This window comes from Ferrovibrio terrae (assembly GCF_943371255.1).
Taxonomy (GTDB): domain Bacteria; phylum Pseudomonadota; class Alphaproteobacteria; order Ferrovibrionales; family Ferrovibrionaceae; genus Ferrovibrio; species Ferrovibrio terrae_B.
In genome coordinates this window covers 53673-106531 of sequence record NZ_CALRUC010000001.1, presented here as the reverse complement: position 1 = coordinate 106531, position 52859 = coordinate 53673, and the positions used below count along the sequence as shown (strand labels likewise).

At 64.0% G+C, this 52859-nt stretch carries 55 protein-coding genes and 3 tRNA genes (1 of these 58 only partly in view); 35 read left to right on the top strand and 23 right to left on the bottom strand.

Translation table 11 applies throughout. From position 1 onward, the window contains the following. From AAG799_RS00630 to AAG799_RS00580, 11 genes are all read left to right on the top strand, one after another. Nucleotides 1–1020: molybdopterin cofactor-binding domain-containing protein (locus tag AAG799_RS00630; RefSeq protein ID WP_341893836.1), on the top strand; the 1020-nt coding region annotated here is incomplete at its 5' end. A 9-nt stretch (nt 1021–1029) separates the two neighbouring features. Beyond that, nucleotides 1030–2529, top strand: a complete 1500-nt coding sequence (locus AAG799_RS00625; protein WP_341893835.1) for a 6-hydroxynicotinate reductase — start codon at nt 1030–1032, stop codon at nt 2527–2529. 5 nt (nt 2530–2534) lie between these two features. Then, nucleotides 2535–3419, top strand: a complete 885-nt coding sequence (locus tag AAG799_RS00620) for a UPF0280 family protein (protein WP_341893834.1) — start codon at nt 2535–2537, stop codon at nt 3417–3419. After that, nucleotides 3416–4000 (top strand): amino acid synthesis family protein, encoded by a 585-nt coding sequence (locus AAG799_RS00615; RefSeq protein WP_341893833.1) that lies wholly within the window; start codon nt 3416–3418, stop codon nt 3998–4000. The genes AAG799_RS00620 and AAG799_RS00615 overlap by 4 nt, the downstream gene beginning before the upstream one ends. 66 nt (nt 4001–4066) lie before the next feature. Further along, nucleotides 4067–5275 carry an ABC transporter substrate-binding protein gene (locus tag AAG799_RS00610; protein ID WP_341893831.1) on the top strand — a complete coding sequence of 403 codons (1209 nt, stop codon included), beginning with the start codon at nt 4067–4069 and terminating at the stop codon, nt 5273–5275. Between the two features lie 93 nt (nt 5276–5368). Then, the gene (locus tag AAG799_RS00605) at nt 5369–7270 is read left to right on the top strand and encodes an ABC transporter permease (RefSeq protein WP_341893830.1); all 1902 of its coding nucleotides are present in this window, start codon (nt 5369–5371) and stop codon (nt 7268–7270) included. After that, nucleotides 7267–8028 carry an ABC transporter ATP-binding protein gene (locus AAG799_RS00600; RefSeq protein WP_341893829.1) on the top strand — a complete coding sequence of 254 codons (762 nt, stop codon included), beginning with the start codon at nt 7267–7269 and terminating at the stop codon, nt 8026–8028. Before AAG799_RS00605 ends, AAG799_RS00600 begins: the two co-directional genes overlap by 4 nt. A 1-nt stretch (nt 8029) precedes the next feature. Continuing rightward, nucleotides 8030–8731 carry an ABC transporter ATP-binding protein gene (locus AAG799_RS00595; protein WP_341893828.1) on the top strand — a complete coding sequence of 234 codons (702 nt, stop codon included), beginning with the start codon at nt 8030–8032 and terminating at the stop codon, nt 8729–8731. Nucleotides 8732–8741: 10 nt separating this feature from the next. Continuing rightward, nucleotides 8742–10784, top strand: coding sequence for a hydantoinase/oxoprolinase family protein (locus tag AAG799_RS00590; RefSeq protein ID WP_341893827.1), 2043 nt, complete (start codon nt 8742–8744; stop codon nt 10782–10784). Between the two features lie 7 nt (nt 10785–10791). Next, on the top strand, nt 10792–12522 hold the full coding sequence (locus AAG799_RS00585) for a hydantoinase B/oxoprolinase family protein (RefSeq protein ID WP_341893826.1): 1731 nt from the start codon (nt 10792–10794) through the stop codon (nt 12520–12522). A 14-nt stretch (nt 12523–12536) separates the two neighbouring features. Further along, nucleotides 12537–13361, top strand: a complete 825-nt coding sequence (locus AAG799_RS00580; protein ID WP_341893825.1) for a hypothetical protein — start codon at nt 12537–12539, stop codon at nt 13359–13361. Here AAG799_RS00580 and AAG799_RS00575 read toward each other — a convergent pair. Then, nucleotides 13330–13824 carry a hypothetical protein gene (locus AAG799_RS00575; RefSeq protein WP_341893824.1) on the bottom strand — a complete coding sequence of 165 codons (495 nt, stop codon included), beginning with the start codon at nt 13822–13824 and terminating at the stop codon, nt 13330–13332. The genes AAG799_RS00580 and AAG799_RS00575 overlap by 32 nt on opposite strands. 158 nt (nt 13825–13982) lie before the next feature. On the opposite strand from AAG799_RS00575, the gene AAG799_RS00570 reads away from it, so the two are divergent. The 10 genes from AAG799_RS00570 (at nt 13983) to AAG799_RS00525 (ending at nt 25792) form a co-directional block, all read left to right on the top strand. After that, nucleotides 13983–14059 (top strand) — tRNA-His (locus tag AAG799_RS00570). Nucleotides 14060–14334: 275 nt separating this feature from the next. Further along, nucleotides 14335–18171, top strand: a complete 3837-nt coding sequence (gene putA / locus AAG799_RS00565) for a trifunctional transcriptional regulator/proline dehydrogenase/L-glutamate gamma-semialdehyde dehydrogenase (protein WP_341893823.1) — start codon at nt 14335–14337, stop codon at nt 18169–18171. 83 nt (nt 18172–18254) lie between these two features. Further along, nucleotides 18255–19097 carry a CoA transferase gene (locus tag AAG799_RS00560; protein WP_341893822.1) on the top strand — a complete coding sequence of 281 codons (843 nt, stop codon included), beginning with the start codon at nt 18255–18257 and terminating at the stop codon, nt 19095–19097. Further along, nucleotides 19097–19846, top strand: a complete 750-nt coding sequence (locus AAG799_RS00555; RefSeq protein ID WP_341893821.1) for a CoA-transferase — start codon at nt 19097–19099, stop codon at nt 19844–19846. The genes AAG799_RS00560 and AAG799_RS00555 overlap by 1 nt, the downstream gene beginning before the upstream one ends. Nucleotides 19847–20035: 189 nt before the next feature. Next, nucleotides 20036–21121, top strand: coding sequence for an ABC transporter ATP-binding protein (locus tag AAG799_RS00550; protein WP_341893819.1), 1086 nt, complete (start codon nt 20036–20038; stop codon nt 21119–21121). A gap of 41 nt (nt 21122–21162) precedes the next feature. Then, nucleotides 21163–22464: a PotD/PotF family extracellular solute-binding protein gene (locus AAG799_RS00545; RefSeq protein WP_341893818.1), complete on the top strand. Its 1302-nt coding sequence runs from the start codon at nt 21163–21165 to the stop codon at nt 22462–22464. Nucleotides 22465–22510: 46 nt separating this feature from the next. Continuing rightward, on the top strand, nt 22511–23359 hold the full coding sequence (locus AAG799_RS00540) for an ABC transporter permease (protein ID WP_341893838.1): 849 nt from the start codon (nt 22511–22513) through the stop codon (nt 23357–23359). A 1-nt stretch (nt 23360) separates the two neighbouring features. Then, nucleotides 23361–24203, top strand: a complete 843-nt coding sequence (locus tag AAG799_RS00535) for an ABC transporter permease (RefSeq protein ID WP_341893817.1) — start codon at nt 23361–23363, stop codon at nt 24201–24203. Between the two features lie 9 nt (nt 24204–24212). Further along, nucleotides 24213–25052, top strand: a complete 840-nt coding sequence (locus tag AAG799_RS00530) for a GNAT family N-acetyltransferase (RefSeq protein WP_341893816.1) — start codon at nt 24213–24215, stop codon at nt 25050–25052. Then, on the top strand, nt 25052–25792 hold the full coding sequence (locus tag AAG799_RS00525; protein WP_341893815.1) for an aspartate/glutamate racemase family protein: 741 nt from the start codon (nt 25052–25054) through the stop codon (nt 25790–25792). Before AAG799_RS00530 ends, AAG799_RS00525 begins: the two co-directional genes overlap by 1 nt. Here AAG799_RS00525 and AAG799_RS00520 read toward each other — a convergent pair. Beyond that, nucleotides 25789–26250: a DUF2147 domain-containing protein gene (locus AAG799_RS00520; protein WP_341893814.1), complete on the bottom strand. Its 462-nt coding sequence runs from the start codon at nt 26248–26250 to the stop codon at nt 25789–25791. The two genes, AAG799_RS00525 and AAG799_RS00520, sit on opposite strands and share 4 nt — an antisense overlap. A 133-nt stretch (nt 26251–26383) precedes the next feature. Between AAG799_RS00520 and AAG799_RS00515 the strand changes: the two genes are divergently transcribed. Both AAG799_RS00515 and AAG799_RS00510 read left to right on the top strand, forming a co-directional pair. Continuing rightward, a complete protein-coding gene (locus AAG799_RS00515) occupies nt 26384–27478 on the top strand; it encodes an FIST C-terminal domain-containing protein (protein ID WP_341893813.1) in 1095 nt (364 codons plus the stop codon). Between the two features lie 48 nt (nt 27479–27526). After that, entirely contained in the window at nt 27527–27973 is a 447-nt protein-coding gene (locus AAG799_RS00510) for a VOC family protein (protein ID WP_341893812.1), read from the top strand. Here AAG799_RS00510 and AAG799_RS00505 read toward each other — a convergent pair. Beyond that, entirely contained in the window at nt 27970–29025 is a 1056-nt protein-coding gene (locus AAG799_RS00505; RefSeq protein ID WP_341893811.1) for an alcohol dehydrogenase, read from the bottom strand. The two genes, AAG799_RS00510 and AAG799_RS00505, sit on opposite strands and share 4 nt — an antisense overlap. Before the next feature lie 103 nt (nt 29026–29128). Here AAG799_RS00505 and AAG799_RS00500 point away from each other — a divergent pair, with 103 nt between their 5' ends. From AAG799_RS00500 to AAG799_RS00485, 4 genes are read left to right on the top strand one after another with little or no spacing between them, the layout of a single operon-like run. After that, on the top strand, nt 29129–29893 hold the full coding sequence (locus tag AAG799_RS00500) for an SDR family oxidoreductase (protein WP_341893810.1): 765 nt from the start codon (nt 29129–29131) through the stop codon (nt 29891–29893). 4 nt (nt 29894–29897) lie between these two features. Further along, nucleotides 29898–31295, top strand: coding sequence for a cytochrome P450 (locus tag AAG799_RS00495; RefSeq protein WP_341893809.1), 1398 nt, complete (start codon nt 29898–29900; stop codon nt 31293–31295). Between the two features lie 16 nt (nt 31296–31311). After that, the gene (locus tag AAG799_RS00490; RefSeq protein WP_341893808.1) at nt 31312–32715 is read left to right on the top strand and encodes an amidase; all 1404 of its coding nucleotides are present in this window, start codon (nt 31312–31314) and stop codon (nt 32713–32715) included. Continuing rightward, nucleotides 32712–34172, top strand: a complete 1461-nt coding sequence (locus AAG799_RS00485) for an NAD(P)H-hydrate dehydratase (RefSeq protein ID WP_341893807.1) — start codon at nt 32712–32714, stop codon at nt 34170–34172. The genes AAG799_RS00490 and AAG799_RS00485 overlap by 4 nt, the downstream gene beginning before the upstream one ends. Here AAG799_RS00485 and AAG799_RS00480 read toward each other — a convergent pair. Further along, nucleotides 34141–35820 carry a SulP family inorganic anion transporter gene (locus tag AAG799_RS00480; RefSeq protein WP_341893806.1) on the bottom strand — a complete coding sequence of 560 codons (1680 nt, stop codon included), beginning with the start codon at nt 35818–35820 and terminating at the stop codon, nt 34141–34143. The two genes, AAG799_RS00485 and AAG799_RS00480, sit on opposite strands and share 32 nt — an antisense overlap. 377 nt (nt 35821–36197) lie before the next feature. On the opposite strand from AAG799_RS00480, the gene AAG799_RS00475 reads away from it, so the two are divergent. From AAG799_RS00475 to clpX, 5 genes are all read left to right on the top strand, one after another. After that, nucleotides 36198–36902 (top strand): glycosyltransferase, encoded by a 705-nt coding sequence (locus AAG799_RS00475; RefSeq protein WP_341893805.1) that lies wholly within the window; start codon nt 36198–36200, stop codon nt 36900–36902. A gap of 101 nt (nt 36903–37003) precedes the next feature. Beyond that, nucleotides 37004–37088: transfer RNA gene (locus AAG799_RS00470), tRNA-Leu, on the top strand. A 56-nt stretch (nt 37089–37144) separates the two neighbouring features. After that, a complete protein-coding gene (gene tig / locus AAG799_RS00465) occupies nt 37145–38467 on the top strand; it encodes a trigger factor (protein WP_341893804.1) in 1323 nt (440 codons plus the stop codon). Between the two features lie 138 nt (nt 38468–38605). Continuing rightward, nucleotides 38606–39235: an ATP-dependent Clp endopeptidase proteolytic subunit ClpP gene (gene clpP / locus AAG799_RS00460; protein WP_341893803.1), complete on the top strand. Its 630-nt coding sequence runs from the start codon at nt 38606–38608 to the stop codon at nt 39233–39235. 236 nt (nt 39236–39471) lie between these two features. Further along, a complete protein-coding gene (gene clpX, locus AAG799_RS00455; RefSeq protein WP_341893802.1) occupies nt 39472–40734 on the top strand; it encodes an ATP-dependent Clp protease ATP-binding subunit ClpX in 1263 nt (420 codons plus the stop codon). Nucleotides 40735–40795: 61 nt separating this feature from the next. On the opposite strand, the gene AAG799_RS00450 is transcribed toward clpX, so the two are convergent. Further along, nucleotides 40796–41125, bottom strand: coding sequence for an antibiotic biosynthesis monooxygenase family protein (locus AAG799_RS00450; protein ID WP_341893801.1), 330 nt, complete (start codon nt 41123–41125; stop codon nt 40796–40798). Nucleotides 41126–41266: 141 nt separating this feature from the next. Between AAG799_RS00450 and lon the strand changes: the two genes are divergently transcribed. From lon to AAG799_RS00435, 3 genes are all read left to right on the top strand, one after another. Further along, nucleotides 41267–43681 carry an endopeptidase La gene (lon, locus tag AAG799_RS00445; RefSeq protein WP_341893800.1) on the top strand — a complete coding sequence of 805 codons (2415 nt, stop codon included), beginning with the start codon at nt 41267–41269 and terminating at the stop codon, nt 43679–43681. Nucleotides 43682–43710: 29 nt separating this feature from the next. Beyond that, nucleotides 43711–43983, top strand: a complete 273-nt coding sequence (locus tag AAG799_RS00440) for an HU family DNA-binding protein (RefSeq protein ID WP_144069354.1) — start codon at nt 43711–43713, stop codon at nt 43981–43983. 150 nt (nt 43984–44133) lie between these two features. Then, nucleotides 44134–44208, top strand: a tRNA-Val gene (locus AAG799_RS00435). A gap of 42 nt (nt 44209–44250) precedes the next feature. Here AAG799_RS00435 and AAG799_RS00430 read toward each other — a convergent pair. The 18 genes from AAG799_RS00430 to AAG799_RS00345 form a co-directional block, all read right to left on the bottom strand. After that, nucleotides 44251–45492: a site-specific integrase gene (locus AAG799_RS00430; protein ID WP_341893799.1), complete on the bottom strand. Its 1242-nt coding sequence runs from the start codon at nt 45490–45492 to the stop codon at nt 44251–44253. 24 nt (nt 45493–45516) lie between these two features. Further along, nucleotides 45517–45831 (bottom strand): hypothetical protein, encoded by a 315-nt coding sequence (locus AAG799_RS00425; protein WP_341893798.1) that lies wholly within the window; start codon nt 45829–45831, stop codon nt 45517–45519. 44 nt (nt 45832–45875) lie between these two features. After that, nucleotides 45876–46133: a hypothetical protein gene (locus AAG799_RS00420; RefSeq protein WP_341893797.1), complete on the bottom strand. Its 258-nt coding sequence runs from the start codon at nt 46131–46133 to the stop codon at nt 45876–45878. A 4-nt stretch (nt 46134–46137) separates the two neighbouring features. After that, the gene (locus AAG799_RS00415) at nt 46138–47145 is read right to left on the bottom strand and encodes a hypothetical protein (protein ID WP_341893796.1); all 1008 of its coding nucleotides are present in this window, start codon (nt 47143–47145) and stop codon (nt 46138–46140) included. Next, nucleotides 47106–47480, bottom strand: coding sequence for an HNH endonuclease signature motif containing protein (locus AAG799_RS00410; RefSeq protein WP_341893795.1), 375 nt, complete (start codon nt 47478–47480; stop codon nt 47106–47108). The genes AAG799_RS00415 and AAG799_RS00410 overlap by 40 nt, the downstream gene beginning before the upstream one ends. Further along, the gene (locus tag AAG799_RS00405; protein WP_341893794.1) at nt 47480–47743 is read right to left on the bottom strand and encodes a hypothetical protein; all 264 of its coding nucleotides are present in this window, start codon (nt 47741–47743) and stop codon (nt 47480–47482) included. The genes AAG799_RS00410 and AAG799_RS00405 overlap by 1 nt, the downstream gene beginning before the upstream one ends. 50 nt (nt 47744–47793) lie before the next feature. Beyond that, nucleotides 47794–48375: a hypothetical protein gene (locus AAG799_RS00400; protein WP_341893793.1), complete on the bottom strand. Its 582-nt coding sequence runs from the start codon at nt 48373–48375 to the stop codon at nt 47794–47796. Then, nucleotides 48372–48674, bottom strand: a complete 303-nt coding sequence (locus tag AAG799_RS00395) for a hypothetical protein (protein WP_341893792.1) — start codon at nt 48672–48674, stop codon at nt 48372–48374. The genes AAG799_RS00400 and AAG799_RS00395 overlap by 4 nt, the downstream gene beginning before the upstream one ends. Beyond that, the gene (locus AAG799_RS00390; protein ID WP_341893791.1) at nt 48671–49204 is read right to left on the bottom strand and encodes a hypothetical protein; all 534 of its coding nucleotides are present in this window, start codon (nt 49202–49204) and stop codon (nt 48671–48673) included. The genes AAG799_RS00395 and AAG799_RS00390 overlap by 4 nt, the downstream gene beginning before the upstream one ends. 20 nt (nt 49205–49224) lie before the next feature. Further along, complete coding sequence (locus AAG799_RS00385) at nt 49225–49665, bottom strand: hypothetical protein (RefSeq protein ID WP_341893789.1); 441 nt, start codon at nt 49663–49665, stop codon at nt 49225–49227. A gap of 3 nt (nt 49666–49668) precedes the next feature. Next, nucleotides 49669–50088, bottom strand: coding sequence for a hypothetical protein (locus AAG799_RS00380; protein WP_341893788.1), 420 nt, complete (start codon nt 50086–50088; stop codon nt 49669–49671). After that, nucleotides 50088–51068: a phage recombination protein Bet gene (gene bet / locus AAG799_RS00375; protein ID WP_341893787.1), complete on the bottom strand. Its 981-nt coding sequence runs from the start codon at nt 51066–51068 to the stop codon at nt 50088–50090. Before bet ends, AAG799_RS00380 begins: the two co-directional genes overlap by 1 nt. A gap of 4 nt (nt 51069–51072) precedes the next feature. Then, nucleotides 51073–51585: a siphovirus Gp157 family protein gene (locus AAG799_RS00370; protein ID WP_341893786.1), complete on the bottom strand. Its 513-nt coding sequence runs from the start codon at nt 51583–51585 to the stop codon at nt 51073–51075. Continuing rightward, complete coding sequence (locus AAG799_RS00365; protein WP_341893785.1) at nt 51585–51908, bottom strand: hypothetical protein; 324 nt, start codon at nt 51906–51908, stop codon at nt 51585–51587. Before AAG799_RS00365 ends, AAG799_RS00370 begins: the two co-directional genes overlap by 1 nt. 67 nt (nt 51909–51975) lie before the next feature. Then, the gene (locus tag AAG799_RS00360; protein ID WP_341893784.1) at nt 51976–52278 is read right to left on the bottom strand and encodes a hypothetical protein; all 303 of its coding nucleotides are present in this window, start codon (nt 52276–52278) and stop codon (nt 51976–51978) included. Between the two features lie 17 nt (nt 52279–52295). Next, on the bottom strand, nt 52296–52652 hold the full coding sequence (locus AAG799_RS00355) for a hypothetical protein (protein WP_341893783.1): 357 nt from the start codon (nt 52650–52652) through the stop codon (nt 52296–52298). Further along, nucleotides 52649–52777, bottom strand: coding sequence for a hypothetical protein (locus AAG799_RS00350; RefSeq protein WP_341893782.1), 129 nt, complete (start codon nt 52775–52777; stop codon nt 52649–52651). The genes AAG799_RS00355 and AAG799_RS00350 overlap by 4 nt, the downstream gene beginning before the upstream one ends. Next, nucleotides 52774–52859: the 3' portion of a hypothetical protein gene (locus AAG799_RS00345; protein ID WP_341893781.1), read on the bottom strand. Its footprint extends 319 nt past the window's final position; the window shows 86 of its 405 coding nt (coding positions 320–405); its start codon lies off the right edge, out of view; its stop codon occupies nt 52774–52776. Before AAG799_RS00345 ends, AAG799_RS00350 begins: the two co-directional genes overlap by 4 nt.

Below are 52859 nucleotides of genomic sequence, written 5' to 3'. Positions count from 1 at the left end.
TGGCAGGCGATGACGGCCGAGGTCGAAGCCTTCAATGCCCGCCGCAAGACCCTGCGCCGCGGCATCGGCATCGGCTGCATGTGGTATGGCCTGGGCAATACCTCGATTTCCAATCCCTCCACCATGCGGATCAGCCTGCGTGCCGATGGCCGGGTGTTCTTCTATAACGGTGCCGTCGATATCGGGCAGGGCTCGAATACCATCTTCGTGCAGATCGTGGCCGATGCGCTTGGCGTCAGCATGGACCGCATCGACTATGTGATGGGCGATACCGACCGCACCCAGGATGCCGGCAAGACCTCGGCCTCGCGGCAGACCTTCGTGTCGGGCAAGGCCACCGAGATCGCGGCCCGTGATCTGCGGGCGCAGGTTCTGCGGCTGGCCAATGCCGGCGACGGCGCCAAACTCAACTTTGATGGCGCCGTGCTCACTGTCGAAGATGGTGGCGCGGTGCGCCGCATCGATCTCGCCACCCTGCCGCGCCTCAACCTGGATGGCGATGTGCTGCTGGGCGAGGGCCGCTTCGATCCGCCCACCACCATGCTGGATGCCAATGGTCAGGGCGTGCCTTATGCCACCTATGGCTTTGCCGCGCAGATGGCGCTGGTCGAGGTCGATACCGAGCTTGGCAAGGTGAAGGTGAAGAAGATCATCGCCGCCCATGACGTGGGCCGGGCGGTGAACCCGACTCAGGTGGAAGGCCAGATTCATGGCGGCATCGCGCAGGGGCTGGGCCTGGCACTGATGGAAGAATACCTGCCGGGCCGCACCGAAAACCTGCATGACTATCTGATCCCGACCGTGGGCGATGTGCCCGAGATCGATGTGATCATGATCGAGGATGCCGAACCGCTCGGACCGTTTGGCGCCAAGGGTGTCGGCGAGCCGGGCCTGGTGCCGACCGCGCCGGCCATCCTGGGTGCGATCCGCCATGCCACCGGCGTGCGCGTTACCGAAGTGCCGGTGCTGCCGCATCGCCTGCATGCGGCACTCAAAGATCTGCCGCAGGCAGCGGAGTAGGAGGCCAGCATGAGTCACGCCATCGCTACCGCCCCGAAGGATGATGTCGTCCGTTGCGATGCCTGTCCGGTGCTCTGCCGCATCCGTCCCGGCAAGGCCGGCGCCTGCGACCGCTATGCCAATGTCGAAGGCGTGCTGACCCGCGTCGACCCGCTGATTATCACCGAACGTGCGGCCACCGCCGGCGCGGTGGTGCCGTTTCTCTCAGGGTCCGAAGGCTGGAATGGCAGCGTGGCCGCGCCCCCGCCTGTTGCAGTGTCTCCGATGTTCGTGACCGGCATCGGCGCCGGCACCACCTATCCCGATTACAAGCCGGCACCCTTCATCGTGTCGTCGCAGCATGATGGCGTCGATATGGTCACCGTGGTGACCGAAGGCATCTTCAGCTATTGCGGCGTCAAGGTGAAGATCGATACCGATCGCCATCTCGGCCCGGAACAGGCCGCAGTGCGGGTGAACGGCGAAGCCATCGGCCATGTCACCACGGCGGAATACGGCTCGCAGATGCTTTCGCTCGGCGGCGTGCATCACCTGACCGGCGGCAGCAAGAAGGAAGGCATCGTCACCTGCGACGCGTTGCTGGCGCTGTGCAACAAGCAGGCGCTCACCGTGCAGATCGATGGCGGTGCCGAAGTCACCATCCAGGCCAACCATCCGCCCGTCGTGAACGGCACGCCCGAAGCCCGCATGCGGGTGGGCTGCGGTTCGGCCACCATCGGCATCTTCGCCAAGCAGTGGCTTGGCCATGCCGACGAGGTGATCGTGGTGGATGACCACATCACCGGCGTGCTGAGCGAGCACCAGGCCGGCCGCTTCCTCGACATGCCGCTGGCCGGCATCCGCGTGCGCGGCCGCAAATCCACGCCGGGCCGCTATTTCCAGGTGGCCGAGCCGGGTCTGGGCTGGGGCGGCACCAATGTGTCCGATCCGCTCGACATCATCGAGAGCATCGATGCCAAGGCTGCCTGGCCGGGCATGAAGCTGCTGATGGTCTCCACCACCGGCGAGCACAGCGCCTGGTATGTGCTGGACGACCAGCTCAAGCCGCAACCGGCCGAGATGCCGGCGCCGGTGCGCGTCGTGGTCGACCGTATTGCCGAGAATTGCGAGCCATCGCTCTGCACCGTACTGTTCATGGCCGGGGCCGGCGGCAGCCTGCGCGCGGGCGTCACCGAGAATCCGGTGCGCCTGACCTTGTCGGTGAAGGATCGTCTGACCCGCGTCACCTCCGGCGGTGCGCCGGTTTATGTCTGGCCCGGCGGCGGCATCACCTACATGGTGGATGTGGCGCGCATGCCCGACAATTCCTTCGGCTATGTGCCGACGCCGGCGCTGGTCGCACCGATCGAATTCACCCTGCGGCGTGACGATTATGCTGCGCTCGGCGGCCACATGGATTACGTGGTACGGCTTGACGATGTGCTGCAGACCGGACGTCTGAGCAAGCAGGCCTGGCGTGACGAGAATCCCTGGCCGATCACGCGTCCGACCGCCGAGGAGCAGCCGTGAGCGGCATGCAGCCCACAGCAGCCTGGCTGATTGGCCGCGATGGCGTATCAAAGCGCCTGCATCTGCAGCATGGCCCGATCGATCTGGTGATCGAAGCCTTCGGCGCGCAGGCTGATGTTGCGCGGGCCTATGACCAGGCGGTGGCACGCTTCCAGGATATCCTCGCCACGCTGGTGGCCGAACTGCCCGCGTTGCGCCGGCCGCTGGGCGGCGCGCATCCGCTGTTCCGTGGCCCGGTGGCGCGCCGCATGGCGGTCGCCTGCTGGCCGCATCGTGCGGTTTTCATCACGCCGATGGCGGCCGTGGCCGGCTCGGTGGCGGATGAAGTGCTGGCCGCGATGCAGGCCGGCACGCAGCTTGCCAAGGCCTATGTGAACAATGGTGGCGACATCGCTTTCCATCTCGCCGCCGGCGAGACCCTGCGGGCCGCCGTGGTCTGCAATCCCGACCTGCCGCATCTGGATGCGATTGCCACGCTGAATGCCATGCAGCCGTCGCGCGGCATCGCCACTTCGGGCTGGCGTGGCCGCTCGTTTTCGCTTGGCATTGCCGATGCGGTCACTGTTCTGGCCGAGACCGCGGCGCAGGCCGATGCTGCCGCCACCATCATCGCCAATGCAGTGACGGTTGAGCACGACATGATTCGCCGGCAGCCGGCACACGCATTGCGTGATGACAGCGACCTGGGTGCACTGCCGGTGACAGTATCCGTAGGTACACTGCCGATTTTCGCGATCAACGAAGCCTTGTCGGCCGGTATGGTGCGCGCGCAGGATTTGTGCCGCAGCGGTCTGATTCAGGCCGCATTTTTGTCGCTACAGGGCGAGACCCGGAGTGTCGGCGGCGAGATGCTGCTGACGGCTGCGCAAAGCGTTGGAGTAAGAGCATGAGCCTGGTTGAAGTCCGCAAGATCGTCTGTATCACCGAAGATGTTTTCCACGATGGTGGCCCTGTTGCGGCCAAGCATCCGGTGAAGGGTGTGATCGGCGCTTTCGTCAAGAATCCCTATGCCGGTCGCTATGTCGAAGACATCACGCCGATGATGGATGCGCTCAAGCCGCTCGGGCTGGAGCTGACCAAACGTCTTGTGGCGGCACTCGGGAATGATCCCAGGGCCATCGAGGCCTATGGCAAGGGCGCCCTGATCGGCGCCGGCGGTGAACTGGAGCATGGCGCGCTGTGGCATGTGCCCGGCGGCTATTCGATGCGCGAGATTCTCGGCAATGCCAAGGCCATCGTGCCCTCCGCCACCAAGGTGGGCGGGCCGGGCGCCCGTATCGACATTCCGCTGCATCATGTGAATGCCGCCTATGTGCGCAGCCATTTCGATGCCATCGAATTTGGCGTGGCCGACGGGCCGCGCGACAACGAGATCGCCTTCATCCTGGCGATGAGCACCGGCGGGCGCGTACATGCCCGGGTCGGCGGCCTGCAGGTCCATGAGATCAAGGGCGAGGATGGGCAGCGATAATTGCGTCAGAAGAAAAGTTTAGCGTTCGCGTTTCCGGGAACCACAGGACTTCAACAGGAGGCAAGTATGAATCGCAGAAGCTGGTTGAAACTGAGTGCCGCAGTCGGTGCGGCGATGATCGGTCTGACATCCGGCGCCCAGGCGCAGGATACCATCAAGATCGGCGAGATGAATTCCTACAAGAATTTCGCCGCCTTCCTCGAGCCCTACAAGAAGGGCTGGGAACTCGCCGTCGAACAGGTGAATGCCAGCGGCGGCCTGCTGGGCAAGAAGCTGGAAATCGTCAGCCGTGACGACAACGGCACGCCGAGCGATGCCGTGCGTATCGCTGAAGAGCTGATGACTCGTGAAAAGGTCGCCTTCCTGATCGGCACTTTCCCCTCCAATGTCGGCCTCGCCGTGTCGAGTTTCGCCAAGGAGAAGAAGGTTCTCTTCATCGCCGCCGAGCCTCTGACCGACAAGATCGTCTGGGACCAGGGCAACAAGTATACCTATCGCCTGCGTGCCTCGACCTACATGCAGACGGCGATGCTGGTGCCGGAAGCGGCCAAGCTGAAGAAAAAGCGCTGGGCCATCGTTTATCCGAACTATGAATATGGCCAGTCGGCCACGGCTGCCTTCAAGCAGCTGATCAAGGCGGCGCAGCCCGATGTCGAATTCGTCATCGAGCAGGCCCCGCCACTGGGCAAGATCGAAGCCGGCGCCGTGGCCGATGCCATTGCCGCCGCCAAGCCGGATGCGATCTTCTCGTCGCTGTTCGGCGCCGATCTCGCCAAGTTCGTCCGCGAAGGCCAGACCCGCGACCTGTTCAAGAATGTCGCGGTGTTCAACCTGCTGGCCGGTGAGCCGGAATATCTCGATCCGCTGAAGGATGAGGCTCCGGTCGGCTGGTGGGTCACCGGCTATCCCTGGTATGCCATTAACACGCCGGAGCATAAGGCGTTTGCCGATGCCTACCAGAAGAAGTTCAACGACTATCCGCGCCTGGGTTCGATCGTCGGCTATGCCACCGTGCAGTCTGCTGCGGCGGTGATCAAGAAGGCCGGCACGCTGGACACCGAGAAGCTGGTGGCGGCGATGAAGGGCCTGACCCACAGCACGCCGCTCGGCAACATCACCTATCGTCCGCAGGACAACCAGTCCACGATGGGAGCCTATGTCGGCAAGATCGGGCTGAAGGACGGCAAGGGTGTCATGACCGACTGGTATTATGCTGACGGCGCCAAGTTCCTGCCGTCGGATGCCGAAGTCGCCAAGATGCGTCCGGCCGACTGAGCCTGCCGCGACTGTGCCCTCCCGCATGAATGGCGGGAGGGCATTTTTTCTCTCCTGAATTTCTCTTTCCTTATTGCTTGGTGGGTCGGGGTCTTGCTGTCCAACATTGCCATCCAGTTCATGAACGGCCTTGCCGGCGCCTCGTCGCTCTTCCTGGTGGCCGCCGGACTGTCGATCATCTTCGGCGTCAGCCGGATCGTGAATTTCGCCCATGGCTCGCTGTATATGCTGGGGGTCTACCTGGCCTATACGCTGGTGGAATTCTTCGGCCGCAGCTCGATCTTCGGCTTCTGGGGTGGCGTGCTGATGGCGGCACTCTGTGTCGGCCTGATCGGCGTGGTCATCGAGGTGGTGGTGCTGCGCCGCATTTATCGCGCGCCCGAGCTGTTCCAGCTGCTGGCCACCTTTGCGCTGGTGCTCGTCATCAAGGATGCCGCGCTCTACATCTGGGGTGCTGAGGATCTGGTCGGGCCGCGCGCCGCCGGCCTGCGCGGTGCCGTTGAGATTTTCGGCAAGCGCTTCCCGCAATATGATCTGGTGCTGATCGCCATCGGTCCCGCCGTACTCGGCCTGCTCTGGCTTCTGATGAACCGCACCCGCTGGGGCACGCTGGTGCGTGCCGCCACCCAGGATCGCGAGATGGTCGGTGCGCTCGGCGTCAACCAGAGCGGCCTGTTCACCGGTGTATTCTTCCTCGGCGCGTTTCTCGCCGGTCTGGGTGGTGCCGTGCAGCTGCCGCGCGAGCCGGCCCAGCTGATGCTCGACATCACCGTGATCTCCGATGCCTTCGTGGTCGTCGTGGTCGGCGGCATGGGCTCGATCGGCGGCGCCTTCCTCGCCGCACTACTGATCGCGCAGGCCAAGGCTTTCTGCATCGGTCTCGGCGATGTGTCGGTCTTCGGCATGGTCTTCTCGTTCAGCAAGTTCACCCTGGTGGTCGAATTCGTCATCATGGCTGTCGTGCTGGTGGTGCGGCCCTGGGGCCTGCTCGGCAAGCAGCAGGGCGCCCAGCGCGGCGCCTTCACGGTCGAGCCGCCACTCTATCCGCTCAACCAGGCCTTCTGGCTCACCGTGCTCGGCCTGGTCGTACTGCTCGGCCTGATGCCGCTCGGCGGCGACGACTATCTGCTGGTGCTGCTGATCGACATCGCGGTGTTTGCGCTGTTTGCCGTCACCCTGCATTTCCTGATGGGACCGTCCGGCATGGTGTCGTTCGGCCATGCCGCCTATTTCGGTCTGGGCTGCTACGGCGCCGCGCTGGCTTTCCTCAAACTCAAGCTGCCGATGGAACTGGCGCTGCTGGCGTCGCCGCTGGCTGGCGGCCTCGGCGCCTTGCTGTTCGGCTGGTTCTGCGTGCGGCTCAGCGGCGTCTATCTCGCCATGTTGACGCTGGCCTTCGCCCAGATCGCCTGGTCGGTGATCTATCAGTGGGATGCCTTCACCGGCGGGTCGAATGGCCTGATCGGCCTGTGGCCCAGCGAATGGCTGAAGAACCGCACGGCCTTCTACTATTTCGCCCTGGTGCTCTGCGTGGCCGGCGTGCTGTTCCTCTGGCGCGTGGTGCATGCGCCCTTCGGCTACGCGCTGCGCGCCGGTCGCGATTCCGCGCTGCGCGCCGATGCCATCGGCATCGACGTGCGGCGCTTCCAGTGGTTCGGCTTCACGCTGGCCGGTGCCTTCGCCGGTCTGGCCGGCGGCCTGTTCGCCTTCTCCAAGGGCAGCATCTCGCCTGAATCGCTGGCGGTCTCGCGCTCGGTCGATGGCCTGGTAATGGTGCTGCTTGGCGGCGTGCAAACGCTGACCGGCCCGGTGGCGGGTGCCGCCGTCTTCACCTGGCTGCAGGATTCGATCGCGCGCAACACTGAATACTGGCGTGCCATCCTGGGCCTCACCATCCTGGTCATCGTGCTGGCCTTCCCGCAGGGCATTGCCGGCTTCCTGAAGCAGGTTGCCACCCGTGTCGGGGTGATGCGCAGCCGGGAGGCCGTGTCATGACGGTGCTCGCAGTCAGCAGCCTGTGCAAATCCTTCGGCGGCGTGCAGGCCGTGCAGGATGTCGCCTTCAGTGTCAGTGCCGGCGAATTGCTGGCCCTGATCGGCCCCAACGGTGCCGGCAAGAGCACCTGCTTCAACATGCTGAACGGCCAGCTGCGGCCCGACCAGGGTATCGTCACCCTGCTGGGGCGCAGCCTGATCGGCATGGCGCCGCGCGATATCTGGCGGCTGGGTGTCGGCCGCACCTTCCAGATCACGGCGACGTTCAATTCCATGACCGTGCGCGAGAATATCCAGATGGCGCTGCTGTCGCACCACAACCGGCTGATGGCCTTCTGGCGTCCGGCCACCGAGATGTATCGCGACGAGGCGATGGTGCTGCTGGAGCGTGTCGGCATGGCCGACCAGAGCGAGCGGCCCTGCGGCATTCTGGCCTATGGCGATCTCAAGCGTGTCGAACTCGCCATCGCCCTGGCCAACCAGCCCAAGCTGCTGCTGATGGATGAGCCGACGGCGGGCATGGCGCCGAACGAGCGGATCGCGCTGATGGCGCTGACGGCCAAGCTGGCACGACAGGACAATATCGCCGTGCTGTTCACCGAACATGACATGGATGTGGTCTTCGCCCAGGCCGACCGCATCATCGTGCTCAACCGCGGCAAGCTGATTGCCGAAGGATCGCCTGAAGAGGTGCGGGCCAATCCGGAGGTGCAGGCGGTTTATCTCGGTTCCGGCGCCGTCTTCGGGGAGGGCCACTGACATGCTGCAGGTTGAAGGCCTTCACACCTATTACGGCCGCGCCCATATCCTGGCCGATATCGCGCTCAAGGCAGAAGCCGGCGAGGTGGTCGTGCTGCTGGGCCGCAACGGCGCCGGCAAGTCGACCACGATGAAGTCGGTGATCGGCCTGGTGACGGCGCAGAGCGGTGTCATCAGCTTTGGCGGCATCCGCGTCGAGCGCATGTCGCCGCATCGCATCGCCCGGCTCGGACTGGGCTATGTGCCGGAAGACCGCCGCATCTTCACCGATCTCACGGTGATGGAGAATCTGGAAGTCGGCCGGCAGAAGCCGCGCGAGGGCGCACCGACCTGGACGCCGGAACGGCTGTTCGAGCTGTTTCCCAATCTGGGCCGCATGAAGGATCGCCCTGGCGGCCGCATGTCGGGCGGCGAGCAGCAGATGCTGACCATCGCCCGCACGCTGATGGGCAATCCGCGCCTGATCCTGCTGGACGAACCCTCTGAAGGCCTCGCGCCGGTGATCGTCGAGCAGATGGCACGCACCATCCTGAAGCTGAAGGAGGAGGGGCTTTGCGTGCTGCTGTCGGAGCAGAACCTGCATTTCGCCCAGATGGTGGCGGACCGCGCCTACATCATCGAGAAGGGCCGTATCCGCTATTCCGGAACCATGGCCGAACTCGCCGCCGATGCGGCGGTGCGTGAACAGTATCTGTCGGTGTGAGGATTTCAGTATGGGTTGGATTGTCGGAATCGATGTCGGCGGCACCTTCACCGACCTGATCGGCATTGAGCCAAAACTGGGCAAGGTGGCGCTGGCCAAGGTGCCCACCACGCTGGATAACCAGGCCTTCGGCGTGCTCAGTGCCCTGGAGAAGGGCGGCATCGCCCTCGACCAGACCGATATGATCGTGCATGGCACGACGACGACGACCAATGCGCTGCTGGAGCGCAAGGTGGCGAAGATCGGCCTGATCACCACCAAGGGCTTCCGCGACAGTCTCGAACTCGGCCGCCGCACCCGGCCGCAGCCCTATGGCCTGACCGGCGGGTTTGAGCCGCTGGTGCCGCGCCAGTGGCGGCTGGAAGTGCCCGAACGCATGGATGCCGATGGCGAGGTGGTCATCCCGCTGGATGAAGCCGCCGTGCGTCAGGCCGCCATCCAGCTGAAAGACGCCGGCTGCGAAGCGCTGGTGATCCATTTCCTGCACAGCTACATCAACCAGAGCCATGAAAAGCGCGCGCTGGAAATCGCAGCAAAGGTCTGGCCCAACAGCTACATCACCGCCGGGCACCAGCTGCTGTCGGAGTATCGCGAATACGAGCGCGGCACCACGGCCTGCGTGAACGCCTCGGTGCAGCCGGTGCTGCACCGCTATATCGAGCGCCTGAACGGCGAACTGAAGGCCAAGGGCTTCGCGCGGGATCTTCTCGTCATGCAGGGCAATGGCGGCACCATTGCCGCCGGTATCGTCGCCGAGACGGCGGTGAATACCGTGATGTCCGGCCCGGCATCCGGTGTCATGGCCGCCGCCTATACGGCGCGCGCCGCCGGCCTGCCCAATGTCATCACCTATGACATGGGCGGCACATCCTCGGATGTCGGCCTGATCCAGGATGGCGTGCCGCAGGTGTCGTCGGAACTCGAACTCGAATATGCCATGCCGATCCACGTGCCGATGGTGGATGTGCATACCATCGGTGCCGGCGGCGGCTCGATCGCCTTCATCAACGAGGCCGGCATGCTGCAGGTTGGCCCGGAAAGTGCCGGCGCCAGGCCGGGCCCGATCTGCTATGGCCGTGGCGGCACGCGGCCGACCATCACCGATGCCAATCTGGCGCTCGGCCGCCTCAATCCCGATGGCCTGCTGTCGGTCGACAACAAGGTATCGCTGCAGGATGTGAAAGACGCCATCGACCGCGAAGTCGGCCAGCCGCTGGGCATCGGCACCGATGATGCCGCCGCCGCCATCCTGCGCATCGCCAATGACAAGATGGCCGGCGCCATCCGCATGGTGTCTTTAAGCCGTGGCCACGATCCGCGCGACTTCGCGCTGTTTGCCTTCGGCGGCGCCGGACCGTTGCATGCTGCGGCCCTGGCGCGTGAACTCGGGATTCCAAAACTGCTGATCCCGGCGCGGCCCGGTATCACCAATGCGCTCGGCTGTGTGGTGGCCGACCTGCGGCATGATTATGTGCGCACGGTGAACAAGCCGCTGTCGATCCTGCCCGATGGCCTGGTGGCCGAAGTGCTGGCGGCGCAGGTCACGGAAGGCATGGCAACGCTGGAGCGCGACGGTGTGCCGGTGGAAGAAGTGCAGGTGCTGCACACCGCCGATATGCAGTTCCAGGGCCAGAGCCATCTGCTCACCGTGGCCGTGCCGGACAAGACGATCAGCCGCGATGCGCTGCAGAAGGCTTTCGATGAAGCCTACTGGCAGCGCTTCGAGGTCGAACTGCCGGAAATCCGCGCCGTGCTGGTCAACCTGCACACCGCCGTGATCGGCCGCCGCGCGCGCCTGTCGCTCGACCGTCTCCTGTCGGCCGAGCCGGCCAAGGATGTGGCCGGTGCGCAGAAAGGCAGCCGCAAGGTGTGGTACGATGAGGGCGGCTGGCAGGATACGCCGGTCTATGATCGCGAGCGGCTGCCGCGCGGTGCCGATTTCACCGGTCCGGCCATCCTCGAACAGCTCGATACCACGGTGGTGATCGATCCGGGCAATCGCGTGCATGTCGATAAACTCGGCAACCTGATCGTTGCCGTCAGTGGGGAGTAGGGCAGCCATGGCGAAGACACCGATCGATCCGGTCACCCTCGTCGTCATCCAGAACGGCCTGCAGCAGGTCTGCAACGAGATGGACCTGGCATTTTGCCGTGCGGCCTTCTCGCCGGTGATCTCCGAGGCGCTCGACCGCTCGGATGGCATTTATCATGGCGAGACCGGCGAACTGATCGCGCAGGGTGAACTCGGCCTGCCGGTCTTTGTCGGCACCATGCAGTTTTCCACCCAGGCGGTGATCGAGCGCGCGCGCAACACGCCGATGCTCGCGCCCAAACCGGGCGATGTCTATATCGTCAACGATCCCTATCTCGGCGGCACCCATCTGATGGATGTGCGCTTCGTGAAACCGTTCTTCTACAAGGGCAGGCTGGTATCCTGGCTCGCCAATACCGGGCACTGGCCCGATATCGGCGGCATGGTGCCGGGCGGCTTCTCGGCCAATGCCACCGAGGTGGAGCAGGAAGGCCTGCGCCTGCCGCCGGTGAAGCTGTACAAGGAAGGCAAGCTGGACGAGGAAATCCTCTCCATCATCCTCAGCAACATCCGCATCGCCGACCAGCGTATCGGCGACATCAAGGCCCAGGCGGCGGCGCTGACCATCGGCGAGAAGCGGCTGACCGCCTTGCTCGACCGCTACGGTGCCGATGTGGTCGAACAGGCCATCGAGGAACTGAAGCAGCGCGCCAGCCAGCAGATGCGTGCCCGCATCCGCACTATCCCCGACGGCGTCTATCATGGCGAAGGCATCGTCGATTCCGACGGCGTGGTGGATGAGCCGCTGGTGATCAAGATGCAGGTCACCAAAAAAGGCGAGGAGCTGCATTTCGACATGACGGGCTCCAGCCCGCCCTGCCGCGGACCGATGAACAGCGTGATCGCGACCACCTATTCATCCATCTACTTGGCGGTGAAGCACATCTTCCCCGATGTGCCGATCAATGCCGGCACCTTCGAGCCGCTGAAGATCACCGATCCGCATGGCACTTTCCTCTATGCCAAATATCCGCGCCCGGTATCCGGCTGCGCGGCGGAAGTCAGCCAGCGCATCGCCGAGGCCGTGTTCAATGCCCTGGTACAGGCGATGCCGGACCGGCTGTTCGCCGCACCGGCCGGCACCTCGGGCAATCTGGCGCTCGGCGGCTACGACCCCAAGCGCGACCGCAGTTATGTGATGTATGTGATCTCCGGCGGCGGCTATGGCGGCTGGTATGGCGGCGACGGCATCAGCAATGGCTGTTCCACCATCGGCATTTCCAAGACCACGCCGATCGAGGTGATGGAGCAGTATTATCCCGTGCTGTTCGAGGAATACTCGCTGCATGAAGGCTCGGGCGGCGCTGGCCAGCATCGTGGCGGCTTCGGCGTCAATTACACCATCCGTCTGCGCCGCGGCGAGGCGCGCGCCTCGATGGTGATGGATCATGGCCGCAGCGGCCCGCGCGGCGTGCTGGGCGGCGAGGATGGCGGCCTCAACACCGTGCGCGTCGACCTGCAGGGCAAGGATGGCGTGACAAGCTACGTGCCGCCGCATCTGTCCAAGGACCAGGATATCGAGATCAAGGTCGGCGACCGCCTGCATGTCTCCACGCCGGGCGGCGGCGGCTATGGCGATCCGGCCCGGCGCGACCCGGCCGAGGTGGCCCGCGATATCGAGCGCGGCTATTACACGGCCGAACAGGTCAAGGCGCGCTTCGGCGTGACGCCGCAAGCAGTGAAATCCGCTGCCGAATAAGTAGAATACCGCCCATGCTGGCGGAGGTGCTGATCTGGGCTGGGACACAGGCGACGCGCCCGGCGCGTCAGCTCGGCTATGCCAAGGCGGCAGTCAGCCTGTGGTCGCGCCGGCGGCGCTGGGCGCGCGAATGGGCCGAGCATGAAAGCCGCACACGCGACTTCGCCCTGATGACGGTCGGTGCCTGCCGCCGCCGCGACACGCTCTGGCTGCTGGGCGCCGGCACGCTCGCCGATCTGCCGCTCGCCGGCCTCAGCCCGCTGTTCAGACGCATCCTGGTCTTCGATATCGCCCTGCTGCCGCAGGCGCGTGTCGCCGTGCGGCGCTGGCCCAATGTCGAACTGCGGCTCGCAGATGTCACCGGCGTTGTCGAGCCGCTGTCGGAATGGCGTCTCGGCATGCCGCTGCCGATCCCCTCCATCGACGCGATGCGCGATCTCGATCCGGTACCGCCGGACTGCGTGCTGTCGCTCAACCTGCTGTCGCAGCTGCCGCTGCTGCCGATGGACTATGTGCAGCGCCAGGGCATGACGGTACAGGCAGCCGAAAGCTTCGGCCGCGCCATCATGCAGGCGCATCTGCATGGCCTGCTGGGCTTCAGCTGTCCGGTCGGTCTGGTGGCCGATGCGCGGCGGATCTGGCGCAACCGCGCCAATGAAACGGTGCTGAGCGAAAGTGCCGTGCTGGATGTGCCGCTGCCGGCTGCCGAGAAGGAATGGTTCTGGCCGGTGGCGCCACGCGGCGAGATCGATGACGAGGCCGGGCTGGAAATCCTGGTGCAGGCCTCGCGCCTGAATGCCGGACCGCTTACTTCTTCACCGGCTGAACTGATTCGATAACGAAGCCGCGCTCGGGCGGGAATTTGCGCATGATGGTACGGCGCACTTCGTCTTCGCTGGCGGCGTTCAGTTCGACGTAATTGATGTCGCCCCATTTGTCGTCGAGCTGACGATGCTTCTCGCCCATCATATGGGCGCGGCGCACTTCCGAATTGTAGATGCCGATGCTGAAGGTCTTGTGGTTGGTTTCCTGGGCCACCGCCTGGCTGGCCAGTTTCTCCAGCTTGGCGATCTGGGCTTCCAGTTCGAATTTCTGCTTGCTCAGCTCGGTGATTTTCTGCTGGGCGGTCTTGGCCAGCTTTTCCAGCTCGTCCATGCGCTGGCCACGGCGAACAACTTCGGCCGAACTCCACTCATAGGTCATGATCTGTCTTTTGTGCTGAGCGATGAGCTGCAGCACAATAAACGTCGCACCGGGCACACCAATCAGCATGGCGCCCATGATGAGCCAGAAGCTACCCATGCATCTGTCTTAGCGGACTGCGAAATTCCGCACAAGATACTGAAATTGCGGCCAACTTTCTGGAGGGCCGAGGCGAATCGCCGATGGGTTGAACGCAGCCTGGCCGTGACAATGGCTTGACCGCATCCGGCCGGGCAGTTAAGAAGCGGCTTCCTGTGGCGGGGGTAGCTCAGTTGGTTAGAGCACCAGATTGTGGCTCTGGGGGTCGCGGGTTCAAGTCCCGTTCCTCGCCCCATAGATTTGACAGCCGGATCAAAGGTTTAGCCTTGATCCGGCTGTTTTCGTTTGGGGCCCGCTACGACAGAGGCTAAAAGGTTGCGCTACTAACCCGGATGTCCGTCCCATTTGCTTACTGATTCCGGCGAAAATTGGCAGTCATTTTCAATTATTAACGTAAAATCATAGACTTAATAAGGTTGCGCCTTTCGAGTTGACTCGGTTGCGCCTTTTGCGGAATGGTCTCGCCAGCAGGGCCTGCATGACAGGCCGGAGTCGCAGCGGGGGCCGGGCATGGCAGTCACCACCATCGGCGTGAAGATCGACGAAGACCTCAAGGCCCGCCTCAAGCGCGCGGCCGACGGCATCGGCCGCTCGCCGCACTGGCTGATCAAGCAGGCGATTTTCTCGGTGCTGGACAAGGTCGAGCGCGGCGACGCGCTGGATGGCCTGTTTGCCGACACCCGGGCGAGTATCGATGTGCAGGATGCGCCCAGCGCCGCCGATGCCCTGCAGCCGCCCTTCCTGGAATTTGCCCAGACCGTGCAGCCGCAAAGCGTGCTGCGCGCGCAGATCACCGCCGCCTATCGCCGGCCGGAGCCGGAATGCCTGCCGCAGCTGATCGCTGAAGCCACTCTGCCCAAGACCGTGACGGCGACGGCACGCACGCTAGCGCGCAGGCTGGTCGAGGCCCTGCGCAACAAGAGCCAGTCCGGCGGCGTCGAAGGCCTGATCCACGAATATTCGCTGTCCAGCCAGGAAGGCGTGGCGCTGATGTGCCTGGCCGAGGCGCTGCTGCGCATCCCCGATCGCGCCACGCGCGATGCGCTGATCCGCGACAAGATCGGTATCGGCGACTGGGAAGCGCATCTGGGGCACAGCCGCTCGCTGTTCGTCAATGCCGCCACCTGGGGCCTGCTGATCACCGGCCGCCTGACCGCCACCAACAGCGGCAAGTCGCTGTCCAATGCACTGACCAAGCTGATCGCCAGGGGCGGCGAGCCGCTGATCCGCAAGGGCGTCGATATCGCCATGCGCATGATGGGCGAGCAGTTCGTCTCCGGCCAGACCATCGCCGAGGCGCTGGCCAACAGCCGCCAATGGGAAGCCCAGGGCTTCCGCTATTCCTACGACATGCTGGGCGAGGCGGCGACCACGGCGGCCGATGCACAGCGCTATTACGCCGATTACGAACAGGCGATCCATGCCATCGGCAAGGCGGCGGCCAAGCGCGGCATCTATGAAGGCCCCGGCATCTCGGTGAAGCTCTCGGCGCTGCATCCGCGCTACAACCGCGCCAATCTGGAGCGCGTGAAGGCCGAGCTGCTGCCGCGGCTGAAGGCGCTCACGCTGCTGGCGCGGCGCTACGATATCGGACTCAACATCGATGCCGAGGAAGCCGACCGGCTGGAAATCTCGCTCGACCTGCTGGAAAGCCTGTGCTTCGACCCGGAGCTGGCCGGCTGGAACGGCATCGGTTTTGTCGTGCAGGCCTATCAGAAACGCGCACCCTTCGTGCTCGACTGGATCATCGATCTCGGTCGCCGCAGCGACCACCGCCTGATGGTGCGTCTGGTGAAAGGCGCCTACTGGGACAGCGAGATCAAGCGCGCCCAGGTCGATGGTCTCGAAGGCTTCCCGGTCTATACGCGCAAGGTGCATACCGACGTGTCGTATCTGGCCTGCGCGCGCAAACTGCTGGCCGCACCCGATGCGGTCTATCCGCAATTCGCCACCCACAATGCGCAGACGCTGGCCACCATCCATACGATGGCGGGCGAGAATTATTATACCGGCCAGTATGAATTCCAGTGCCTGCATGGCATGGGCGAGCCGCTGTATGAAGAGGTGGTCGGGCGCGACAAGCTGAACCGACCGTGTCGCATCTATGCGCCGGTCGGCACCCATGAAACCCTGCTGGCCTATCTGGTGCGCCGCCTGCTGGAAAACGGCGCCAACACCTCCTTCGTCAACCAGATCGCCGACCAGGCGATTTCGCTCGACAGCCTGATCGCCGATCCGGTCGAGACCGCCAGGGGCATCCAGCCGCTTGGCATGCCGCATCCAAAGATTGCCCTGCCGCGCGACATGCTGGGCCAGCGCCGCAATTCCACCGGCATCGACCTCTCCAATGAACAGCGCCTGGCCTCGCTGTCGGCGGCTTTGCTGTCCGGCGCCGATCACAGCTGGCGTGCGGTGCCGCTGCTCAGCGATGGCGCGGCGGAGCAGGGCGAGGCGCAGGCCGTGCGCAACCCGGCCAGCCGCGGCGATATCGTCGGCCAGATGGTTCCGGCAACCACAGCGCAGGTGACACAGGCCGTCGCTGGCGCGATCGGCGCCGCGCCGATCTGGCAGGCCACGCCGCCGGCCGAGCGGGCGCAATGCCTGGCGCGCGCCGCCGACCTGCTGGAGACGCGCATGCCGCAGCTGCTCGGCCTGATCGTGCGCGAGGCCGGCAAGTCGCTGCCCAATGCCATCGGCGAGGTGCGCGAGGCGGTCGATTTCCTGCGCTACTACGCTGAAAGCGTGGCGACGGAGTTCTCCAACGACACCCATCGTCCGCTCGGGCCGGTGGTCTGCATCAGCCCGTGGAATTTCCCGCTGGCGATTTTCACCGGCCAGGTGGCGGCTGCACTGGCAGCCGGCAATGTCGTGCTGGCCAAGCCGGCGGAGGAAACCCCGCTGATCGCCGCCCAGGCGGTGCAGATCCTGCGCGAGGCCGGCGTGCCGGCCGGTGCGCTGCAGCTGCTGCCCGGCGATGGCCGTGTCGGTGCCGCATTGGTCGGCGATACCCGCATCCGCGGCGTGATGTTCACCGGCTCCACCGAAGTCGCCCGCCTGATCCAGAAGCAGCTCGCATCGCGCCTGACGCCAGACGGCAAGCCGGTGCCGCTGATCGCCGAGACCGGCGGACTCAATGCCATGATCGTCGACTCTTCCGCCCTGCCGGAGCAGGTGGTGGCCGATGTGCTGGCTTCTGCCTTCGATTCTGCCGGGCAGCGTTGTTCGGCCTTGCGCATTCTCTGTCTGCAGGAGGATATCGCCGATCACGTGCTGAAGATGCTGAAGGGCGCCATGGCCGAACTCAGCATCGGATCGCCGGATCGTCTCTCGGTCGATGTCGGCCCGGTGATCACGGCATCGGCGCAGCAGTCGATCCTGAGCCATATCGAAGCCATGCGGGCGAAGAAATGCCGCATCGAGCAGCTGGCCCTGCCGGAACAGGCGCGCCATGGCACCTTTGTGCCGCCCACCGTGATCGAACTGGCCAAGGTGTCGGATCTCAAGGCCGAGGTGTTCGGCCCGGTGCTGCATGTGGTGCGCTACCGCCGCGAAAATCTCGATGCGCTGATCGACCAGATCAACCAGTCCGGCTACGGCCTCACCTTCGGCCTGCACAGCCGCATCGACGAGACCATCGCCCATGTCACCCAGCGGATCGAAGCCGGCAATCTCTATGTCAACCGCAACATCATCGGCGCCGTGGTGGGTGTGCAGCCGTTTGGCGGCCATGGCCTGTCGGGCACCGGCCCCAAGGCCGGCGGGCCGCTTTACCTGCATCGCCTGCTGAGTGCGGCGCCGCCCGTCGCAGGCATGAGCGGGCAGGGCAGCAACGCGCTGCTCGCGCTCTATCACGGCTGGCTGCAGCAACGGCATGCGGCGGTCGCGCAGCGCTGTGCGGCACTGCTGCCGCGCAATCTGCCGGGGCTGGTGCGCGAGCTGCCCGGACCGGTGGGCGAACGCAACCTCTACATCCTGCTGCCGCGCGGCAGCATACGCTGCGAGGCCACCGCACCCGAAGACCTGCTGCTGCAGGTGGCGGCTGCGCTGGCGACCGGCAATCGCGCCATCGTGCCGGAACCGTTCATCGAGCTGTTCCGCGACCTGCCGGCGGACCTGCGCGAGCGGATCGGCCATCAGGGGCAAGCGGATGCCATCCTGTTCGCCGGCGCCGGCGACACGCTTGTGCAATGGGCGCAGCGGACAGCGGTGGACAGCGAACGGATCGTGCCAATCCACACGGCGGATGCCGCCGGCGATTATCCGCTGGAGCTGCTGATGGCCGAACGCACGGTCAGCACCAACACCACCGCGGCCGGCGGCAATGCCAGCCTGATGAGCATCGGCTAGGCCGTCTTTTTACGATTGCCGGGTTGCCTTGCCCGGCGATTGCGCCACAATGGACGCAAGAACGGACGCGGGAGGAACGCGCGATGACCCGACTTGCCGGACAGGTGCCCGTTAGCAGCCTCGACCAGCTCGCCGCTGAAATCCCCAACGGCGCCAAGATTGCCGTGCCGCCGGATTATTCCGGCGTGGCGATGGCGCTGACGCGGGCGATGATCCGGCGTGGCCTGCGCGACCTGCATGTGGTCTGCGTGCCGATTTCAGGTTTGCAGGTCGACATGCTGGCCGGCGCCGGTTGCATCGGCACGGTGGAGACCTCGGCGATCACGCTGGGCGAATACGGCACTGCCCATCGCTTCCAGGCCGGGCTGAAAGCCAGACAGTTCCGCATGATGGATGCCACCTGTCCCGCCGTGCATGCGGCGATTCAGGCCGCCGGCAAGGGCCTGCCCTTCATGCCGCTGCGCGGCCTGCTCGGCACCGATCTTTTGAAGAACCGCCCCGACTGGCAGGTGATCGACAATCCCTTCGAGACGGAACGCCGCGACCCTATTGTGCTGCTGCCGGCGATCAAACCGGATTTCGCCGTCTTCCATGCGCCCTTTGCCGACCGCAATGGCAATGTCTTCATCGGCCGCCGGCGCGAGCTGGTGGCGATGGCGCACGCCTCCACCGCCTCGCTGGTGACGGTGGAGGAGATCCGCGACATCGACCTGCTCGCCAGTGAGGAGAGCGCGGCCGGCACGCTGACGGCGGCCTATATCGGCGGCATTGCCGAGGCACCGCGCGGCGCCTGGCCGATCAAGCTGTGGGATATCTACGACTATGACGAGGCGCATCTGAAGCTCTATGGCGAGATGGCCCGCACGCCCGAAGGCTTCGCGCGCTATTGCGATGAATTCGTGCATGAGCAGAAGGCGGCCGAGTGATGAGCGCGTTCAGTCGCCAGGAACTGCTGATCAACACCATTGCCCGCCTGCTGCAGGGCTGCCGGCTGGTCGCCACCGGCGCATCCTCGCCGATCCCGGGTGCTGGCGCGCTGCTGGCGCGTGCGCAATCCGGCGGTCGCATGCGGGTCAATGTGCTGGGCAGCGTGCGCAACGATTTCCTCTGCGATGGCGGCGTCGAACTGTTCGATCTCGCGGGGCAGGGGCGGCTCGATGCCTTCTTCCTCGGCGGCGGCCAGATCGACGGCCAGGCCAATATCAATCTGGTCGGTGCCGGCGGCGCGTATCCGCAAACCGATGTGCGTTGGCCCGGCTCGTTCGGCTCGGGCTCCCTCTATTATCTGGTGCCGCGCGTGATCCTGTTTCGCGAGGAGCATACCCGCCGTGTGCTGGTGCCGAAGGTGGATTTCATTTCCTCGGCCGGGCCGCAGAATGACGGCACCTACCGTCCTGGCGGCCCCATCGGGCTGCTGACCAATCTGTGCTGGTTTGCCTTCGACCGCGAGCAGTGCCGCTTTCGGCTGGAGAGTGTGCATCCCGGCCATACGGTGGAAGAGGTGCGCGACAACACCGGCTTCGACTTCGATTGCCCGGCCACGGTTCCGGCCACGGCCGCGCCCGATGCCGAGACACTGGCGCTCATGCGCACCCGGATCGCCCGGGATATCGCCGAAACCTATCCGCGCTTTGTCGCCCAGGTGTTTCCCGACCTCGCTGCGGCGGGCGACTGACGTCCCGCCGTTTTCTCAAGCAGATCGTCTGATTCCGCCCAAATATTGACCACCAGTCGCCAGCGCGGCCGATTGCTGCATACAGCGATTGCATACGATTCTGCCTGATGCCGTGAAAAGCCCCCGCAACCGGCGGCTGGCATCTGCCTTGCATCGCTCCCGCGCAACGAACCCGGTGCGGATTACACGATGGCAGACAAGGGCGATATCGAGCTGGCGGCAGTGCTCAAACGCTACGGCGGCGCCATTGCTGTCGACTCGATCAGTCTGAAAATTCCGGCCGGCACCTATTGCTGCCTGCTGGGTCCCAGCGGCTGCGGCAAGAGCAGCACGCTGCGCATGATTGCCGGCCATGAAGAGATTTCCGACGGCGATATCCTGCTCGGCAACGAGGTGATCAACACCCTGCCGCCGGCCAAGCGCGGCACGGCGATGATGTTCCAGAATTACGCGCTGTTCCCGCATCTCGACTGTGTCGACAATGTCGCCTTCAGCCTGAAGATGAAGGGCGTGGCCAAGGCCGAGCGCCGCGCCAGGGCGATGGAGCTGCTGCGGCTGGTCGACATGCAGGACTACGCCGCCCGGCTGCCGGCGCAGCTGTCCGGTGGCCAGCAGCAGCGTATCGCGCTGGCGCGTGCATTGATTACCGGGCCATCCGCCCTGCTGCTCGACGAGCCGCTCTCGGCGCTCGATCCCTTCCTGCGCGCCCGCATGCGCGAGGAGCTGAAGCGCCTGCAGAAGGAACTCGGGATCAGCTTCATCCATGTCACCCACAGCCAGGAAGAGGCGATGGCACTGGCCGATCTGGTCGTGGTGATGAACAAGGGCCGCATTGAGCAGGCCTCTTCGGCGCGCGATGTCTTCAACAAGCCGCGCACAGCTTTTGTTGCCCGCTTCATCGGTGGCCATAACATCCTCGACTGCGCGGTCGATCAGGCCGATGGCAGCATCCAGCTGCCCGGCAATGTCGGCATTGCGCTGGCGCCCGGCATGGGTGGCGCCCGCCGCCGCATTTCCGTGCGCGCCGATCATGCCAGGCTGGGGCCGGCCTCCGGCGGCCAGGCCGGCTTCAGTGGCACCGTGCGTGCGGTCGAATATCTCGGCAGCATGGTACATGTCGGCATCACGCCGCAGGGTTTGCCGGACTGCAGCATCGACGAGAACGAATTCGCGGTTGCCGTCGATGAGGCAACCTTCTTTGCCGCGCCGGTCGCCGTGGGCGATGCGGCCGCGGTGTCATGGAAACTTGGGGATGTCCATATCCTCGAGGACTAACGGGCGGCATCGGGCCGCATAACAAAGCAGCGGAGGCTGACATGGCTAAGGACAAGATGACGGGTAAAACGCGTGGCGTGAATCGCCGTACCGTGCTGAAGGGCGCGGCGGCCGGCATCGGTCTGGCGGCCGGCAGCGGTGCGCTCACCGGCTTCCCGACGATCTGGGCGCAGAACATCAAGAATGTGACGCTGCGCCAGTTCGGCACCGGCGTGTCGAACCTCAATGCCATTGCCGAGAAGTGCAAGGCCGATACCGGCATCACCCTGCAGATGACCGCGCTTGATTCCGATGCGGTGGCGCAGCGCGCCGTGACGCAGCCGAAGTCGTTTGACATCGCCGATATCGAATACTGGATTTGCAAGAAGGTGTTCCCGGCCGGCGTGATGCAGCCGATGGACACCAAGAAGATCAAGAATGTCGACAAGATCGTGCCGCTGTTCCTCAGCGGCAAGCTCAAGCCCGACAGCGTGATCGCGCAGGGCACCGCGCCGCACAGCGTCGGCTTCGTCGAGGGCAAGGACTCCACCAAGTTTGCCAAGTCGCAGACCCAGTGGATGACCATGATCCCGACCATCTACAACGCCGATACGCTCGGCATCCGTCCGGATCTGGTCGGTCGCCCGATCACCAACTGGAAGGACATCATGGACCCCAAGTTCAAGGGCAAGGCGTCCATCCTGAACATCCCGTCCATCGGCATCATGGACGCGGCAATGATCTGCGAGTCGATGGGCGAGATCAAATACGGCGACAAGGGCAACATGACCAAGGCCGAGATCGACAAGACGATCTCGATCATGACGGCCGCCAAGAAAGCCGGCCAGTTCCGCGCCTTCTGGAAGACCTTCGATGAGTCGGTCAACCTGATGGCATCTGGCGAGGTCATCATCCAGTCGATGTGGTCGCCGGCGGTCACCGCCGTGAAGTCGAAGGGCATCCCCTGCGTCTATCAGCCGCTGGCCGAAGGCTATCGCGCCTGGGGTGGCGGTCTGGGTATCGCCAAGCATCTGACGGGCCTCGAACTCGATGCCGCCTATGAATACATCAACTGGTATCTGTCGGGCTGGGTCGGCGCCTATCTGAACCGCCAGGGCTATTACTCTGCCGTGCTGGATACCGCCAAGCAGCATATGAGCGCCGACGAATGGGCCTTCTGGATGGAAGGCCAGCCGGCCAAGACCGACATCATGAGCCCCGATGGCAAGCTGCTGGAAAAGGCCGGCGCTGTGCGCGATGGCGGTTCGTTCGAGAACCGCATGGGCAAGGTCGCCTGCTGGAATGCCGTGATGGACGAGGACCGCTACATGGTCCAGAAGTGGAACGAGTTCATCGCCGCTTAAAGACGGAAAGAGCGCCGTGCAGGTTCGCCTGCACGGCGCCAGTCCGATGAACAAAAACTACATTCCATATCTGCAGGTCGCGCCGCTCACCTTCGTGTTCGGCGCCTTCCTGGTGATTCCGATCCTGACCATCGTGGTGGTCAGCTTCTGGGACTACGACTTTGCGCGCATCATCCCCGATTTCGTGCTGACCAATTACAAGGAATTGCTGAGCAGTCCGGTCACGCTCCGCACCTATCTCAACACGTTGCGCTATGCCGCCATCGTCTGGGTGGTGACGCTGGCGATCGGCTTCACCATCGCCTATTTCCTCGCCTTTCATGTGCGCAGCGACACCTGGCAGACCGCCTGTTTCCTGATCTGCACCGTGCCATTCCTGACCTCGAACATCATCCGGATGATTTCCTGGATTCCGTTCCTCGGGCGCAATGGCCTGCTCAACTCCGCGCTCGTCAATGCCGGCATCGTCAACCAGCCGCTGGAATTCCTGCTGTTCTCCGATTTCGCCGTCGTGCTGGCCTTTGTGCATCTCTATACGCTGTTCATGATCGTGCCGATCTTCAATTCGATGATGCGCATCGACCGTTCGCTGATCGAAGCCGCCTATGACGCCGGCGCCAACGGTCTGCAGGTGCTGACCAATGTGATCATTCCGCTGTGCAAGCCCGGCATCGCCATCGGCTCGATCTTCGTCGTCACCCTGGTGATGGGCGATTTCGTCACCGTGCGCTTCATGAGCGGCGGCCAGAGTGCTTCCGTCGGCCTGATGATGGCCAATGCCATCTCGCTGCTGCAATACCCTGCCGCCGCCGCCAATGCGGTGATCCTGCTGATCGTCGTGCTGCTGATGGTGGCGGGCATGATGCGCATCGTCGATATCCGCAAGGAGCTTTGACATGCGCGACCAGAAACGCGGCAAGGCCTTCTACGTCCTGGGTGCCTTTTTCATCCTGTTCGTGCTGTTTCTCTACGGCCCGATGTCGACCATTTTCATCCTGTCCTTCCAGGGACCGGAAGGCGGCCTGACCTTCCCGATGCGCGGTGTCTCGCTCAACTGGTTCCGCAACCTGACGGAAAAGCAGATGGTTGGCGATTTCGCCGGCAGCTTCGCGCGCAGCTTTTCTCTCGGCGTCATCGTCATGCTGCTCACCGTTGTGATCGCACTGTCCGGCGGCCTGGCCTTCCGCCACCGGTTCAAGGGTGCCGGCGTGATCTTCTACATGGCGATTGCCAGCCTGATCGTGCCCTCCATCCTGGTCAGCCTCGGCATCGGCCTGCAGTTCCGCATCATCGGCTGGGATACCACCTGGTATGGCTCGGCGCTCGGCGCGCATCTGACCTGGACGCTGCCATTCGGCCTGCTCATCATGTTTGCCATCTTCAACCGCTTCAACAAATCCTACGAGGAAGCCGCCCGTGATCTCGGCGCCACGCCCTGGCAGGTGATCCGGCATGTGGTGATCCCGATCATCCTGCCCAGCCTGATCGGCATCGCGCTGTTCGGCCTCACGCTGTCCTATGACGAATTCGCCCGCACCCTGATGACGGCCGGCACCGACAACACCCTGCCGCTGGAAATCTATGCCATGACCACCAATGTGACGACGCCGGTGCTCTATGCGCTCGGCACCGTCACCAGCGCGTTTTCCTTTATCATCATCATTCTGGCGCTCGGCGCCGTCAGCTTTGTGCGCTGGCGCCGCGCCCGGCATGGCTCCGATGCCGGCAGGGGCGTATAGTCCGACGTCATGACCACCGGTTTTTCCGTGCATGTGATGAGCCGTGCCCAGCTCGATCTCGCTGTCGACTGGGCCGCTGCCGAGGGCTGGAATCCGGGCCTCAGTGATGCCGGCATCTTCCATGCCGCCGATCCGCAGGGCTTCCTGATCGGCCTGCAGGATGGCGAACCGGTCGCCTGTGTTTCCGTGGTGCGCTACGGCCACCGCTACGGCTTCCTCGGCTTCTACATCGCGGCGCCGGCCTGGCGCGGCAAGGGCAGGGGCTGGGCGGTGTGGCAGGCCGGACTGCAGCATCTGGGCGAACGCGTGGTCGGCCTCGATGGTGTGCTGGCGCAGCAGGACAATTACCGCAAATCTGGCTTCGCGCTGGCGCATCGCAACATCCGCTATGGCGGCACACCGGCCTTCGGCAAGCCCTCTGCCGCGCTGGTCGATGCGCGCAGCATCGGTTTCGACCGGCTGCTGGCCTATGACCGCCGCTTCTTCCCGGCACCGCGCGACGGTTTTCTCTCCGCCTGGCTCACCGCACCGGGCCATCGTGCCCTGGCCTGCATTGTCGATGGCGACCTTGCCGGCCTGGGCGTGATCCGGCCCTGCCGCAGCGGCCACAAGATCGGGCCGCTGTATGCCGCAACGCCGGCCATGGCCGCCGACCTGCTCGCCGGTCTGTGCGAGGGCATCACCGGCCCGGTCTGGCTTGATGTGCCGCAAACCAACGCGCAGGCGGTGAAACTCGCCGAAAGCGCCGGCCTGAAACCGGACTTCGAGACCGCGCGCATGTATAAGGGTGCGGCGCCGGTGGTCGACATCGCGCATCTCTATGGCATCACCACATTCGAGCTGGGCTGATGAAACTGCTGCTGATCAATCCCAACACCACCGCGCCGATGACCGACAAGGTGCTCAGCGTCGCGCGCCAGGTGGTGTCGCCGGGCACCACGCTGGTCGGTGCCACCGGGCGCTTCGGCGCGGCTTATGTCGCCACGCGCAGTTCCTATGTTATCGCTGCGCATGCAGCATTGGATGCCTGGGCCGAACATGCCGATGGTGGCTTCGATGCCGTGCTGCTGGCCTGTTTCGGCGATCCCGGCCTCGATGGCCTGCGTGAACTTTGCGATGTGCCGGTGGTCGGCATGGCCGATGCCTCGATCCAGCTGGCGGCCAGCCTCGGCAAGAAATTCGGCATCGTCACCGGCGGCGAACGCTGGGGCCCGATGCTGCATGAATTCGTCGCCAGCCGTGGCCTGAGCGACAAGCTGGCGTCGGTGCAGACGGTGGCGCCCACCGGCGGCGATATCGCGCGCGACCCCGACGGCTCGATGGCGCTGCTGGCGCATGCCTGCAAGGCCGCTGCCGCCGATGGCGCCGATACGGTGATCCTGGGTGGTGCGGGGCTGGCCGGTCTGGCTGCGGTGATCCGCGATCAGGTGCCGGTGCCGCTGATCGACAGCACCGAAGCTGCCGTGCGCATCACCGAAGCGGTGGCGGCATCGAAACTCGGCAAGGCCGGCATCGGTACGTTTGCCACGCCGCCCGGCGTGCCCAGCATCGGGCTGTCGCCGGCGCTGGCGAAAAAAATCTCCGGTTAAGGCTCGCGCAGCCACACCTGCGTGCGGCCCAGGATCGGCGTGCCGATATAGCCGCGCAGGCGCAGCTTCTGTCCCGCTTCGGTGAGGCTGGCCTTGGCGTTGTAGGTCTTGCCGTTCTTCGGATCGAGCACGCCGCCGCCGGCCCATTCATTGGTGCCATCGGCTTTCAGGCCCCAGAGGAACACCATGCCGATCACCGGCTGGTCCTTGCGGTCGCCCTCGCAGGCCTCGCAGCGCGGATCGGGTTTTTCATCCGGGCGCAGGAAGATCTGCAGGATGCGACCCTGCAACTCGCCGTTCACATCCTGGATCTCGACAATGCTGCGCGGTGTGTTGGTTTCGTCGTCGATGGTTTTCCAGCGCCCGATCGGGCTGGTCGGCTCGGCTGCATACGCCGGCACGGCCAGGCTGAGGGCCAGAATCACTGACGACATAATATTGCGGACCGGATGGGGCATGGCGGGGCCTCCTAGGACTGACAATCGCATAATTTCATGGTTTGGCGAATTTTCACCGGCCCCGAAACTGTTATAGAGTGACCGACAGCACAGGCCGACACGGAAAAGGCTTGGCAGTATTGGGAGATACGGTATGACCGAACAGACCACGGGCTCCCGCTTCCGTCTCGGTGTCGGCGCGGCCGAGGACTGGCGCATGGCGGTCGATGGCTGCCTGCTGCAGCTGATGCCGCTCTCCGATACCGCCAATGTCGGCTTTGTCTATGTCAGCGACCGCATGGCCGACCGCCTGCCGCAGATCATGAAGCGGCTGACCGAAGCCACCGGCATTGCCAACATGGTCGGCGCCTGCGGCTACAGCATCGCCGCCGGCGACAAAGAATATTGCGACGAGCCTGTCGTCGCCTGCCTGGTCGGCACCGTGCCCGATGGCAGCGCCAAGGTCTTCACCCGTCCCACCGAACGGCCGCAGGGCTGGCTCGGCGTCGTGCATGCCGATCCGCAGGTGCCGGCGCTGCCCGAACTGATCGAGGATTTTTCCGAAGCCTGCGGCGCCTATCTGGTCGGCGGCCTGGTGGCGGCGCGCGGGCCGCGCCCGCAATGGGCCGGCAGCGCCATCGAAGGCGGCATGTCGGGCATCGTGTTTTCCGAAGCGCAGCCGATGATGACCAGCCTGACTCAAGGCTGCAGCCAGGTCGGCGGCCTGCATGAGATCACCGCGGCCGATGGCAACGTGATTCTCGAACTCGATTCCAAGCCGGCCTATGACGTGCTGCGCGACAGTTTCGCGGTCGAATCGCTGCAGGATCTGCGCAAGCTTTCCAGCGGCCTGATGGTCGGCCTGCCGATCACCGGCGCCGACCGGCCCGACTTCCTGGTGCGCAACATCATCGGCATCGACCCCCAGGCCGGCGGCATCGCCATCGGCGCCATGGTGGAGGAGGGCGAGCAGATCTTCTTCTGCCGCCGCGATATCGACTCCGCTGGCCGCGACATGGACCGCATGCTCACCGAGGTGAAGCGCCGTTGCGGCGACCGCGTGCCGCGCGGCGCCCTGTGGTATTCCTGCATGGCGCGCTGCCAGGACCAGTTCGTGCAGTCGCCCAGCGAACTGGCCCGCATCCAGACCGTGTTCCCTGACCTGCCGCTGGTCGGCATGTATTGCGGCGGCGAGATCGCCCAGTCGCGGCTCTACGGCTATACCGGCGTGCTGGCGCTGTTCCTGTAACAATTCCCTGCAAGATTCTCCTGGCAGGATTTCTGCCGGAGAAAGCTCATGACCAATCAATACGGCGGTCCGCCGCGCAGCGGCTGGCCCAGACTGATGGTGGAACTGCTGGTGCAGGATTTCACCATATCCCTCAGCTTCTGGCGCGACGTGCTCGGTTTCGGTATCGCCTACCAGCGACCGGCAGAACGCTTTGTCTATCTTGAACATCCTGATGGTGCGCAGATCATGCTCTGCCAGCGCCATGGCCAATGGGAAACCGGACCGCTGCAGCGGCCCTATGGCCGGGGTCTGATGCTGCAGGTCTATGTCAAACGGCTCGATCCCGTCATCGCCGCCCTGACTGCGATGGATTGGCCGGTTCATACCGGTCTGCGTGAAACATGGCGGCGCGTCGGAGACCGGGAATCCGGACAGCTTGAGGTTTTCGTGCAGGATCCAGATGGTTATCTGGTCATGGTGGCCGAAGAGATCGGGGAACGGCCGCTCAACTAGGCCTCCAGCACGATTCTTCCCACCACCTGGCCGGCCTTCAGCTTTTCCAGCGAGGCGGTCGCCTGGTCCAGCGGTGCCAGGGTGATCGGCAGCGGCGGCAGCGCGGTGGTCTGCGCCAGCGCCAGCAGCTCGCGCAACTCGGTCAGGCTGCCGACATAGCTGCCGCTCACCCGCAGCCCCTTCATCACATGCAGGCCGATGGAAAACGTCGCCGTGCCGCCGAGCAGGCCGACGGTGACCAGATGGCCGCCCTTGCGCAACGCGCCATAGCCGAAGCCGAAGCTGGTGTCCGAGCCGGCGAAATCCACCGCCGCCATCACGCCGCCGGTGGCTTTCAGCAGCGCTTTCAGCGCGCCGTCCGCGCGCGGATCGATGGCGTCCTTGGCACCCAGCTGCAGGGCGGCGGCGCGCTTGGCCGGATCGAGATCGGCCACGATGGGCGCCACGCCGGTCATGGCCTGCGCCAGCGCCACGGCATTCAGGCCGACGCCGCCGGCGCCGACAATCAGCAGGCTGTGATCCGCGTGCAGGCGACCGAGCTTTTTCAGTGCCGAATAGGCGGTGAGGCCGGAGCAGGCATAGGTCGCCGCCAGCGCCGGATCGAGGCTGCCGATATCGAGCAGATACTGTTCGTCGGGCACCAGCACATGGCTGGCATAGCCGCCATCGGTGAAGATGCCGATGGCCTGCTGCGCGCCGGCGCAGAGATGTTCGTTGCCGTCGCGGCAGGGCGGGCAGGTGCCGCAGCCGATCCAGGGGAAGACCAGCCGGCGCTGCCCGGCTTTCGCCTGCACCGCCTCCGGGCCGGCCGACACAACCGTGCCGGTGATCTCATGGCCGGGTGTCAGCGGCAGCAGGCTGCCATTCGCCGCTGCCACCACGCGCTTGCCGCCGCCGAGATCGAAATAGCCGTCCCAGATATGCAGGTCGCTGTGGCAGACGCCGCAGCATTCGACCCTGAGCAGCACCTGGCGCCCGGCCGGCTGCGGCAGCGGCTTCTCGGTCAGCACCAGCGGCTTGCCGAACGCGGCAACCTGATAACAGCGCAGCATGGCGTCCTCCTGTGTTGCGATGATGGTAGGAAGCCGGGCGGGCTGGTGTCCAGCCTCCAAACCGGTAAACTCGGGGCAAGAAATGTGTGTGGGAGGATTCACCGTGCTGAAGCAAATGTTCGATCTCACCGGCCGGGTGGCGCTGATCACCGGTGCCTCGCGCGGCTTCGGCCTGGAATTCGCCAAGCTGTTTGCCGAGGCCGGCGCGCTGGTGATCCTGAACGGCCGCCATGTCGAGACGCTGCAGACGGCCGCCGATGTGGTGCGCCGTCATGGCCTGGTCGATATCGCCGCCTTCGATGTGGCCGACATTCCCGCCGGCGTCTCGGCGATTGCCGCCATCGAGAAAACCCATGGCAGCCTCGACATCCTGGTCAACAATGCCGGCATGAATATCCGCAAGCCGCTGGCCGAGTATAAGCTGGAGGACTGGCGGCAGGTGATCGAAGTCGATCTCACGGCGACCTTCGCGCTGGCGCAGGCGGCCGGTCTTGGCATGGCCAGGCGTGGTTATGGCCGCATCATCAATATCGGTTCGGTGATGTCGGTCTGGGGCCGCGCCGGCATCCCGGCCTATGCGGCGGCCAAGCATGGCATCCTCGGCATGACCAAGGCCTTTGCCGCCGAACTCGGCGCCAGCGGCGTCACCTGCAATGCCATCGCGCCGGGCTATTTCGAAACCGAACTGAATGCCGAGCTGATGAAGAATGCCGACTTCGTGAAATACGTTACCGACCGCACGCCGCTGCGCCGCTGGGGCAAGCCCGAGGAACTGGCCGGGGCCGCGCTGTTCCTCGCGTCGCCGGCGGCGAGCTATGTGAACGGCCACCTGCTCACCGTCGATGGCGGCATGACGACCACGATGTAATCGCATGACCTCCGGCACTGTCATGGGCAGCGACAGCCCCAGAGATATCTTGGGTTTTATCCCGGCCTATCCGGCGCGGCATGAGCGCCGGCTGCCGCTGCTGCAGCTGTTGAAGACGCTGCGCCAGAACGCCATCGGCACCTATACGCGGGAGGCCTTCGAGCGCGACATCATCGTCTACCGGCTTGGCTTCAAGCCGATGATCCTGGCCAACCACCCTGATCTGATCCGCCATGTCATGCTCGACAACGCGGCCAACTACGAACGCGACCCGGTCGGCAAGCGCATGCTGGAGCCCGGCCTGGGCAAGGGGCTGCTCACCAGCGAAGGCGCCGAATGGAAACGCCAGCGCCGCATGATGGCGCCGATCTTCCAGCCGCGCCGGCTCGCCGGCTTCGCCGAGATCATGACCGACTATTCCGCCGCGCTGGCGGAAAAGCTGGTGGCGCTGCCGCAAGGGCAGAGCATCGACATGGCCGAGCAGATGATGCTGCTGACGCTCGACATCATCGCGCGCACCATGTTCGGCGCCGATGCCGCCACCGATGTGTCGGCTGTCGGCGCTGCGATGGACCGCTACCAGATCACGGTGCGGCCCAATATCCCCGACCTGCTCGGCCTGCCGCGCTGGGTGCCGCGCCCCGACGCCCGCGAGGGCCAGCGCGCGCTGGCCGAGATGGATAGCATCATCAACAGCCTGATCCGGCGTCGCCGCGACAGCGGCAACCCGGGCAGCGATCTGCTCGGCCTGCTGCTGACAGCGCGCGATGACGAGACCGGCAGCGTGCTGGACGATCGCGAGGTGCGCGACCAGATGGCGACCTTCTTCCTCGCCGGCCATGAAACCACCGCCACAGCGCTGGCCTGGATCTGGTATCTGCTCAGTCACGCCCCGGCTGTTGAAACGAAGCTGCATGCCGAACTGGACACCGTCCTCGATGGCCGGCCAGCCACCTATGCCGATTACGACAGGCTGATCTATACCCGCATGGTGATCGAGGAGGCGATGCGCCTCTATCCGCCGGCGCATACCACGGCGCGGCAGGCGGTCGCCGCCGACCGCTTCGGCGATATCGAGATACCCGCCGGCACCATGGTGGTGGTGTCGCCTTGGATCATGCATCGCCACCGGCTCTACTGGCAGAATCCCGATACCTTCGATCCGGAGAATTTCGCCCCCGAAAATGCCGCCGCGCGTCGGCGCTATACCTATCTGCCCTTCGGCGCCGGGCCGCGCATCTGCATCGGCCAGGGCTTTGCCATGATCGAGGCGGTGCTGATCCTCGCCACGCTGGCGCAGAAATTGCGTGCCCGCCTGGTGCCGGGCGCCGTGGTGACGCCGGTGGCGAAAATCACCCTGCGGCCGTCGCCCGATCTACTGATGACCATTCAGCCGCGTTGAACAGGACAGATCCAGAATGAGTGAAGACCTCTGCTACATGCCGGCCGCCGATCTGGTCGAAGGCTATCGCGCCGGCACCCTGTCGCCGGTCGAGGTGACACAGGCCCTGCTCAAGCGCATTGCCGCGATCAACCCGAAGCTCAATGCCTATAATCTGGTCGATGACGCGGCCGCCCTGCGCGATGCCCAAGCCTCCGAGGCGCGCTGGAAAGCCGGCAAACCGCTCAGCCCCATCGACGGCGTGCCGGCCTCGATCAAGGACATCATCCTCACCAAAGGCTGGCCGACGCTGCGCGGCTCGAAGACCGTCGATCCGAACCAGGCCTGGGGCGAGGATGCACCGGTGACCGCGCGCCTGCGCGAAGCCGGCTGCGTCATTCTCGGCAAGACCACCTCGCCCGAGATGGGCTGGAAGGGTGTGACTGACTCGCCGCTCACCGGCACCACGCGCAACCCGTGGAACACCGCTCTCACGCCGGGCGGCTCATCCGGTGGCGCCTCGGCGCAGGTCGCTGCCGGCCTCGGCCAGCTTGCGGTCGGCACCGATGGCGGCGGCTCGATCCGCATCCCGGCCGGCTTCACCGGCATTGTCGGCCTGAAACCCAATTTCGGCCGCGTGCCGGCGGCGCCGCTCAGCCCCTTCGGCACCGTGGCGCATCTCGGCCCGATGACGCGCACGGTGCGCGATGCGGCATTGATGCTGAACGAGATGGTGAAGCCCGATGCGCGCGACTGGTTCGCGCTGCCCTATGACGGACGCGACTACACCGCCAACCTGCGCGAAGGCGTGAAGGGCCTGAAGATCGCCTACAGCCCGACGCTGGGTTTTGCGAAAGTCGATCCCGAGATTGCGGCTGCCGTCGATGTCGCGGCGAAACAGTTCGCGGCATTGGGTGCCAGTGTCGAGCAGGTCGATCCGGGCTTTGCCGATCCCATTGAGATGTTCCATGTGCACTGGTTCCTCGGTGCCTACAATGCGACGATGGCGCTGCCGAAAGACAAGTTTGCCATGCTCGACCCCGGCCTGATCAAAACGGCGGAGGCGGGGGCGAAGATCACCACCAAGGAATACCTGCAGGCGCAGAACGAGCGCGGCCGGCTCGGCGTGCTGATGAAGCGCTTCCACGAACGATACGACCTGCTCCTTACCCCCAGCCTCGCCGTGCTGCCCTTCACGGCCGGGCGTCTGGCACCCGAGAGCATGGGTGATGCCTACTGGACGGAATGGACGCCCTTCACCTATCCTTTCAACCTGACGCAGCAGCCGGGGCTGTCCATCCCCTGCGGCTTTTCGAAATCCGGTCTACCGATCAGCCTGCAGCTGGTCGGCCCGATGCATCGCGAAGACCTGCTGCTGCGTGCCGGCGCCGCCTATGAAGCCGCGACCGACTGGCACAAGCCGAGGCCGAAACTGGCATGACGCATAACGCCGCCCTGCTCACCGTCACCGAAATGGCCGCTGCCGACCGCGCGACCATCAGTGGCGGTGTGCCGGGACTGCAGTTGATGGAAGCCGCTGGCGCCGCCGTGGCACGCATGGTGCAGCGCCATCATGCGCATGGCAGCGTGGTGGTGCTCTGCGGGCCGGGCAACAATGGCGGCGACGGTTTTGTCGCGGCACGCTTGCTGAAAGATGCCGGCCGGCAGGTCACACTGCTGCTGTTCGGATCGCGCGATGCGCTGACAGGCGATGCGGCGGAAATGGCGCGGCGCTGGAGCGGCGCAGTGCTGGCCGCAACGCCGGTGCAGATCATGCAGGCCGATGTGATCGTCGATGCCCTGTTCGGTGCCGGCCTGAGCAAACCCCTGGAGGGTGCCGCCCTGGCACTGGTCGATGCGGTGAATGAATCCGGCGCCGCGGTTGTGGCCGTCGATCTGCCCAGCGGCCTGCACGGCGATGACGGAAAGTTCCGCGGCGGCGCGGTGCAGGCCACGCGCAGCGTCACCTTCTTCCGGCCCAAGCCGGGCCATCTGCTGCTGCCCGGCCGGCTGCTCTGCGGCGAACTGCATGTCGCCGATATCGGCATTCCCGATGCGGTGCTGGCCGAGATCAGGCCGCAGCAGTGGCGCAACGATCCGGCCCTGTGGCGCGCATATCTGCCGGTGCCGCATGTGGCGCATCACAAATATGCCCGTGGTCATGTGCTGGTGCGCGGCGGCCGCCAGGCCGGTGCGACGCGGCTGGCCGGTCATGCGGCATTGCGCATCGGCGCCGGGCTGGTGACGCTGGCGCAGCCGCAGGAGGCCATGTTGCAGGGGGGCGGCCCGGATGCGCTGATGCGCCAACGCTGCGACGGCATTCCGGGCTGGCGCGCCGCACTGGCCGATCCGCGCCGCAATGCGCTGCTGCTCGGGCCGGGTAACGGCGGTGGCATGGCGACGCAACAGGCGGTGCTGGAGGCGCTGGCGAGCAAACGTCCCGTGGTGCTGGATGCCGATGCGCTGACGGCGTTTGCGGATGATCCGAAGCGGCTGTTCGCGGCGATCAGGGGCCCGACGATTCTCACGCCGCATGATGGCGAATTCGCCCGCCTGTTCCCCGATCTGGCCGCACTGCCGAAACTGGCGCGCGCGCGGATGGCGGCCAAGATCAGCAATGCGGTGATCGTGCTGAAAGGCGCCGATACGGTGATTGCCGATCCCGATGGCAGGGCGGCGATCAACACGAATGCTCCTCCTGATATGGCAACTGCAGGAGCAGGCGATGTGCTGGCCGGGTTCTGTGCCGGGCTTCTGGCGCAGGGCATGCCGGCGTTTGAGGCCGCCTGCGCCGCCGTCTGGCTGCATGGTGCAGCGGCGGCTGAGTTTGGCGTCGGCCTGATCGCCGACGACCTGATCGACGCGGTCAGGATTCCGCTGGCGCGGCTGCGACGATAGTCCGCGCCTTCGCCAGTGCTGCCGTCAGGTTCGGCTGCACTGCACCGGGCCCCAGCCGCTCCAGCAATCCCATCTCGCGCAGCACCTGCAGCGGCTGCGGCTGCACGCGGGTCAGCAGCACCACGGTGCCGCGCGCGCGGTTCTTGTCGATGAAGCTGCCGAGTGCATCGATGCCGCTGGCATCCACCAGCGGCACATTGCCCATGCGCAGGATGAACACCCGCGGCGCTTTCTCGATGCGGTCGAGGATATCGGCCAGCATGGCGGCGACGCCGAAGAAGAACGGCCCGCTGATCTCGAACACCTCGACGCCCTTGGGGATGTCGATGGCGGCCAGTGCGGTGGCGCCGGCCTCAGTCTCGGCGCGTTCGGCCAGATCGGCGCCGGCCACGGCGCTCACATCGGTGGTTTCCACCATGCGGCGGATGAACACCAGTGCGGCCAGCACGATGCCCACTTCCAGCGCGACGGTGATATCCACCAGCACGGTGAGGATCAGGGTGACGGCCAGCACCAGCTGGTCGCCGCGCGGCGCATGCAGGAAATGCTTCAGCCGTTCGGCCTCGCTCATATTCCAGGCGACGACGACAAGGATGCCGGCCAGGGCGGCGAGCGGCACCATGCCGGCCAGCGGCGCCAGCAGCCACATGAAGACCAGCAGGAACACGGCATGCAGCATGCCCGATACCGGCGTCAGCGCACCGGCCTTGATATTGGTGGCAGTGCGCGCCAGTGCGCCGGTGGCAGGCAGGCCGCCGAACAGCGCCGAGGCGATATTGGCCACACCCTGGCCGATCAGTTCGATATTCGAGCGATGCCGCCGCCCCGTCATGCCATCGGCGATCACGCAGGACAGCAGGCTTTCGATGCCGGCCAGCAGCGCGATGGTGATGGCGCTGGGCAGCAGCTCATACAGCCGGCGCAATGTGATGCCTTGCGGCAGTTCCGGCATCGGCAGGGTATTGGGAATGGCGCCGAAGCGGCTTTCGATGGTGTCGACCGGCAGCTGCAGCCAATGCACCGCCAGCGTGGTGGCCACCACGGCGATCAGCATGCCGGGCCAGGCCGGCTTCCAGCGCCGCAGGCCGACAATGATCCCAAGCGTGACCAGCGCGATGACGGTAGCATGCAGGCTGAAGCTCGGTGCGGCTTTCGCGTAGTCGCCCCATTTGGCGATGAAGTCGGCCGGCACATGGTCGATCTGCAGGCCGAAGAAATCCTTGATCTGGGTCGAGAAGATGGTGATGGCGATGCCGGCGGTGAAGCCGGTGACGACCGGGTAGGGGATGAACTTGATCAGCGTACCCAGCTTCAGGGCGCCGAGCAGCACCAGCATGACGCCGGCCATCAGTGTGGCGATCACCAGCCCGTCGAAGCCATGTTTTTCGATCACGCCATAGACGACGATGACGAAGGCTGCCGTCGGCCCGCCGATCTGGTGCCGGCTGCCGCCCAGCGCCGAGATCAGGAAGCCGGCGACGATGGCGGTGAAGAGCCCCTTGTCCGGCGTGGTGCCCGAGGCAATCGCGATCGCCATGGCGAGCGGCAGGGCGACGATGGCGACCGTCAGGCCGCTCAGCGCATCCTTGCGCAGGCTGGCAAGGCCGTAGCCTTCCTGCAGGGCGGTGATCAGTTTGGGTACGAACATCTGGGTGGCGTCCATCCGGGCAGGCTGGCGCCGTCGGTCGCCCATACTACGCTGGCCGGCGGTCTAGGGTATTATAATACCGCGTGCGGACTTTTTCCATGCCGCAGTTGAAAATTCGCGCGTTCGCACTACGTTCTAGTATCGCGCGAGTAAGTTTCCGTGCGGGGCAGGCAGAAGGCGAAACGAACCTGTACGAACCCCAGCGAACCTGAACGAACCTGAACGAACCCCAACGAACCTCAACGAACCTCAACGAACCCCAACGAACCCCAACGAACTCAAACGAACCCGGGCGGATTGCGCTCGGTCAAAGCCCGGGCGTTAACTTCCGGGTAGAATTTACGGTGTAAGGACGATTGGTTTTCAGGAGTCTCAGGATGATTCGCGTCTTCATCGGTTACAGCCGGGCCGCCCCGGTCGCCTCCAGCGTTGCCGCCCTCAGCATCAACCGCCGGGCGTCGCAGCCGGTCGCCATCACCCATCTGGCGCTCAACCAGTTGCAGGGCATCTATACCCGCCCGCATCATGAGCTGCAGTCAACCGATTTTTCCTTCTCGCGCTTCCTCACGCCCTATCTGGCGGGTTTCCAGGACTGGGCGATCTTCATGGACGACGACATGCTGGTGGTCGACGACATCGCCAAGCTCTGGGCCCTGCGCGACGACCGCTATGCCGTCCAGGTGGTCAAGCACAACCATGTGCCCAAGGAGGAGGTGAAATTCCTCGGCAAGGCGCAGACCCGCTACGAAAAGAAGAACTGGTCCAGCGTCATGCTGTTCAACTGCGCAAAATGCACGGCGCTGACCCCCGATTACGTCAATGCCGCCACCGGGCTGGAGCTGCACCAGTTCAAATGGCTGGGCGATGACGGCCTGATCGGCGAAATCCCGCATCGCTGGAACCATCTGGCCGACTACGACCCCTTCGAAAAAGATGTCTCCATCGTGCATTACACGATCGGCGGGCCGTTCTATGACGACTTCAAGGATTGCTCCTATGCCAAGGAATGGTTCGCCGAGCGCGAAATGATGAACCATTGCGACCAGGCAACGGTGAAAAAGCCTGTTAAGACTGGCACTTAAACCCCGGGGCAGGGGGCGTTCGAAAACCGCCCAAAAGCCTCGCGCCGCCGAAATCTCCGTGCTATAGACTTCCGCCTTCGCGCCGGCCCCGGTGCGGGCAAGCGGGCGTGGTGGAACTGGTAGACACGCAGGATTTAGGTTCCTGTGCCGCAAGGCGTGTGGGTTCAAGTCCCTCCGCCCGCACCAGCCCCCGAAGCGAGCGCGAAACAGAGATTCAAGAGACAGAGACAGGTAGTTCGGTCATGCAGATCACGGAAATCAGCGCCTCGGGCCTGAAGCGCGAATACAAGGTGGTTATCAACGCCGCCGCGCTGGAAAGCACCGTCAACCAGAAGCTTGAAGCGGTTCGCGGCCAGGTCAACATGCCGGGCTTCCGTCCGGGCAAGGCGCCGGCCGCGCTGATCAAGAAGCAGTATGGTCGCGCGCTGCTCGGCGAGGCGATGGAAGAGTCGGTGAACACCGCGCTGCAGAAGACGCTGGAAGACAACAACCTGCGTCCGGCCATGCAGCCCAAGGTCGACATCCAGACCTTCGAAGAGGGCAAGGATTTCGAATGCACCATCGCCGTCGAGGTGCTGCCCGAAATCGTCCCCGGTGACTTCAAGGCGATCAAGCTGGAGCGTCTGGTGGTCGAGCCGGGTGAGTCCGAAGTCGAGGAATTCCTCACCCGTCTGTCCGAGCAGCAGAAGACCTACGAGAAGGCCGAGCGCGCCGCCGCCAATGGCGACCAGGTCGTGATCGACTTCTCGGGCAGCGTCAACGGCGTGAAGTTCGACGGCGGCACCGCCAGCGACTATCCGCTGGTGCTGGGCTCCAACACCTTCATCCCCGGCTTCGAAGAGCAGCTGGTTGGCCTGAAGGCCGGCGACGAGAAGACCGTCACTGTCACCTTCCCGGAGAATTACGGCAATGCCGATCTCGCCGGCAAGCCGGCCGAGTTCGCCTGCACGGTGAAGGAAGTGCGCGGCGCCGGCGCGGTCGTCATGGATGACGAATTCGCCAAGCGCTTCGGTCTTGCCTCGCTGCAGGAGCTGAAGGACAACATCAAGCGTGACCTCGGCCAGGAATATAAGAGCCTGTCGCGCATGAAGCTGAAGCGCGGCCTGCTCGACCAGCTGGCCGACCAGCACAGCTTCGAGGTGCCGCCGGGCATGGTTGAACTCGAATTCGACCAGATCTGGAAGGAAATCTCGGCTGACAAGGCTCGCCTCGAGGCCGAAATGGCCGAAGAGAAGAAGAGCGAAGACGAGCTGCAGACCGAGTATCGCAAGATCGCCGAGCGCCGCATCCGTCTCGGCCTGCTGCTGTCGGAAGTCGGTCGCGTCAACAATATCGAAGTGAAGCCCGACGAAATCACCCGCGCCATGGTCGAGCAGGCCCGCCGCTTCCCCGGCCAGGAGCGCCAGGTGATGGAATACTTCCAGAAGAACCCGGAAGCCGCCCAGAGCCTGCGCGCCCCGATCTTCGAGGACAAGGTGGTCGATTTCATCGTCGAGATGGCCAGCGTGACCGACAAGCCGGTCACCAAGGAAGAGCTGCAGAAGGAGGTCGAGGCGGTCGCCTGATTCGCCCCGACATCCAGGACATTGCGAAACGCCGGGGCTTGCCCCGGCGTTTTTGCTTTAAAAAAGCCCGGCCATTGAAGGAACCGGTGCTTTGCCCCACATTAAGGCTACCGAATTCCTCGTACTTCAGGGCGCGTCATGCACAAGATGGTCGATACCTATATGAATATGCTGGTCCCGATGGTGGTCGAGCAGACCAACCGGGGCGAGCGCTCGTATGACATCTACTCCCGGCTGCTGAAGGAACGCATCATCTTCATGGTCGGCCCGGTGAACGACGCCGTCGCCAGCCTGGTCACCGCCCAGCTGCTGTTCCTGGAAGCCGAGAACCCGAACAAGGAAATTTCCTTCTATATCAACAGCCCGGGCGGCATGGTCACGTCCGGCATGGCGATCTACGACACCATGCAGTACATCCGGCCCAAGATCGCCACCCTGTGTATCGGCCAGGCGGCCTCGATGGGGTCGCTGCTGCTCGCGGCCGGCGAGAAGGGCATGCGCTATGCCCTGCCGAACGCCCGGATCATGGTGCACCAGCCGTCCGGCGGTTTTCAGGGCCAGGCGGCCGATATCGAGATCCATGCCAAGGAAATCCTCGATATGCGCAGCCGGCTGAATACTCTCTATGCCAAGCATACCGGCCAGGACGTGGAGAAGATCGAGCTGGCGATGGAGCGTGACCGCTTCCTGACCCCGCAAGAGGCCAAGGAATTCGGCCTGGTCGACGAGGTGGTCGACCGCCGCCCCGAGCCCGCCGCCAAGAAGTAACCTGGGAAATAAACCCGGAACAAAGTGGCCCTGGCCCGGGGAACATTCCGGGTTGCCGGGCCACTTGCCTGGGCGCCCGCTGGCGTTAAATCATGGTTATGTGACCAGTTTCCGGGGTCACGGAAGGGCCGGAAAGGCCCATCTCCGTTGTGCCCGGCGCTATGGTTCCTTATGATGACGATTCGATGGAATAGGGCCCCGCGTCGCCCGGCGCCGGCCCGCTCAGTGGAGTAGGTATGACCAAATTGAGCGGCAGTGACTCCAAGAATACGCTGTACTGCTCGTTCTGCGGTAAGAGCCAGCACGAGGTGCGCAAGCTGATCGCCGGTCCGACGGTGTTCATCTGCGACGAGTGCGTTGAGCTCTGCATGGATATCATCCGCGAAGAGCACAAGTCGGCCCTGGTGAAGACCCGGGACGGCGTCCCCACCCCGCAGGAAATCTGCCGCGTGCTGGACGACTATGTGATTGGCCAGTACCACGCCAAGAAGGTTCTCTCGGTGGCGGTGCACAACCACTACAAGCGCATCGGCCATGGCGGCAAGAACAACGATGTCGAACTGGCCAAGTCGAACATCCTGCTGGTCGGCCCCACCGGCTGCGGCAAGACGCTGCTGGCCCAGACGCTCGCCCGCATTCTCGAAGTGCCCTTCACCATGGCAGACGCCACCACGCTGACCGAAGCCGGTTATGTGGGTGAAGATGTCGAGAACATCATTCTCAAGCTGCTGCAGTCGGCCGACTACAATGTCGAGCGCGCGCAGCGCGGCATCGTCTATATCGACGAAGTCGACAAGATCAGCCGCAAGTCCGACAATCCCTCGATCACCCGCGACGTATCGGGCGAGGGCGTGCAGCAGGCGCTGCTGAAGATCATGGAAGGCACGGTTGCCAGCGTGCCGCCGCAGGGCGGCCGCAAGCATCCGCAGCAGGAATTCCTGCAGGTCGACACCACCAACATCCTGTTCATCTGCGGCGGCGCCTTCGCCGGCCTGGAGAAGATCATTGCCGGTCGCGGCAAGGGCACCTCGATGGGTTTCGGCGCCGAAGTGCGCGGCCCGGACGAGCGTCGCTCGGGTGAAATCCTGGCGGAAGTCGAGCCCGACGATCTGCTCAAGTTCGGTCTGATCCCCGAATTCATCGGCCGCTTGCCGGTGATCGCCACGCTGAACGATCTCGATGAGCCGGCTCTGGTCGACATTCTGACCAAGCCGAAGAACGCTCTCATCAAGCAGTACCAGCGCCTGTTCGAGATGGAAGACGTGAAGCTGACCTTCTCGGATGATGCCGTCGCCGGCGTCGCCCGCAAGGCCATCGCGCGCAAGACCGGCGCTCGCGGCCTGCGCTCCATTCTGGAAGGCATCCTGCTCGACCCGATGTTTGATCTCCCGAACATGAACGGCGTCGAGGAAGTGGTGATCTCGCCCGATGTGGTCGAGGGCCGCGCCAAGCCGCTGCTGATCTACGCCGATCGCAAGCAGGAAGACGTCAGCGCCTGATTACGGCTAACGGCGGTTAACCTTGTAGGCTTCTGTGCCGTGCTGTTTACGGAACTGCCCCTTACAGGGGTGGCCCGTAATGTTCGACGACCGGAAAAGGCTCGTAGAATCCGTGCAGTAGGGCGCGCCATCGCTTGTAGTCGGCCGAGCGGCGAAAGCCCTGTTCGTGATCTGCGAGACTGCCCCAGTGGACCAGCAGCAGAAACCGCTGCGGGTTTTCCATGCAGGGGCGCACCTCGGCGCTGCGACAGCCCGGCTGACGCCGGATCAGCGGCAAGGCTTCGCTGAGGGCAGTTTCGAATGCGCGGACCTGCATACCGCGGACGTCAAGCAACGCCAGTTCCAGGATGCCGCCCGCTGCGACTCCTGTGGACGACTCGGTCTGTGTCATGGATGTTCCCAACGAATGGTGGATATCCGCCACCGTGCCTTGACGGAGCAAGTGGGAATTCCCATCTTAATCTCAGTCAGGCGGCACAAAAGGACGCCTCCGCGGATTTTTACTCTGCCGCCCTCCAGGATGAAGCCACGCATGTTTACATCACCTCGCGCCCAAGTTTTCCCCGTCCTGCCGCTGCGGGACATTGTCGTCTTTCCGCACATGATCGTGCCGCTTTTTGTCGGCCGCGAGAAGTCTGTGCGGGCGCTGGAAGATGTGATGAAGGACGATAAGCAGATCCTGCTCGTCGCCCAGAAGAATGCCGGCCAGGACAATCCCAATCCGGAAGACATTCACGCCGTCGGCACCATCGCCTCGGTGCTGCAGCTGCTGCGTCTGCCCGATGGCACCGTGAAGGTGCTGGTCGAGGGCAGCCAGCGCGCCAAGATCGTCAAGTTCAACGAGAACCCGGACTTCTTCCAGGTCCAGGCCGAAGTTGTCACCGATGACTCCGGCGAAGGTCGCGAGACCGAAGCGCTGTCGCGTTCGGTGATCAACCAGTTCGAGCAGTATGTGAAGCTCAACCGGAAGATCCCGCCCGAGGTGCTGGTGTCGCTCAATCAGATCGACGATGCCTCCAAGCTGGCCGACACGGTCGCCTCGCATCTGACCATCAAGATCAGCGACAAGCAGGAACTGCTCGAGATCGCCAACGTGGTGGAACGCCTTGAGCGCGTCTACGCCATGATGGAAGGCGAGATCGGTGTGCTGCAGGTCGAGAAGAAGATCCGCTCGCGCGTGAAGCGCCAGATGGAGAAGACCCAGCGCGAGTATTACCTGAACGAACAGCTTAAGGCGATTCAGAAGGAGCTGGGCGAGGGCGAGGACGGCCGCGACGAAGTGGCCGAGATCGAACTGCGCATCAAGAAGACCCGGCTGTCCAAGGAAGCCCGTGAAAAGGCGATGGCCGAGGTCAAGAAGCTGCGCTCGATGAGCCCGATGTCGGCCGAAGCCACCGTTATTCGCAACTATCTCGACTGGCTGCTGACGATCCCGTGGTCGAAGCGCAGCAAGGTCAAGAAAGACATCAAGAACGCCGAAAAGGTGCTGAACGACGACCATTACGGCCTGGAGAAGGTCAAGGAGCGTATCCTTGAATATCTCGCCGTGCAGCAGCGTTCGGGCAAGCTGAAGGGCCCGATCCTGTGCCTGGTCGGCCCGCCCGGCGTCGGCAAGACTTCGCTTGGTAAATCGATTGCCCGTTCGACCGGCCGCAACTTCGTGCGTGTGTCACTCGGCGGCGTGCGCGACGAAGCCGAGATCCGTGGCCATCGCCGCACCTATATCGGCTCCATGCCCGGCAAGGTCGTGCAGTCGATGAAGAAGGCGAAGACCAACAATCCGCTCTTCCTGTTCGACGAGATCGACAAGATGGGCCAGGACTTCCGTGGCGATCCGTCTTCGGCGCTGCTGGAAGTGCTCGACCCCGAGCAGAACAGCACCTTCAGCGATCACTATCTCGAGGTCGATTACGACCTGTCGGATGTGATGTTCATCTGCACCGCCAATTCCTTGCGCATGCCGCAGCCGCTGCTGGACCGCATGGAGATCATCCGCATCCCCGGCTACACCGAGGATGAGAAGGTGGAGATCTGCAAGCGCCACCTGATCGAGAAGCAGATCGAAGCCGCCGGCCTTAAGAAGGGCGAGTGGGCGATCACCGACGAAGCTTTGCGTGATCTGGTGCGCTATTACACCCGCGAAGCCGGCGTGCGCTCGCTGGAGCGCGAGCTGGCCAACCTGACCCGCAAGGCGGTGAAGGAAATCCTGTCGAAGGGCGTGAAGACCATCAAGATCACGTCGAAGAATCTCGACAAGTATGCCGGCGTGCGCCGTCATCGCTATGGCGAGGCCGAACTGGAAGATCTGGTCGGCACCGTCACTGGCCTGGCCTGGACCGAAGTGGGCGGCGAACTGCTGACCATCGAAGCGGTGATGCTGCCCGGCAAGGGTCGCATGACCATCACCGGCAAGCTGGGTGAAGTGATGCAGGAATCGGTGCAGGCCGCCCGGTCCTTCGTCCGCGCCCGTGCGGTGTCCTTCGGCGTCAAGCCGCCGATCTTCGACAAGCGCGACATCCATATCCACGTGCCGGAGGGTGCAACCCCGAAGGACGGCCCCTCGGCCGGCGTGGCGATGGTGACCTCGATCGTCTCGGTACTGACGGGTATCCCGGTCCGCAAGGATGTGGCGATGACCGGCGAAGTCACCCTGCGCGGCCGGGTCTTGCCGATTGGTGGCCTGAAGGAGAAGCTGCTGGCCGCCCATCGTGGTGGCATCAAGACGGTGCTGATCCCGAAGGAAAATGAGAAGGACCTGGTCGAGATCCCTGACAATGTCAAAAAGGGTCTCCAAATCGTCCCGGTTTCGACCTGTGAAGAGGTTCTCAAGCATGCTCTCGTCGCAGAATTGAAACCAATTGAGTGGAGCGACGTTGACGATCTCAACAAACCTGCAGTGGTCGAGCCGGAAGCGGAAGGCGACCGCGAGGGTGTGGTCAAACACTGACCACTGACAGTAGTTCGGAGGGCTCCAGCGTGAATAAGCAAGATCTGATGGCCCAGGTGCGCGACACCTCGGGTCTCAGCAAGGAACAGGCCGAGCGGGCCGTGGAATCGGTCTTTGAACTCATCACCGAGGCCTTGCGCCGCGGCGAAGAGGTCAGGATCGTCGGCTTCGGCAGCTTCTTTGTCGGCACCCGGGCCGCGAGCCCCGGGCGCAATCCCCGCACGGGCGAGCGGATCGACCTGCCGCCAACCAAGCAGCCGAAATTCCGCGCCGGCAAGACGCTCAAGGAGGCGGTTGGCTGATCGCCATCGTCGCACTTCGCAATGCCAGGGCCGCACCCGACCGGGTTGCGGCCCTTTTTCGCGGATCGGCCCAGCCGGCCGGCTTTGCGCGATTGGTTCCGATCTGCTATGAACCGGCCCGTTCCCGGTTCTGACCGGAAACGGCCAGGCGGGCGATTAGCTCAGCGGTAGAGCGCCTCGTTTACACCGAGGATGTCGGCGGTTCAATCCCGTCATCGCCCACCATTTTCTTCTATTCATCACAACAATTTAGACGACAGCAGCGCGTCAGCGCTTCTCGCGCTTCGGGCCCGAGTGGGACTCTGGAGTGGGACTGTCGTTATCGTTGGCCGGCTTCACACGGTTCGCGGCGTTGTCGATGGCTTCCATCGCGTCGCGGCGCATTTCGTCCTCGATCTCGTAATAGGCCTCGGTCGTCGACAGATGCGCGTGGCGCATCAACGTCTTCGTCACCCGGGGATCCACCTTCATCTTGACCAGCCGCTGGGCGAAGGTGCCGCGCGTGTTGTGGAAGGTGTGACGGCCGGCCAGCTTCAGTTCGCGCCGGATGCGCTGCCAGGCGGCGCCGAAGGCCTTGATGGGCCGCAATCGTTTCGTCTTCGGGTCGAGGTACAGCACCAGATGATCATGGCCGGCAGCCTCGGCGCGATCGCACATCTGCTGTAGGCGGGCCATGACGGGGGGAGGGGCAGGCAGAAAGCCGTCCCGGTTTTCCTTCACGTCCTCACCGAACAGCCAGACGCCGCGATTGTCGAAATCCACCTGCTGCCGACGGAAGCCCACTGCCTCGCCCTCGCGGAAACCAAAGGTGGTGGTCAGCCAGAGCCCGTCTCGCAGGTGCGGCGGCGCCATGTCGATGGCCTGATCGGCCAGGCTGAGCGGCATCGGCCGGGGCCGGCGCTTCGGAGCATCCAACTTGACGATGCGAGGCATGACCTTCAGCAGCGGCTCTTTCGTGGCCGGGTCTTTCATTATATGGGCGAGGTTGAAGGCCGCAATCAGGGTATCGAGCATACGGTTGATGCTGGAAGGTTTTCTGATCTTGCCGCTGGGTTTGAAGAATCGCTTCCGGTCCTCCTCGATCAGATCATGCTTGGACCGATGCGGCCCGCCCAGCCAGATCTGGCCTTCCTGATCCTTCGCCCAGTCGATGTAGTCGATGATGTCCTGATCGCTGATGTCGTTGACCAGCTTGTCGGCCCGAAACTGCGGGCGGCCCAGATACTCAGCAATGTGATCCCGGGCGGAATCGAAGCCGCCCTTGCCCTTCTGCGTGGTCAGGTAAGTGGCAAAGCACTGAGCCACGGTATAGCCGGTCGGCTCCGATGGCTTCACGCCTGGTCGGTTGCGGATGGCAACGCGAGCAGATTCCTGGACCTCTTGCGCGGCACGCCTGCTGGTGACTGGAAGGCCCGTCACTGGGTCTTTGCAGTCATCCACATATCGCTGGCCGAGGTACCAGAAGTCGTACTTCCAGACCCCGCGCCGCTGATCCTTAAACACCGTCACAGCCGTCTCCCGTCTCAGGCGGCGTCAACGCTGCCCCAGAACGCCGAGGCTTTGCAAGGTTGCCATGGCGGCGTTGTGCGCGGCCGGCGATGCCTTGGAGCGGCGTTTCGGGATCGCCGCAGGCTGCGCACCGAGGGGGGCTAAGCTCCTGTAACGCACGACGCTGTCGATATAAATCCGAACCGCCCGACCGTCCTTGAAACCCTCCAGCTTGCCCAGGCGGAGCAGGCGGTACACCCGACGAATATCAGGCGCTCCGATCTCCATCTGTGCCCACTTCGCGTCGGCACTGGGGCGGAGCGGTTCATGGGGATAGACGATTCTGGCGGTCCTGAGCATTCAGATTTTCGCCTGGTGGCTCTGCATTTGCGACAAAGTCACCCCTACGTCCCCCGTTCTGGCTGGGCGGTCTTCACGGCCTTCTTCTGCTTGCCGCCCATACTGCTATGCGTCGCGCCATCGCTGTAATGGTCGACATGGAAGAACTTGCCGCACTGGTGGCATTTGATCGCGCCGGTGATTGAGACCGGCAGAAAGCCGGTTTTCAGGCCCGGAGAATTATGCCAGTCATCGAACCCATCGCATCCACAGTTGGGGCATTCTGGTGCGCCTTGAGATATAGCGATTTTGTATTCGCCCATCGCGCTACACCTCCCCCGTGGTCCGTGGCGCGGCGGCACGTTCAAAGCGGCCATCGTGAAACTCGACATATGGACGAGTCCACATCATGCCGTCCTGACCGCGATATACCACCATCTGCGTTTCGTCTGGGATAGTGCCTACAGCCTGCAATGTGGCTTGATCTGTGATCACCCGATACAGCGTTCCACGTTTCTTGTGTCGATACCATTTCTCCTCCGCCCCAGCGCCTCGCACGCTGGAGGCTTGGAGAACGACGCGAACCTGCTCAGCATAGATATGCCAGTTGTTTTCGACGTTCCTCTGAACGTGCGGATCATCAATCGGCTTGCTGAACCTTTTTGCGTAGTGATCGGCGCATAGGGCGCGACTTGAACGCTCGACATCCGCTTCGCTCACCTCTCCCGCGCGGGCTTCCGGGGTGGCGGATTGGAGGGCGCGAACGATGTTTTCTACTATGTCGGAATAGTCTGCATAGCCGCCCGGACGCGGAATGGTGCCTTTGATCGCGGCCATAACTGTTTCCCGCAAGTCCCCCACCTGTCCGGGCACCGCAGCGGGCGGCTCGGGTGAGAAATAACCGCCGCCGGAAATCGTTTCCATGTAGCCGTCATTGTCGCTCGGCTCGGCCTGCGCGCTGGGGGCGGCGTATGCGGTCAGCACGTCACGCACGATGTTGATGTACTGGTGATGCTCGCCGCGTGCAGTCAGATGCTGCCATGCAATATCGGACGTATCCCCGTTGTTCGGGGCAATCCGACGCGCGATCTTCTCCACCATCGCATCGTCCACCACCGGCTCGGCCTGCTGGGCGCGGGCAACTTCGACCAAGTGCTGGAGCGCGATTTTGTCGGCGTAGTCATAGTTCTTAGCTGTTGCTTTTGAAATGTTGCGTGGCGCCACTCCGAGTGCGCGCGTGATCATGTTCACCATGTCTCCGGCACGGGATTCCAGATGCGCCTTATCTTCATTTCTCATCGACGCATCCATCCGTTGCCCAGCGTCTGTTTCCATGGAGAGTCCTTCGAGCCAGGTAGGGGTCGACTGGATTTCTTTTTGATACCGGCATGCTTCGAGCGTTTCCGGTAGGTCGTTGATTTCTCGGCTACGTCATCTGCGTTCTTGCCCGGGAGGCACCAGCTGCAGGTGACACCGAGATTGTCTTCCCGGTTCTCACCGCCGTTGATAAGCGCCTTGACGTGCTCGCAGGTCCATTTGTCCCCGGCCTGCACCTTCCGCCCACAGATTCCGCAGCGACCCTTCATGGCCTCGAAAACCCGCAGGCGGACGCGAGGCGGTACCGGCGTGTCGTCGGTCTTGCCGACCCATTCTTCGACGCTGCGAGGCATCAGCCGGCCCCGGCGACTGGCGCGTCTGGGAAATTCTCGTCAGAAAACAATACTCTGCCGTCAGCATCACGAATCAGCACTCGATAGCGGCTTTCTCCGCAGGTGACGCCCTTGTCGGTGTCTCCATTGGCGCGGGCAAAGAAGAGTCCGCGATTGCAATCACAGCCATAATTGCCCTCGGACCATAGATACTCATGGTGCGGCTCCCATGGATTGGCGTCGTACCAATGATCTCGATAAGAACGAACCTCCGCGGTGGTCATGTCGACAATTATTACGTTTACCGTCATATCAACCTCGCATCTGGCGCATATCAGCCGGCGATCCTGGTGGCCAACGCGGCCTGTTCCACCGGGGTGAGATCCCATGCGGCGCAGACGAGCCAGAGGTCAGCCTTGCCGATCCGGCGCAGCAGCAGGGGGTCGACCGGCGGCACCGGGGCCCACTCGGCTTCCCAGAGAATGTGATAACTCTCCAGCGCCCGTTTCGGGCGCAGGTGGACAGGAATCAGTGGCACCTTGGCCACGGCGTTGTTGTGGTGGCTCGTGCGCCGGGGAAACGTGTCGCGCTGAAGCTGGACCACAGTTCGGGATGACTGGCTGCGCGGCCAGCGCTCCATGGCGAAACGCGCGGAGCCATCGGTCCACAGGTCGAGCCAGCACTGAGCGGCATCGGCCCGGATGATTGCGAGCTTGGGCAGGCCTGCGGCATCGACGCCCGCCAGCTTGACGCTCTCCAGCGCCCGGATAACGGTGCGGCCCTGGGCGATCAGCTGGTAGGCCCGCTGAATCTCCATGTCGATAGGCGCGGAATAGTGCTGGTGCGCCTTGTACTGGCGGTACAGGTCGCGGGCCTGGTTGCGGTCCACGGTGACGTCTACGGCTGCGATTGTCATGAATTACTCGCTTCTAGTCTGATGGAAGAGATGGCAAGGAACCGCTTGAAAGAACAGCCGGTTGCCTCATTGAGTGCGCGCCAAGCCTTTGCACGGGCTTTATCTCGTGAGATCGCCCGAAATTCGGAGTCGGCATAGCCATCGACTGAAACGATGAAGGTCCGGTCCTCGGTTTCCTGATCGACATATCTGACTGAATAGCCATTGGTCCGCTCGGCTTCCGCAACCAGCGGATCGCCCGGAGGCCGCCGATAGTGTGTACGGCCAGACGGTCCGACGATTTCAGCAATCTTGCTCATGCCGCTACCAATGGCAGGCGGGCCGAAGCAATCACGGCTGCGTAGTCAACCGACGGCGAGGACAAATCGCCGGCGTGGGCTTCGGCCGAGTGCGGCCACGGCGCAGCCACGGGGTCGAACATCACATCCATTTTGCCGGACAACGCTTTGAACTGCTTTGACAGTGCGCCCGCGACACGCTCGGCGTGCTCCTTATCGTCGCAGGCCATGACATCGTCCGGGCCGCGCACATGGCAGCACCAGAGGATTTCGCGTAGGAACGCCGCCTTGGCCTCGGCCGGCGCGCTCTCACGCAGGGTGACGACCGCGCTGCCGCTGCGGATATCGAGGGCGTGAACTGTGCCGTGAAGCTGATTCCGCTCTTTCGGGCTCAGGTTCCGCCACTTCGAGATCTTGAAATCGCCGAACAGGATGCCGCTGGCGGCGCCTTTCTGGGTTGAGCCGACTGAGAAACCCCTTTCGCTCAGGAAAGCCTCAGCCGCGCGCCAGGCGCTGAACTCGGTGCCGGTGTTGGTGAAGGTCTTCTGCATGCCATCCTCCATTGGAAAATTCACGCCGCCGTCCCCGTCATGGAACAGATTTCGGCGCGCAGTTCTTTGTTGGTGACGCCGGGCAGGAAGTGCTTGGCGATCAGGTCGCAGACCCGGTCGTAGAATGCCGAAAACTCAGCCTGGTCCATCTTCTCGAAGCTGATGCTGCCCGGAATGTAAGCGATCGTGCCGCCCGGCATGGTGATCTCGGTTCTGATGCCGAGGCAGACCTTGAAGGCGGCATGGAGGCTGTCCGGCGTGGGATAGCGCTCGTGGTCCAGATTCTCCCAGACCAGCCCGACCAGCGCCCAGTACAGGCGGTGATGCTTGATGTTCCTCGGCCGCTTGATCTCCACCATGACCATTTCGCCCATGCCCAGACGGGCAATGGCGTCCAGACCGGCCTGATCCACTGGCCGGAGTCCGGAAAGGTGCTTGGAGCAGATCAGGCTGACGGGCATGGGTCAGGCCATCGTTTTGAGCGCGGCGATGCACAGCGCCATCGGCGCCGTCAGGGCAACGCCGGTTTGCCTGTTGCTGATCAAACCGCGCGCGATCAGCACTTCGGCTTTGAACAGGCTGGGATCTCCGCCTTCACCGTCGTTGCCGACACGCCAAAACGCAGCACAGTCAGGGCCGTGCGCCGGTAGGAGCGTGAGTGCCGCGTCCATGCTGTCGGTGTAGCGCGGCACCAGCATGTCGCCGGCCTGCCCGGGCCAGGCGTTGCCATCGCTGTACTGGACGTCTCCGCCCTCGTAGCGCGGCGGGTGGACCGTGAAGCGCCCGATAGCGACGCCAATGGCGCAATCCAGCTCCCGCGAAGCCGCGCGGCCCTTCTCAAGGACAGCGGCCATGCCTTTCAGCGACGTTTCCCTGTCAGCCATCACGCAGCCTCCAGTTCCTTGATGCGGTTTTCGATGGCGGTCTTGATCTCCAGGGCCTCGGACTTGTTGAGGGCCCAATAGGTCTGCAGTCCGGCGCGGTTGGTCTCGCGGAAGGCGTCGATCTGCGTCGGGCTTTGCGACGCCTCGAGGAAAGCCAGAATCCGGTCCGCCACCTTGCCCAGCGGGACCATTTCGACGCTGGCGCCGGCCTCGAAGATCAGCGGGACGCTGTCCTTGGCGCTGACCAGCTTGAGGCGGTTGTCCTGCTGGTGCTGCTCGACCATCTCGCTGGCGCTCAGTTCCTCGGCGCGGACGCGGTCCATTTCCTCGGCGGCGTAAATACCGCTCAGGTCTTCCGGCCAGCCCTTACGCAGGGCCTGCGCCTCGGCGCATTTCGCGATCATGACGCGCGGCATGCTGGCCCAGTTGCCATCCACATACTGAACTTCGACGGCGCCGGGCTTGAGCTGCTTGCGCTTCTTCGGCTTACCGCTGTCGGGCCAGGTCTCGCCGGTCTCGATCCAGTCGTAATCGTCGTTGCTGGTGCCCTTGGTCTTGATTGGGGCAAACTCGTTCCAGTAGGCGACACCGACAACGGGGTGCCACTGCTTGTCCGGGCCGAGCTTGAAACAGCGCACCACGGCCTTGACCAGGCCAAGCGGGTTGGCGGGCGACTTCTCCGCCTCGTCGTAGGACAGCTCCGGCTCCTGATCATCGGGCCGGTAGTCGCCGCAGCGCGCCGCCACGGCCCGGAAGCCGTCAATGCCGGTGATGATCGACATCTTCCGCTTATCGGCATTGTCCTTGCTGTAGACCACGGCGTGGATCTGCTTGCGGAACGGGTCCAGCTTGACCCGCCGGCAGACCTCCATGAACAGGTCGAACTCGCCGGTATTGCAGTTCTTGGCGACGGTCTTCTGGATTAGGGCGAGCTGCGACCCGTTGTAGTCGCGCGGCGCCATGGCGATGACTTGGTTCATGCGGTCAGACCTTTCGGAAGGAGAGGGTGATGCCGCCGTTGCTACGGGAGACACCGGGGATGGTGCCGCCGTCCTTGAGCGCGGCGTTCAAAGCAACCTTGTTCAGTTTTGGGTCCTGCTTTTCCCAGAAGGTGGCCGGGATCAGGCTTTCGTTGTCGATGACGGCGACGCCAGGCGTGGCCCGCTTCGAGATCGTCACCAGCGAGGTCTTCACCATGGGGACGTTGGCTCGTTCCATGGCCATCAGGATGATGTTCTTGCGGGTCTCGATGCTCTGCTTGATGCGTTGCTGGCGCTTGGTCAGTTCCTCGATCTTGGTGCCGAGGCCATCCAGCAGAATCTCGTCCTCCAGCACTTCGCTGTAGACGGCGCCGATGGCCTCGTTGAAGTTGGTTTCACCCTCGATCGCCGTCAGGATCAGATCGACGTCGTCGCCGTGATCCACCAGCGCCTTGCGAAGGTCGATTGCCCCGTTGGTTTCCTGCGCGAGAACGCGGACGGCGGTGCTCTGGCCCATCAGGCAGCCTCCATCGCCAGGCAGGGAATGCCGCCGCCGACTGGGCTGGTCGGCACGCTTGGGCTGGTTGCCCAGTTCAGCGCGGCCAGCACGGCCTGATCCACGGCGTCGTCCTCATCCATGCTTTCCAGATGCAGGCGGACCATATTCATCACCGACGCCTCGTAGCCGGCGCTGACCAGCGACGCGCGGTACCACTCCAGCCGGGTGTGCACCTGGCGGAAGAAGGTTTCGGTGTCGATCCGCGTCAGGCCCCAGCTGTCGGCCAGGGTGACGTTGCTGATGCGGAAGAAGGGCTCCGCGGCCCGGGCGTTGACGTGCATTGCTTTCCCCTCTCGTGATGCCTTTGAACACGGCCGGCGGTGCCGACCGTGACCACTGGCTTCTGTGTCAGGCCGCAGCGGCTTCCGGCTGTTCAGCCGCTTTGGTTTCGGCACCTCCGACTCCGGGGGCCAGATCGGCAAGTTCGACCTGGCCGCTCAGATTGGTGGCAACAACGAAGATGCCGTGCTGGGGCGAACCGCCCACGCCGGTATTTGCGAGGATGAAGTCACCGGGTCGAAGCATTTCGGCAGCGGCATTGAAGTAGCCGTTGGTGCCGACCGTCTTGTGAGCATCGGGGGTGCTGTAGTGCCAGAGCGTGAAGCCATTGGCATAGCCGAGGACTGAAAGGGTTTTGCTGCTATAGGACATTGCCGTCTCCTGTGTGGTTAAAGAACCTGACTGTGGTGATGAGCGAGGTCTTCGCGCCGCTGGCGGGATGCCCGCTCCGCAGCACGTTCAATGCGGACCCGCTCTTCTTCCGCATCGAAGTCGATGATCTCGACATGCTGCATGGTGCCGTCGTGCCACTGGCGCATCAGCGCGACATGCTGGAAGTTCGGCTCGTTGCATTCAGCTGCCGACTCTTCCGCATCTTTCTGAGTGCTGTGGAAGCTGGCTTCCTGCTGCTTGAGCCCTGCCAACGTGGCCCGCGCCGGGATTTCGTAGACGTTGATCCACCATTCCCAGATCGGGGCAGGGCCGAGCAGGGCCTTGATGCTGCGGGCGTCGAGGGGCTTGTTCATTGGATGAGAATCCCTTCCGAGATGATGCCGAGGCCGAAAAACAGGCCAATGATCACGGCATAGGCGACCGGGGTGCCAACAAAGGCGCCGAGGCAGACGCGGGTCCAGAACTCGCGGCGTGTCATGATTGCCCCCAGTCCAGCGGATTCTCGATCATCAGCCGAGCGAGCATCGGCTGGCGCCTGCTGTTGTCCTCCAATCGCTCCA

What these genes read in the sequence shown, in the direction of transcription:
- AAG799_RS00625 (WP_341893835.1), top strand. Translation starts at nt 1,030, where the DNA reads ATGAGTCACGCCATCGCTACCGCCCCGAAGGATGATGTCGTCCGTTGC.
- AAG799_RS00620 (WP_341893834.1), top strand. Translation starts at nt 2,535, where the DNA reads ATGCAGCCCACAGCAGCCTGGCTGATTGGCCGCGATGGCGTATCAAAG.
- AAG799_RS00615 (WP_341893833.1), top strand. Translation starts at nt 3,416, where the DNA reads ATGAGCCTGGTTGAAGTCCGCAAGATCGTCTGTATCACCGAAGATGTT.
- AAG799_RS00610 (WP_341893831.1), top strand. Translation starts at nt 4,067, where the DNA reads ATGAATCGCAGAAGCTGGTTGAAACTGAGTGCCGCAGTCGGTGCGGCG.
- AAG799_RS00600 (WP_341893829.1), top strand. Translation starts at nt 7,267, where the DNA reads ATGACGGTGCTCGCAGTCAGCAGCCTGTGCAAATCCTTCGGCGGCGTG.
- AAG799_RS00595 (WP_341893828.1), top strand. Translation starts at nt 8,030, where the DNA reads ATGCTGCAGGTTGAAGGCCTTCACACCTATTACGGCCGCGCCCATATC.
- AAG799_RS00590 (WP_341893827.1), top strand. Translation starts at nt 8,742, where the DNA reads ATGGGTTGGATTGTCGGAATCGATGTCGGCGGCACCTTCACCGACCTG.
- AAG799_RS00585 (WP_341893826.1), top strand. Translation starts at nt 10,792, where the DNA reads ATGGCGAAGACACCGATCGATCCGGTCACCCTCGTCGTCATCCAGAAC.
- AAG799_RS00580 (WP_341893825.1), top strand. Translation starts at nt 12,537, where the DNA reads ATGCTGGCGGAGGTGCTGATCTGGGCTGGGACACAGGCGACGCGCCCG.
- AAG799_RS00575 (WP_341893824.1), bottom strand. Translation starts at nt 13,824, where the DNA reads ATGGGTAGCTTCTGGCTCATCATGGGCGCCATGCTGATTGGTGTGCCC.
- putA (WP_341893823.1), top strand. Translation starts at nt 14,335, where the DNA reads ATGGCAGTCACCACCATCGGCGTGAAGATCGACGAAGACCTCAAGGCC.
- AAG799_RS00560 (WP_341893822.1), top strand. Translation starts at nt 18,255, where the DNA reads ATGACCCGACTTGCCGGACAGGTGCCCGTTAGCAGCCTCGACCAGCTC.
- AAG799_RS00555 (WP_341893821.1), top strand. Translation starts at nt 19,097, where the DNA reads ATGAGCGCGTTCAGTCGCCAGGAACTGCTGATCAACACCATTGCCCGC.
- AAG799_RS00550 (WP_341893819.1), top strand. Translation starts at nt 20,036, where the DNA reads ATGGCAGACAAGGGCGATATCGAGCTGGCGGCAGTGCTCAAACGCTAC.
- AAG799_RS00545 (WP_341893818.1), top strand. Translation starts at nt 21,163, where the DNA reads ATGGCTAAGGACAAGATGACGGGTAAAACGCGTGGCGTGAATCGCCGT.
- AAG799_RS00540 (WP_341893838.1), top strand. Translation starts at nt 22,511, where the DNA reads ATGAACAAAAACTACATTCCATATCTGCAGGTCGCGCCGCTCACCTTC.
- AAG799_RS00535 (WP_341893817.1), top strand. Translation starts at nt 23,361, where the DNA reads ATGCGCGACCAGAAACGCGGCAAGGCCTTCTACGTCCTGGGTGCCTTT.
- AAG799_RS00530 (WP_341893816.1), top strand. Translation starts at nt 24,213, where the DNA reads ATGACCACCGGTTTTTCCGTGCATGTGATGAGCCGTGCCCAGCTCGAT.
- AAG799_RS00525 (WP_341893815.1), top strand. Translation starts at nt 25,052, where the DNA reads ATGAAACTGCTGCTGATCAATCCCAACACCACCGCGCCGATGACCGAC.
- AAG799_RS00520 (WP_341893814.1), bottom strand. Translation starts at nt 26,250, where the DNA reads ATGCCCCATCCGGTCCGCAATATTATGTCGTCAGTGATTCTGGCCCTC.
- AAG799_RS00515 (WP_341893813.1), top strand. Translation starts at nt 26,384, where the DNA reads ATGACCGAACAGACCACGGGCTCCCGCTTCCGTCTCGGTGTCGGCGCG.
- AAG799_RS00510 (WP_341893812.1), top strand. Translation starts at nt 27,527, where the DNA reads ATGACCAATCAATACGGCGGTCCGCCGCGCAGCGGCTGGCCCAGACTG.
- AAG799_RS00505 (WP_341893811.1), bottom strand. Translation starts at nt 29,025, where the DNA reads ATGCTGCGCTGTTATCAGGTTGCCGCGTTCGGCAAGCCGCTGGTGCTG.
- AAG799_RS00495 (WP_341893809.1), top strand. Translation starts at nt 29,898, where the DNA reads ATGACCTCCGGCACTGTCATGGGCAGCGACAGCCCCAGAGATATCTTG.
- AAG799_RS00490 (WP_341893808.1), top strand. Translation starts at nt 31,312, where the DNA reads ATGAGTGAAGACCTCTGCTACATGCCGGCCGCCGATCTGGTCGAAGGC.
- AAG799_RS00485 (WP_341893807.1), top strand. Translation starts at nt 32,712, where the DNA reads ATGACGCATAACGCCGCCCTGCTCACCGTCACCGAAATGGCCGCTGCC.
- AAG799_RS00480 (WP_341893806.1), bottom strand. Translation starts at nt 35,820, where the DNA reads ATGTTCGTACCCAAACTGATCACCGCCCTGCAGGAAGGCTACGGCCTT.
- AAG799_RS00475 (WP_341893805.1), top strand. Translation starts at nt 36,198, where the DNA reads ATGATTCGCGTCTTCATCGGTTACAGCCGGGCCGCCCCGGTCGCCTCC.
- tig (WP_341893804.1), top strand. Translation starts at nt 37,145, where the DNA reads ATGCAGATCACGGAAATCAGCGCCTCGGGCCTGAAGCGCGAATACAAG.
- clpP (WP_341893803.1), top strand. Translation starts at nt 38,606, where the DNA reads ATGCACAAGATGGTCGATACCTATATGAATATGCTGGTCCCGATGGTG.
- clpX (WP_341893802.1), top strand. Translation starts at nt 39,472, where the DNA reads ATGACCAAATTGAGCGGCAGTGACTCCAAGAATACGCTGTACTGCTCG.
- AAG799_RS00450 (WP_341893801.1), bottom strand. Translation starts at nt 41,125, where the DNA reads ATGACACAGACCGAGTCGTCCACAGGAGTCGCAGCGGGCGGCATCCTG.
- lon (WP_341893800.1), top strand. Translation starts at nt 41,267, where the DNA reads ATGTTTACATCACCTCGCGCCCAAGTTTTCCCCGTCCTGCCGCTGCGG.
- AAG799_RS00425 (WP_341893798.1), bottom strand. Translation starts at nt 45,831, where the DNA reads ATGCTCAGGACCGCCAGAATCGTCTATCCCCATGAACCGCTCCGCCCC.
- AAG799_RS00420 (WP_341893797.1), bottom strand. Translation starts at nt 46,133, where the DNA reads ATGGGCGAATACAAAATCGCTATATCTCAAGGCGCACCAGAATGCCCC.
- AAG799_RS00415 (WP_341893796.1), bottom strand. Translation starts at nt 47,145, where the DNA reads ATGGAAACAGACGCTGGGCAACGGATGGATGCGTCGATGAGAAATGAA.
- AAG799_RS00410 (WP_341893795.1), bottom strand. Translation starts at nt 47,480, where the DNA reads ATGCCTCGCAGCGTCGAAGAATGGGTCGGCAAGACCGACGACACGCCG.
- AAG799_RS00405 (WP_341893794.1), bottom strand. Translation starts at nt 47,743, where the DNA reads ATGACCACCGCGGAGGTTCGTTCTTATCGAGATCATTGGTACGACGCC.
- AAG799_RS00400 (WP_341893793.1), bottom strand. Translation starts at nt 48,375, where the DNA reads ATGACAATCGCAGCCGTAGACGTCACCGTGGACCGCAACCAGGCCCGC.
- AAG799_RS00395 (WP_341893792.1), bottom strand. Translation starts at nt 48,674, where the DNA reads ATGAGCAAGATTGCTGAAATCGTCGGACCGTCTGGCCGTACACACTAT.
- AAG799_RS00390 (WP_341893791.1), bottom strand. Translation starts at nt 49,204, where the DNA reads ATGCAGAAGACCTTCACCAACACCGGCACCGAGTTCAGCGCCTGGCGC.
- AAG799_RS00385 (WP_341893789.1), bottom strand. Translation starts at nt 49,665, where the DNA reads ATGCCCGTCAGCCTGATCTGCTCCAAGCACCTTTCCGGACTCCGGCCA.
- AAG799_RS00380 (WP_341893788.1), bottom strand. Translation starts at nt 50,088, where the DNA reads ATGGCTGACAGGGAAACGTCGCTGAAAGGCATGGCCGCTGTCCTTGAG.
- bet (WP_341893787.1), bottom strand. Translation starts at nt 51,068, where the DNA reads ATGAACCAAGTCATCGCCATGGCGCCGCGCGACTACAACGGGTCGCAG.
- AAG799_RS00370 (WP_341893786.1), bottom strand. Translation starts at nt 51,585, where the DNA reads ATGGGCCAGAGCACCGCCGTCCGCGTTCTCGCGCAGGAAACCAACGGG.
- AAG799_RS00365 (WP_341893785.1), bottom strand. Translation starts at nt 51,908, where the DNA reads ATGCACGTCAACGCCCGGGCCGCGGAGCCCTTCTTCCGCATCAGCAAC.
- AAG799_RS00360 (WP_341893784.1), bottom strand. Translation starts at nt 52,278, where the DNA reads ATGTCCTATAGCAGCAAAACCCTTTCAGTCCTCGGCTATGCCAATGGC.
- AAG799_RS00355 (WP_341893783.1), bottom strand. Translation starts at nt 52,652, where the DNA reads ATGAACAAGCCCCTCGACGCCCGCAGCATCAAGGCCCTGCTCGGCCCT.
- AAG799_RS00350 (WP_341893782.1), bottom strand. Translation starts at nt 52,777, where the DNA reads ATGACACGCCGCGAGTTCTGGACCCGCGTCTGCCTCGGCGCCTTTGTT.